42 protein-coding genes, 4 pseudogenes and 1 riboswitch (1 of these 47 only partly in view) are annotated in these 48,949 nt (G+C 65.5%); of the genes and pseudogenes, 25 read left to right on the forward strand and 21 right to left on the reverse strand.

Annotated features, from left to right (window positions below):
• The 4 genes and pseudogenes from E3O45_RS01400 to E3O45_RS01410 all read left to right on the forward strand — a co-directional run.
• A protein-coding gene (locus E3O45_RS01400; RefSeq protein ID WP_104133120.1) for an Lsr2 family protein crosses the window boundary here: on the forward strand, window positions 1-291 show its 3' portion. The gene continues 54 nt to the left of window position 1, outside the view; 291 of the gene's 345 nt are visible here — the last part of the coding sequence; its start codon lies beyond the left edge, outside the window; it ends in the stop codon at window positions 289-291.
• Between the two features lie 15 nt (window positions 292-306).
• A pseudogene (locus tag E3O45_RS18300) lies at window positions 307-369 on the forward strand (SEC-C metal-binding domain-containing protein); the annotation flags it as partial.
• Window positions 370-411: 42 nt separating this feature from the next.
• Complete coding sequence (locus tag E3O45_RS01405) at window positions 412-696, forward strand: YchJ family protein (protein WP_370450283.1); 285 nt, start codon at window positions 412-414, stop codon at window positions 694-696.
• Window positions 697-743: 47 nt separating this feature from the next.
• Window positions 744-1,085 (forward strand): TIGR02611 family protein, encoded by a 342-nt coding sequence (locus E3O45_RS01410; RefSeq protein WP_134441227.1) that lies wholly within the window; start codon window positions 744-746, stop codon window positions 1,083-1,085.
• Window positions 1,086-1,105: 20 nt separating this feature from the next.
• Here E3O45_RS01410 and E3O45_RS01415 read toward each other — a convergent pair whose 3' ends face one another.
• Complete coding sequence (locus tag E3O45_RS01415; protein WP_134441228.1) at window positions 1,106-1,504, reverse strand: hypothetical protein; 399 nt, start codon at window positions 1,502-1,504, stop codon at window positions 1,106-1,108.
• Window positions 1,505-1,898: 394 nt separating this feature from the next.
• Here E3O45_RS01415 and glgX point away from each other — a divergent pair, with 394 nt between their 5' ends.
• From glgX to E3O45_RS01440, 5 genes are all read left to right on the forward strand, one after another.
• Entirely contained in the window at window positions 1,899-4,085 is a 2,187-nt protein-coding gene (gene glgX, locus E3O45_RS01420) for a glycogen debranching protein GlgX (RefSeq protein ID WP_134441229.1), read from the forward strand.
• Window positions 4,085-6,430, forward strand: coding sequence for a malto-oligosyltrehalose synthase (gene treY / locus E3O45_RS01425; protein WP_134441230.1), 2,346 nt, complete (start codon window positions 4,085-4,087; stop codon window positions 6,428-6,430). Before glgX ends, treY begins: the two co-directional genes overlap by 1 nt.
• The gene (gene treZ, locus E3O45_RS01430; RefSeq protein ID WP_134441231.1) at window positions 6,427-8,181 is read left to right on the forward strand and encodes a malto-oligosyltrehalose trehalohydrolase; all 1,755 of its coding nucleotides are present in this window, start codon (window positions 6,427-6,429) and stop codon (window positions 8,179-8,181) included. The genes treY and treZ overlap by 4 nt, the downstream gene beginning before the upstream one ends.
• A gap of 78 nt (window positions 8,182-8,259) precedes the next feature.
• Complete coding sequence (locus tag E3O45_RS01435) at window positions 8,260-8,775, forward strand: hypothetical protein (RefSeq protein ID WP_134441232.1); 516 nt, start codon at window positions 8,260-8,262, stop codon at window positions 8,773-8,775.
• Window positions 8,772-9,518, forward strand: coding sequence for an enoyl-CoA hydratase/isomerase family protein (locus tag E3O45_RS01440; protein WP_134441233.1), 747 nt, complete (start codon window positions 8,772-8,774; stop codon window positions 9,516-9,518). Before E3O45_RS01435 ends, E3O45_RS01440 begins: the two co-directional genes overlap by 4 nt.
• Before the next feature lie 217 nt (window positions 9,519-9,735).
• On the opposite strand, the gene E3O45_RS01445 is transcribed toward E3O45_RS01440, so the two are convergent.
• On the reverse strand, window positions 9,736-11,334 hold the full coding sequence (locus E3O45_RS01445; protein WP_166789357.1) for an HNH endonuclease signature motif containing protein: 1,599 nt from the start codon (window positions 11,332-11,334) through the stop codon (window positions 9,736-9,738).
• A gap of 347 nt (window positions 11,335-11,681) precedes the next feature.
• On the opposite strand from E3O45_RS01445, the gene E3O45_RS01450 reads away from it, so the two are divergent.
• Window positions 11,682-12,167, forward strand: coding sequence for a hypothetical protein (locus tag E3O45_RS01450; RefSeq protein WP_134441235.1), 486 nt, complete (start codon window positions 11,682-11,684; stop codon window positions 12,165-12,167).
• Window positions 12,168-12,429: 262 nt separating this feature from the next.
• On the opposite strand, the gene E3O45_RS01455 is transcribed toward E3O45_RS01450, so the two are convergent.
• Window positions 12,430-13,815, reverse strand: coding sequence for a DUF2079 domain-containing protein (locus tag E3O45_RS01455; protein ID WP_134441236.1), 1,386 nt, complete (start codon window positions 13,813-13,815; stop codon window positions 12,430-12,432).
• A gap of 284 nt (window positions 13,816-14,099) precedes the next feature.
• Between E3O45_RS01455 and E3O45_RS17375 the strand changes: the two genes are divergently transcribed.
• On the forward strand, window positions 14,100-14,279 hold the full coding sequence (locus E3O45_RS17375) for a hypothetical protein (protein WP_166789358.1): 180 nt from the start codon (window positions 14,100-14,102) through the stop codon (window positions 14,277-14,279).
• Between the two features lie 161 nt (window positions 14,280-14,440).
• On the opposite strand, the gene moeB is transcribed toward E3O45_RS17375, so the two are convergent.
• The 4 genes from moeB to thiO are packed head-to-tail and all read right to left on the reverse strand — an operon-like array spanning window position 14,441 to window position 17,923.
• Window positions 14,441-15,613: a molybdopterin-synthase adenylyltransferase MoeB gene (moeB, locus tag E3O45_RS01465; protein WP_134441237.1), complete on the reverse strand. Its 1,173-nt coding sequence runs from the start codon at window positions 15,611-15,613 to the stop codon at window positions 14,441-14,443.
• Window positions 15,610-16,401 carry a thiazole synthase gene (locus tag E3O45_RS01470; RefSeq protein WP_304988983.1) on the reverse strand — a complete coding sequence of 264 codons (792 nt, stop codon included), beginning with the start codon at window positions 16,399-16,401 and terminating at the stop codon, window positions 15,610-15,612. Before E3O45_RS01470 ends, moeB begins: the two co-directional genes overlap by 4 nt.
• Before the next feature lie 2 nt (window positions 16,402-16,403).
• Entirely contained in the window at window positions 16,404-16,673 is a 270-nt protein-coding gene (thiS, locus tag E3O45_RS01475; protein WP_241980625.1) for a sulfur carrier protein ThiS, read from the reverse strand.
• Window positions 16,670-17,923 (reverse strand): glycine oxidase ThiO, encoded by a 1,254-nt coding sequence (gene thiO / locus E3O45_RS01480; protein ID WP_134441239.1) that lies wholly within the window; start codon window positions 17,921-17,923, stop codon window positions 16,670-16,672. The genes thiS and thiO overlap by 4 nt, the downstream gene beginning before the upstream one ends.
• Window positions 17,924-17,984: 61 nt before the next feature.
• Here thiO and thiE point away from each other — a divergent pair, with 61 nt between their 5' ends.
• On the forward strand, window positions 17,985-18,629 hold the full coding sequence (gene thiE / locus E3O45_RS01485; protein WP_134441240.1) for a thiamine phosphate synthase: 645 nt from the start codon (window positions 17,985-17,987) through the stop codon (window positions 18,627-18,629).
• A 34-nt stretch (window positions 18,630-18,663) separates the two neighbouring features.
• On the opposite strand, the gene E3O45_RS01490 is transcribed toward thiE, so the two are convergent.
• The 6 genes from E3O45_RS01490 to E3O45_RS01515 form a co-directional block, all read right to left on the reverse strand.
• Window positions 18,664-20,205, reverse strand: coding sequence for a bifunctional hydroxymethylpyrimidine kinase/phosphomethylpyrimidine kinase (locus tag E3O45_RS01490; RefSeq protein ID WP_166789359.1), 1,542 nt, complete (start codon window positions 20,203-20,205; stop codon window positions 18,664-18,666).
• Window positions 20,188-20,287, reverse strand: a riboswitch (TPP riboswitch). It overlaps the preceding gene by 18 nt.
• Before the next feature lie 72 nt (window positions 20,288-20,359).
• A complete protein-coding gene (locus E3O45_RS01495; RefSeq protein ID WP_134441242.1) occupies window positions 20,360-21,793 on the reverse strand; it encodes a dihydrolipoamide acetyltransferase family protein in 1,434 nt (477 codons plus the stop codon).
• Window positions 21,793-22,812, reverse strand: coding sequence for an alpha-ketoacid dehydrogenase subunit beta (locus tag E3O45_RS01500; protein WP_134441243.1), 1,020 nt, complete (start codon window positions 22,810-22,812; stop codon window positions 21,793-21,795). Before E3O45_RS01500 ends, E3O45_RS01495 begins: the two co-directional genes overlap by 1 nt.
• Window positions 22,809-23,945, reverse strand: a complete 1,137-nt coding sequence (gene pdhA / locus E3O45_RS01505; RefSeq protein ID WP_134441244.1) for a pyruvate dehydrogenase (acetyl-transferring) E1 component subunit alpha — start codon at window positions 23,943-23,945, stop codon at window positions 22,809-22,811. Before pdhA ends, E3O45_RS01500 begins: the two co-directional genes overlap by 4 nt.
• Window positions 23,946-24,054: 109 nt before the next feature.
• A complete protein-coding gene (locus tag E3O45_RS01510; RefSeq protein WP_134441245.1) occupies window positions 24,055-24,543 on the reverse strand; it encodes an Lrp/AsnC family transcriptional regulator in 489 nt (162 codons plus the stop codon).
• Between the two features lie 7 nt (window positions 24,544-24,550).
• Window positions 24,551-25,369 (reverse strand): oxygenase MpaB family protein, encoded by an 819-nt coding sequence (locus E3O45_RS01515; RefSeq protein WP_241985171.1) that lies wholly within the window; start codon window positions 25,367-25,369, stop codon window positions 24,551-24,553.
• Between the two features lie 194 nt (window positions 25,370-25,563).
• Here E3O45_RS01515 and E3O45_RS01520 point away from each other — a divergent pair, with 194 nt between their 5' ends.
• Window positions 25,564-26,124, forward strand: a complete 561-nt coding sequence (locus E3O45_RS01520) for a YceI family protein (protein ID WP_134441246.1) — start codon at window positions 25,564-25,566, stop codon at window positions 26,122-26,124.
• A gap of 50 nt (window positions 26,125-26,174) precedes the next feature.
• On the opposite strand, the gene E3O45_RS01525 is transcribed toward E3O45_RS01520, so the two are convergent.
• Together E3O45_RS01525 and E3O45_RS01530 are read right to left on the reverse strand one after the other, a co-directional pair.
• The gene (locus E3O45_RS01525; protein ID WP_134441247.1) at window positions 26,175-27,011 is read right to left on the reverse strand and encodes a phosphotransferase family protein; all 837 of its coding nucleotides are present in this window, start codon (window positions 27,009-27,011) and stop codon (window positions 26,175-26,177) included.
• Window positions 27,012-27,038: 27 nt separating this feature from the next.
• Window positions 27,039-27,329 carry a DUF4287 domain-containing protein gene (locus tag E3O45_RS01530; protein ID WP_134441248.1) on the reverse strand — a complete coding sequence of 97 codons (291 nt, stop codon included), beginning with the start codon at window positions 27,327-27,329 and terminating at the stop codon, window positions 27,039-27,041.
• A 127-nt stretch (window positions 27,330-27,456) separates the two neighbouring features.
• Here E3O45_RS01530 and E3O45_RS01535 point away from each other — a divergent pair, with 127 nt between their 5' ends.
• The 4 genes from E3O45_RS01535 to E3O45_RS01550 all read left to right on the forward strand — a co-directional run bounded on the left by E3O45_RS01535 (window position 27,457) and on the right by E3O45_RS01550 (window position 31,627).
• Entirely contained in the window at window positions 27,457-28,044 is a 588-nt protein-coding gene (locus E3O45_RS01535; RefSeq protein WP_134441249.1) for a DinB family protein, read from the forward strand.
• Between the two features lie 116 nt (window positions 28,045-28,160).
• Window positions 28,161-29,195: a nitronate monooxygenase family protein gene (locus E3O45_RS01540; RefSeq protein ID WP_134441250.1), complete on the forward strand. Its 1,035-nt coding sequence runs from the start codon at window positions 28,161-28,163 to the stop codon at window positions 29,193-29,195.
• A 228-nt stretch (window positions 29,196-29,423) separates the two neighbouring features.
• Window positions 29,424-30,872 (forward strand): amino acid ABC transporter substrate-binding protein/permease, encoded by a 1,449-nt coding sequence (locus tag E3O45_RS01545; RefSeq protein ID WP_134441266.1) that lies wholly within the window; start codon window positions 29,424-29,426, stop codon window positions 30,870-30,872.
• A complete protein-coding gene (locus E3O45_RS01550; RefSeq protein ID WP_092449153.1) occupies window positions 30,869-31,627 on the forward strand; it encodes an amino acid ABC transporter ATP-binding protein in 759 nt (252 codons plus the stop codon). The genes E3O45_RS01545 and E3O45_RS01550 overlap by 4 nt, the downstream gene beginning before the upstream one ends.
• Window positions 31,628-31,789: 162 nt before the next feature.
• Here the strand turns inward: E3O45_RS01550 and E3O45_RS01555 are convergent, their stop codons facing one another.
• From E3O45_RS01555 to sepH, 3 genes are all read right to left on the reverse strand, one after another.
• Window positions 31,790-32,833: an aromatic acid exporter family protein gene (locus tag E3O45_RS01555; RefSeq protein WP_134441251.1), complete on the reverse strand. Its 1,044-nt coding sequence runs from the start codon at window positions 32,831-32,833 to the stop codon at window positions 31,790-31,792.
• On the reverse strand, window positions 32,830-33,054 hold the full coding sequence (locus tag E3O45_RS01560) for a DNA glycosylase AlkZ-like family protein (RefSeq protein ID WP_134441252.1): 225 nt from the start codon (window positions 33,052-33,054) through the stop codon (window positions 32,830-32,832). The genes E3O45_RS01555 and E3O45_RS01560 overlap by 4 nt, the downstream gene beginning before the upstream one ends.
• A gap of 117 nt (window positions 33,055-33,171) precedes the next feature.
• The gene (gene sepH, locus E3O45_RS01565) at window positions 33,172-34,302 is read right to left on the reverse strand and encodes a septation protein SepH (RefSeq protein ID WP_134441253.1); all 1,131 of its coding nucleotides are present in this window, start codon (window positions 34,300-34,302) and stop codon (window positions 33,172-33,174) included.
• Window positions 34,303-34,501: 199 nt separating this feature from the next.
• Between sepH and E3O45_RS01570 the strand changes: the two genes are divergently transcribed.
• Complete coding sequence (locus E3O45_RS01570) at window positions 34,502-34,795, forward strand: DUF4193 domain-containing protein (RefSeq protein ID WP_092449195.1); 294 nt, start codon at window positions 34,502-34,504, stop codon at window positions 34,793-34,795.
• 5 nt (window positions 34,796-34,800) lie between these two features.
• Here the strand turns inward: E3O45_RS01570 and E3O45_RS01575 are convergent, their stop codons facing one another.
• Complete coding sequence (locus E3O45_RS01575) at window positions 34,801-35,253, reverse strand: DUF3093 domain-containing protein (RefSeq protein ID WP_134441254.1); 453 nt, start codon at window positions 35,251-35,253, stop codon at window positions 34,801-34,803.
• A gap of 38 nt (window positions 35,254-35,291) precedes the next feature.
• Between E3O45_RS01575 and dut the strand changes: the two genes are divergently transcribed.
• The 6 genes and pseudogenes from dut to E3O45_RS01605 form a co-directional block, all read left to right on the forward strand.
• Window positions 35,292-35,789: a dUTP diphosphatase gene (dut, locus tag E3O45_RS01580; RefSeq protein WP_134441255.1), complete on the forward strand. Its 498-nt coding sequence runs from the start codon at window positions 35,292-35,294 to the stop codon at window positions 35,787-35,789.
• A complete protein-coding gene (locus E3O45_RS01585; RefSeq protein ID WP_134441256.1) occupies window positions 35,786-36,415 on the forward strand; it encodes a DUF3710 domain-containing protein in 630 nt (209 codons plus the stop codon). The genes dut and E3O45_RS01585 overlap by 4 nt, the downstream gene beginning before the upstream one ends.
• Before the next feature lie 6 nt (window positions 36,416-36,421).
• On the forward strand, window positions 36,422-37,276 hold the full coding sequence (locus E3O45_RS01590; RefSeq protein WP_134441257.1) for a DUF3159 domain-containing protein: 855 nt from the start codon (window positions 36,422-36,424) through the stop codon (window positions 37,274-37,276).
• 211 nt (window positions 37,277-37,487) lie between these two features.
• Window positions 37,488-40,334, forward strand: a complete 2,847-nt coding sequence (locus E3O45_RS01595; protein ID WP_134441258.1) for an aconitate hydratase — start codon at window positions 37,488-37,490, stop codon at window positions 40,332-40,334.
• Between the two features lie 136 nt (window positions 40,335-40,470).
• On the forward strand, window positions 40,471-42,420 hold the full coding sequence (gene dxs / locus E3O45_RS01600; RefSeq protein WP_134441259.1) for a 1-deoxy-D-xylulose-5-phosphate synthase: 1,950 nt from the start codon (window positions 40,471-40,473) through the stop codon (window positions 42,418-42,420).
• Window positions 42,421-42,487: 67 nt separating this feature from the next.
• Window positions 42,488-42,642: pseudogene (locus E3O45_RS01605) on the forward strand (ISAzo13 family transposase); the annotation flags it as partial.
• A gap of 66 nt (window positions 42,643-42,708) precedes the next feature.
• Here E3O45_RS01605 and E3O45_RS18305 read toward each other — a convergent pair.
• Both E3O45_RS18305 and E3O45_RS01615 read right to left on the reverse strand, forming a co-directional pair.
• Window positions 42,709-43,096, reverse strand: a pseudogene (locus E3O45_RS18305) (hypothetical protein); the annotation flags it as partial.
• Window positions 43,097-43,347: 251 nt separating this feature from the next.
• Window positions 43,348-48,318: a multicopper oxidase domain-containing protein gene (locus E3O45_RS01615; RefSeq protein WP_166789360.1), complete on the reverse strand. Its 4,971-nt coding sequence runs from the start codon at window positions 48,316-48,318 to the stop codon at window positions 43,348-43,350.
• A gap of 215 nt (window positions 48,319-48,533) precedes the next feature.
• On the opposite strand from E3O45_RS01615, the pseudogene E3O45_RS01620 reads away from it, so the two are divergent.
• Window positions 48,534-48,841 (forward strand): annotated as a pseudogene (locus tag E3O45_RS01620) (ISAzo13 family transposase); the annotation flags it as partial.
• Window positions 48,842-48,949: the final 108 nt, after the last annotated feature.

A 48,949-nucleotide genomic window follows, 5' to 3' on the forward strand; every position in this document is an offset into this window, starting at 1 on the left:
AATGGCTCGGGGGCATCCGTTTCTTTCGCGTTTGAGGGCGACTCCTATGAGGTCGATCTGTCAGAAAAGAATCTCGCTGAGTTTCGTGCAGCCTTGAAGCCCTACGCCGACGTTGCCCGCAGAGTTGGCTATGTTCCCGCGAAAGCGCGAGCCGCCAGCGGATCAAAGTCGGATCGTGCCGAGCTTCAGGCCGTGCGGGCATGGGCTGCCGCCAATGGCATTCAGGTTTCCGACCGCGGGCGCATTGCGGCGACCGTTCGCGAGGCCTATTCACGAGCACAGGCCAACTAAGACAGGTTCTACTTTATGCACGAGGATGTGCGGTGTCCCTGCCTGAGCGGAGACACCTATTCCGCCTGCTGCGGTCGGTTTCACGCCGGCGCGGCCGTTCCTTCCACCGTCCAGTGGTTGATGCGGTCGCGTTACAGCGCCTTTGCACTCGGTCACGCGCAGTATCTGCTGGACACCTGGCATCCGCTCACTAAGCCCAGCTCGCTCGAATTAGACCCGTCCCTCACCTGGCGTCGCCTTGACATTCTGCGGACCGAGAGCGGGGGAATGCTCGATAGCGACGGCGTCGTCGAATTCACTGCTCACTATCGCCAGGATGGTATTTCCGGGCAGCAACATGAAGTTAGCCGCTTTCAGAAGGTGACGGGGCGTTGGTATTACCTCGACGGCGAATCGGCGGGCTGACCACTCCCGGCGGCGTCTTCCCAGCCATTCGTCATACATTGAATGCCATGTCTAACGCCCTCTCCCGCGATATCGCCACCGGCACCGATCCCCGGCATCCGGTGCGTCGCGCGTTGGGTCGGGCACGGGCCTGGGTTGAGGGGCATGCTTATCTGCTCTTCGCCTATCGCCTGGCGGTTGCCCTGCTGGGCACCCTCGTCATTCTGGTGGGAGTCATTCTGATCCCCCTGCCTGGGCCGGGCTGGCTCATCGTTTTTCTGGGCCTCGCCGTGCTTGGAACGGAGTTCGCCTCGGCTCGACGGGTGGGTGCGTTCCTCAAACGGATCGTTACCCGGGCCTGGGCCTGGTGGCGCGCACGCCGTGATCGCCGCGTTGCGAGCTCGACGTAACCCTCGCCAGGGCGGCTGCTTCAGCGGCCGAAGGGCAGGGCGGGAGCGCTGAAGAACAGTGACGCCAGAATGGCGACGTAAACGATGACGAAAATTGCCGGGGTGACGTAGCGCACAACATTCACCCACGGCGCCATGGCAATGATGCACCGGGTGAGCGCGCTGGGCGCTTCCAGGGCCCGCAGGTCGGCGATGACGGCGAGACCCTCGTTGGCGGCACTTATCTGTGCAAGGGCACCAAAAATACCCGAGGCGAGCAGGATGCCTGCCGCAGCGATGCGCACGGCCGGGTCAGCGGTTGCCAGCCCGAGTGCGAGAAAGCCGACGACAGCGGTCAGCAGAAACGTCGGGGCGGCCTGGGACACGATAATGTGTGCGCGTGCCTTGCCCCAGAAAGTTATGAGCTGGGATTCCGTCATGGTGGCTCCATTCGTTGTGGCACCGCCGACGGCGCCTGACTCCATTCTTGCGTGTTCAGCGAGATCATCCGATGGATCGGACGATGAATTGGCCGAGCCGTTGGCCGTGCCGTTGGTTCGGCGCACCACATCCACGATGGGATTCGGGCTGTCGCCGACGATCCCATAAATTCGGCGGACGCCCGCCTGCACAAGTTGGCCGATGGGTTGATCTGCGACTGACCCTCCAGCGCCGCGAGGAACTTCTCAGGGTCCCAACCAACTCCCGCTCGAGCGGAAGGCAGATATGTCGGCGGATGCCTGTAGCGTATTCTCCAAGCGCGGCCACCGTCGGGTGCTGCCGTGTCCCTCAACTCGCACCTGACCGTGTCCCACCTTCCCTTCGAGGAGTCTCATGGAAACCTGGCCCGGCACCGCCTACCCCCTCGGCGCAACCTTTGACGGGAGCGGCACCAACTTCGCCCTGTTCAGTGAGGCGGCCCAACGAGTCGAACTGTGCCTCTTTGATGAAGACGGCGGTGAGACGCGCATCGAGATACGCGAGTCATCCGCTTATATCTGGCACTGCTATCTTCCGCTCGTGCAGCCGGGCCAGCGCTACGGCTACCGGGTGCATGGCGATTACAATACCGCAGCGGGCAACCGGCTCAACCCGAGCAAGCTGCTGCTTGACCCCTACGCCAAGGCTACGACCGGGGCCATCGACTGGGATCCGTCGCTGTTCTCCTATGACTTCGACGACCCGGATTCCCCGAACGACGAAGACTCCGCCGCACACATGATGCTCGGCGTGGTCGTCAACCCATTCTTTGACTGGACCGGCGACCGGTCGTTGCGCACGCCATACAGTGAGTCCCTCATCTATGAGGCACACGTCAAAGGACTCACCAAGCTTCAGGAGTCCGTACCGGAGACCCAGCGGGGCACCTACGCGGGATTGGCGCATCCTTCGGTCATCGACCATCTGCAGAAATTGGGGGTGACGGCTATCGAACTCATGCCGGTGCACCAGTTTGTGAACGACGGCACCCTCATGGAGCAGGGCCTGAACAATTACTGGGGCTACAACTCGATCGGATTCTTCGCGCCGCACAACGCGTATTCCTCCACCGGTGATCTCGGTCAGCAGGTGCAGGAGTTCAAGGGCATGGTGCGCAGCCTGCACGCCGCCGGAATCGAAGTCATCCTCGACGTGGTCTACAACCACACCGCCGAGGGCAACCACATGGGACCGACCCTGTCGTTCAAGGGCATCGACAATGAGGCCTACTACCGCCTCATGGATGACGACAAGCGCTACTACATGGACTACACGGGCACCGGCAACACCCTCAATGTTCGGCACCCGCACGTGCTGCAGCTCATCATGGATTCGCTGCGCTACTGGGTGCTCGAGATGCACGTTGACGGCTTTCGGTTCGATCTGGCCTCCGCTCTGGCCCGAGACCTGTACGAAGTCGACAAACTGTCCACCTTCTTCGAGCTCGTGCAGCAGGACCCGATCGTGTCGCAGGTCAAGCTCATCGCCGAGCCGTGGGACGTCGGGCCGGGCGGCTACCAGGTCGGTAATTTTCCCTCCCAGTGGTCGGAATGGAACGGCAAGTACCGCGACACCGTTCGAGACTTCTGGCGGGGAGAGCCGTCCACGCTCGGCGAGTTCGCCTCGCGCGTGGCCGGGTCGGCCGACCTGTACGAGCACTCAGGGCGGCGCCCGATGGCCTCGATCAACTTCGTCACGGCGCACGACGGCTTCACCATCGCTGACCTCGTGTCCTACAACGAGAAACACAACGATGCCAACGGCGAAGACAACAACGACGGCGAATCGCACAACCGGTCCTGGAACTCCGGCGTCGAGGGCCCTACTGACGACCCCGAGATTCGCGGGCTGCGCGCCCGCCAGACGCGCAATTTCCTGGCCACCCTGTTGCTGTCGCAGGGGGTTCCGATGCTCTTGCACGGCGACGAACTGGGCCGCACCCAGCTTGGCAATAACAACACCTATGCGCAGGACTCCGAGCTGACCTGGGTGCACTGGGACGAAGCCGACCTGCCACTGATCGAGTTCACGGCGGCAGTCTCCCGCCTGCGCCGCGAGCACCCGACGTTCCGGCGCAGCCGGTTCTTCGACGGACGCCCGGGCAAACGGGTGGCAGGGGAGTCCCTGCCCGACATCGTCTGGCTCAACACCGACGGCGAGCCGATGGCGTCAGAAGACTGGGACGAGAATCTCGCCCGCACGGTGGCCAAGTTTCTCAACGGCAACGGAATCCGCGAACGCGACGTGCGCGGGCAAGAGGTCGTCGACGTCAATTTTCTGCTCCTGTTCAACGCGGATGCCGAGAACGTCGAATTCAAGCTGCCGCCCGATGAGTACGCCCCGGCCTGGGAGATCGTCGTCGACACCGCCGGCGAGGGGGCCGATTCCATTGCCCGTCCGGCCGGAGCCATTCAAACGGTCGTTGGTCGGTCGCTCGTGGTTCTGCGCGCGTATCACGAACCCGAAGCTGCCCCGGATCATTCGGTGGCCGCGTCGCTCGCGGGCAACACCGGGTTGATCTCCCTCCCGGGCCTGACCTGATGCCGCTGAGCACTTATCGGTTGCAGATCACGGCCGGATTCGACCTCGATGCAGCGGCCGAAATCATGGACTACGTGCGCTCCCTCGGTGCTGACTGGGTCTACCTGTCGCCGCTGCTGAAAGCCGAACCCGGATCGGATCACGGCTACGACGTGGTCGACCACTCGCTGGTCGACCCGGCCCGTGGCGGTGCGGCGGGGCTCGTCCGGCTTGCAACGGCGGCGCACCAGGCCGGGCGCGGCGTGCTCGTAGACATTGTGCCCAACCATATGGGGGTCGCCAGCCCGGCGCAGAACGCCTGGTGGTGGGACCTGCTGCAGAACGGTCAGCAGTCGCGTTATGCCGAGGCCTTCGACGTCGACTGGGCCTTCGGCAATGGCAAGATTCGCATTCCGGTTCTCGGCGACGATGGTTCGGATGAAAGCACGGAACTGGACCAGCTCGAGATCGTGGGCGGCGAGCTGCATTATTTTGACAACCGATTTCCCCTGGCGGCCGAAAGCAACAATGACGGTGCCAGCCCGGCCGAGGTGCACTCCAGACAACACTACGAGTTGGTGAACTGGCGTCGCGCCGACGCCGAGTTGAACTACCGCCGATTTTTCGCGGTGAACAGCCTCGCTGGTATCCGGGTCGAGGTGCCGTGGGTGTTTGAGGAATCGCACCGCGAGATCGTGCGTTGGGTGCGCGACGGCCTCGTCCAGGGATTGCGGGTCGACCACCCCGACGGGCTTGCCGATCCGGCCGGCTACCTGGAAGCCCTGCGGCGGGCCACCGACGGCTGCTACGTTCTGGTCGAGAAGATCCTGGAAGGGCGCGAAGTGCTGCCGACCAGCTGGGCGACTGCCGGCACCACCGGTTATGACGCCCTCGCCGACGTCGACCGGGTGCTCGTCGATCCGGCGGGCCAGGAGCCCCTCGATGCGCTCGAGGCCAGCCTGCAGGGCGTCGCTACCGACTGGGCCGACCTGGTCTATCGCAACAAGCGCGACGTGACCGACGGCATTCTGCGCTCCGAGGTGCTGCGTATCGCTCGACTCGTGCCGAGCGATACGGGGAATCTGGCACAGACCGCCGAGGCCCTGGCCGACCTGCTGGCCTGGTTTCCGGTCTATCGCTCGTACCTGCCCATTGGCTCGGAGAATCTGCGCGAGGCGGCCCGCCGCTCGGCTACCCGCCGCCCGGAACTTCAATCCGAGATCGACCGGATGCTGCCCCTGCTCGGCGACCCGGGGCATCCGGCCGCCGTGCGGTTTCAACAGACCTCGGGCATGGTCATGGCCAAGGGCGTGGAAGATCGGGCTTACTACCGGTTCAGTCGGTTGACCTCGCTCAACGAGGTCGGGGCCGATCCCGACGAGTTCGCCGTGACGGTGGCTGAGTTTCACAAGCGGCAGCGCACGCGTCAGGCGGGTTTTCCGCACTCGATGACGACGCTGTCGACCCACGACACCAAACGCGGCGAAGACGTGCGGGCGCGCATTGCGGTGCTTGCCGAGATCCCCGCCGAGTGGGCGGAGGCGCTACACCAGCTGCGGGCAGCGCATCCGCTCGACGATGCGCCCTTCGAGAACCTGCTTTGGCAGGCGATCGTGGGCGCCTGGCCGGCCAGCCGGGAGCGGCTCGCCGCTTACGCCCTCAAGGCCGCGCGCGAAGCCGGCACGTCGACCACCTGGACCCAGCCGAACACCGGTTTCGAAGCGGCTCTCGACGACCTCGTCACAGCCGCCGTCGAGTCGGGGCCGACCCGCGATCTCCTCACCGCACTGGTTGACCGGCTGCAGCAGCCCGGGTGGAGCAATTCGCTTTCCCAGAAGCTGCTGCAGCTGACCATGCCGGGCGTCCCAGACGTCTACCAGGGCAGCGAGCTGTGGGAGACCTCGCTCGTCGACCCTGACAATCGTCGCCCGGTCGACTATGCGCTGCGCCGCGAGCTGCTGACCCGTCTGGAAAGCGGATGGCTCCCCCCGGTCGACGAGACCGGCGCCGCCAAGCTGCTGGTCACCTCCAGTGCCCTGCACCTGCGCGGCGACCGGCCAGACCTGTTCACCCGCTACCTGCCCGTGCCCGCCTTCGGCCCGGCTGCTGGCCATGTCGTCGCGTTCGACCGCGGCGGAGCGATCACCGTGGCCACGCGGCTGCCGATCGGGTTGCACGAGGCCGGCGGCTGGCGCGACACGACCATTGCCGTGGCCGGTCGCACCGTCGTCGATGTGTTCACGCGCCAGCGATTTGACGGCCCAAGCTTGCGAGTCGCCGATGTGCTGGCCCGGTATCCGGTGGCGTTACTGGTGGCTGCCGACGACCGAGACCGCCCTTCCCACCGCATCGGACGTCACACATGAACGAGCAGAGATTCGAGGTCTGGGCACCCGACGCGCAGACCCTGCAGCTGGTGTTGGGCACGCGAAGGCTGGAACTTACCGCCCGCGATGACGGTTGGTGGGAACTGCCGGCATCCGCTCGACCGGCGGTGCGCGCCGAGATCGACTACGGCTTCATCGTGGACGGGCGCGGGCCGTACGCCGACCCGCGATCACGGCGGCAGCCTGCCGGGGTGCACGCCCCGTCGCGTAGTTTCGATGCGTCCGCGCATGTCTGGCAGGATGCCGACTGGACCGGGAGGCAGCTGGCCGGCGCCGTCATCTACGAGTTACACGTGGGAACCTTCACACCGGAGGGTACGTTCGGGGCGGCCGCGAGCCGGCTTGATCACCTGCAATCGATCGGCGTCGACTTCGTCGAGCTGTTGCCGGTGAATGCCTTCAACGGCACCCACAATTGGGGCTACGACGGTGTGCTCTGGTACGCCGTGCACGAGGGTTATGGCGGTCCGGCCGCGTACCAGGCCTTCGTTGATGCTTGCCACCAGCGTGGCATTGGCGTCATTCAGGATGTCGTTTACAACCACCTCGGCCCGAGTGGCAACTATCTGCCACAGTTCGGTCCCTACCTGAGCGAGGCCGCCGGTAACACCTGGGGGTCCTCGCTCAACCTCGACGGGCCGCACTCCGACCCGGTGCGCCGATACATTCTCGACAACGCACTCATGTGGCTCGGCGAGTACCACGTCGACGGCCTGCGCCTCGACGCCGTGCACGCGCTGCGCGACAGCAGCGCCACCCACCTGCTCGAGCAACTCTCCGTCGAGGTCGCCGCGCTCAGCGCCGAGACCGGGCGGCCCCTCACCTTGATCGCCGAATCCGACCTCAACGATCCGCGCCTCATCACCCCCCGAGAGGCGAACGGCTACGGCCTCGACGCCCAGTGGAGCGACGACTTTCATCACGCCGTGCACGTCGCCCTCACCGGGGAAACCTCGGGGTACTGCGCCGACTTCGAGCCGCTCGACGCCCTGGCCAAGGTGCTCACCCACGGGTTTTTTCACGACGGCAGTTATTCCAGTTTTCGGGAGCGCACCCACGGCCGCCGGATCGACCGAGAACGGATGCCCACCTGGCGGCTGGTCGTCGCATCCCAGAATCACGACCAGATCGGCAACCGGGCCGTCGGTGACCGGCTCAGCGCCCAACTGGATGTCGGCCAGCTCGCAATTGCCGCGGCGCTGACCCTGCTCGGGCCGTATACGCCAATGCTGTTCATGGGGGAAGAATGGGGGGCGACGACGCCCTGGCAGTTCTTCACCTCGCATCCCGAACCCGAACTCGGCACGGCAACGGCCACCGGACGCATCAGTGAGTTTGCCCGCATGGGCTGGAATCCGGCGCTCGTCCCCGACCCGCAGGACCCGGCGACGTTCGAGCGCTCCAAGCTCAATTGGAACGAACTGGCTGAGCCCGAGCACGCTCGACTGCTCGAGTTCTACCGTGCTTTGGCTGCGCTGCGCCGCACCCACGCAGATATCACCGATCCCCGGTTCGACCAGATCGCCGTCGAGGCGGATGCGGCCGAGGGGTGGCTGCGGCTGCACCGTGGCCGCACCAAGATTTTGATCAACCTCGGCGAGCGTTCGGCGCACATCCCGGCCGGCGGGGGAGAGGTCGTGCTGTCCTTCGCCGCCGCTGGCGATGCTGTGCAGGACCGACTGCCTAACGCCCTGCAGCTGGCTCCGCACTCGGTCGTCGTGCTGGCGTGATCTGTTCAAACGACGCGTTGGATCTGGCAAGATGGGGCTGCTGCCTCCAGTCGCAGCACACTCGATGGGGGACCACGCATGGGATCGTTTCTGGCGCCGACCACGGCGGCCGCGCTCGAGCGGGTGCTGACGCTGCAAACGGATACCGCTGGTTCGCCCCTGGATCGGCTGCGCGCCATCCGCTCGCTGCAGACCGCCCTCGAACAGGACCCGGCGACCCTGGCCGCTGTTCGCGGCGCCCTCGCTGCTGACGTGTCGTGGGACCAGATCGCTGATGCGACCGGACTCAAGCCTCCGGCGGCCAAATGGCGTTGGGGCGGCACCGACGACGAGATCAGCGCCCGCTTCGAAGCCGGCCGTAAACGATCCGTGCGGCCAAGCAGTGTGCCGACCGACCTCCCCGGTCTATCCGTCGCCGAGGCGGCGGCCGAACGCGGTGTGAGCGCTCAGGCGATTTACCTGCAGGTGCGGCGCGGCACCCTGGTTAGCCGCACGGTGACCCTGCCCGACGGCCGCAAGTACAAGCGGGTGTTCCCGGCCGGTACGACAGACCCCGATTCCAGCCCCGACCTCAACGGAGACGTCCCACAATGAACAGCATTCCCACTACTCTCACGATTGAGCATCGCGCCGACCGGGTGCACGTGCAGCTCGACCGGCCCGACGTGCGCAACGCCATCGACCAGACCATGATCGATGAGCTGCACGCAATTTGCGCTGAACTGGAGCAGCAGCCGCGTATCCTGATTATCAGCGGAGCGAACGGTGTCTTCGCCTCGGGTGCCGACATCGCCCAGCTGCGCGAACGGCGCCGCGACGACGCGTTGCTCGGCATCAACTCCGGGCTGTTCTCCCGCATTGCGAAGCTGCCGATGCCGGTGATCGCCGCGATCGACGGCTGGGCGCTCGGCGGCGGCGCCGAACTGGCCTATGCGGCTGACTTTCGCATTGCCTCCACGAGCGCCCGGATCGGCAATCCGGAGACAGCCCTCGGCATTCTGCCCGCTGCCGGTGCGCTTTGGCGACTGGCCGAGCTCGTCGGCGAGCCGGTGGCCAAGGAGATCATCCTGGCCGGACGCATTCTGAGCGCCCCCGAATGCCTTGCCGTGCATCTGGTCACCGAGGTGCACGACCCCGACGACCTGCTCGCTGCCGCCCACGCGCTGGCCGACCGCATCGCCGCGCAGGACCCGCTGGCGACCCGTCTGGCCAAGGAAGTTTTCCACGCTCCGCGGGCGGCGCATCCGCTCGTCGACAACGTTGCTCAGTCGATTCTGTTCGAATCCGAGGCCAAGTTCGCCCGAATGGATGCCTTCCTCGCCCGTCGCAAGCGCTAGCTGACGACCACGGCTAAAGCGGTGACAGTGCCGATAGCGATCGCAGCCCATTCCCTGAATACTCCCTCGTTGCGGCCACTATCGAATCGGGAGGCCACTCGCGTGCGGTTGCGACCCACTTGGATGTAGCCACGGCGAATTCAGGAAAGGGCCGGACTCGTTCAGCGCTGGACGCTGCGCCAACAGCACTGCTCCGCCACCTGGAACACACTTCAGCTCACGTGCTGGGACTGTCTTGGGACTGTCTCTTAAACGGTGGTTCCGGGCTGGGAGTGTTGGCCCGGTGGGTCTGGGCGGGTCGCCAGGTTTGGGACGGGTCCCACAGCAGTGGGCCGAGCACCTGGGGTCGGCCTTTGACCATGCGGATTTTCCACTCGTTTGTGTTGATGGTGTGGTGGTGGAACCAGCACAAGAGTGTTCCGTTTTCGATGTTGGTGGGGCCGCCCTGTTCCCAGGGGAGGACGTGGTGGACTTCGGTCCAGCGGGCGGGGATGGTGCAGCCGGGGATGATGCAGCCGCCGTCGCGGGCGGCAATTACCGCGCGCTGCTTGGCGGTGAAGCAGCGGATTTTGCTGCCGAGGTAGAGCACGTCGCGGTTCTCGCCGAAGAGGACCTGCTGGTAGCCGCCGGCGCAGATGAGTTCCTTCACCCGGCGAAACGACACGGGTGCTTCGATGCCGTCGATCCAGCCGACGCCGCGGCCCTGGTCGAGGTCGACGGCGTTGATGTGCACCATGACGGTGGGGGCGGCTCCGCCCATGGTTGGGGTTTTCGGGTCTCGTGCGGCCGCCTCGAGCACGGCGCGGAGGATATCGGCACGTTTCTCGCCCGCGGTGCGGCGGTCGCCGTCGAATCGGGGGTCGCCGGTGAATTGGTCGGCGCTGAATGGTCCCGTGCCGAAAGCGGCCGAGCCGGGGATGCTCTCCACCCCGTCGATACTGTCGATGCCGTCCAGCTCGGGCTTATTGCGGCTCTCGAGCAGTTCGGTGGGCACGAAGATGGGGCTGCGGGATCGGGCCGACAGGTAGGTGTCGAAGAGGGTGTCCATAACACCGCGGAGTTCGGGGGTGACGTCGGCGCGCAGCGGGTAGAGCCCGTTGCGGAGCAGACCGAACGTCAACGTGCTCTTCGCCTCCACGACATCGTCATTGGGGGCGGTGCCGTCGGGGTCGAGCCGGCCCTGCCATTCCATCGCTTGCGCCCGCAGGTAGTCGGGTGCGAAGCGGATGCCCGCGCCCGGCAGCCCCGCGGTTTCCGGAGTGATCGCTCCAGTCGCCGACGCGACCAGGGCGCGTTCGACCCGGTCAAGGTCGTCCGGACCGACCCGGCCCTGCAATGCGGTCAGGGTGGTGGCGATGATCTCCGCCGATTCCATCCCGAGGTCGCCGCTGACGAGCCCGTCGGCGATGACCGGGTACCGGGCGGGGACGGGCAGGCCAAGCGGAGTGCGCTCCACCGTGGTCTCGCCGAGCTTCAGGCGACGTTTGGCTTCACGGCCGGAGATGCCGGCGAGCTGGGTGATGAACTCGACCCGGTTGCGGCATCCGTTCCTGTAGGCCAACGAGCCGTTGCCGAGGTCAGTTTCGGCACGCGCACCAATGTCGGTGGTCGCCCGCAGCCTGGCCCCATCAACCTTGCGACCCAGCCTCTCCAGGGCTGCCAATACCGCGACCGCCTCGGAGTCGTCGAGCTGACCAAACCGCACCCCGTCCAACGCTCCCGCCAGAATCGCTCCGGCCTGGGCAATCACCGCCACCCGAGAACCTTCAGGCTCCGGGATCGAACCGGCTGCTGCTGGCGGGGCGGTGAGGGTCATGGCGTCGGCGCCTCCTTCATCCATAATTATATCCCGAAAAGCGCATTAACGCGAGGGAATCTCACTTTATTCTGACAAGGAATCAGAAATATTTTTGACTGGTCCAGTGCACCTGCCGATCATGTTGCGCCACTTGCGCTGGGCGATTCCCCGAGGCTGGAACTGGCCGCATAAGCGGGTGAATTGCTACGTCACTCGGCGGAGCAACCATTTACGCGCTTTCGCGACCTGGAGCTGGCAATCAGGCAGGTCGGAGCAACCGGCCCGTCCGTGATTGGACCGGATGAGTGCGACGGCGGACGTCTCGGCCCGCACGTGATCGGGGGAGCTCGAACGTTCCCGGGACCATGATGGTGACGAGTCCGGTCGTGGCCGTTATCGGCGGATTGGTCGTGCGGGGCGGGGTCGTCGCCGTGATCGCTCTGCTCGGTGATGACGCGCAAGACTCGTCAACAGCCGTCCTGATTGCGGTGATCCTCGGTGTGATTCTGATGTTCACACTGGGCTTTGTGCAGGTTCGAGTGAGCGTCGACAAACGCGGGCTGCGCGTGGTGTCGCGGCTCCTGGGCATCCGTTTGAAGCAGCTGCCGCTCGATCAGGTGGAATCAGCGTTCGCCGAGACCCTAAGCCCGCTGCGGTCGGGCGGCTGGGGCTACCGCCTGACGAGCGGGCGCACGGCCGTGGTGATGAGGGGCTGCCCGGGCCTCGTGGCCAACCAACGTCGCGGCACCCAGTTCGCCGTGACGGTCGACGACCCGGAAGCCGCAGCCGCGCTACTGACGGCACTCAGTGACGGGAATCCGCCCACAATCTGCAGGCGGGGCCCACCTTAGGGAAGTGGGCCCATGATCCATCATGGGCCCACTTTCCGGGCCCGGGCCCGGAAAGAAGTATGGGCCCCGAGATGGGTTACGGGTCCACCGTGCGAACTCGGGCCCAGTTTCAGAGCCGAGCCCGCGCTCCGGGCCCGGGCCCGGGACTGACGGGCCCCAAACAGACCAGGCCCCGAACTGACGGGCCCCAAACAGACCAGGCCCCGAACAGACGGGCCCCGAACAGACCAGGCCCCGAACAGGGTCGGCCACGCCAGCAGGCTCAGTGGGCGCGGGCGACCTCGTAGCCGCCGGCGGAGTAGATCGTGGTGAACACCACACCGCGGTGCAGGGCCTCGGCGACGACCTGCGCAGACGTCCATTCTCCGGGCAGGCCGCCCGCCGCAAGGTCGATCACCAGATAGTCGGGGAGCGGATTCTGGTTGCCGAGCCAGTAGACATCCGTTCGTTCCACCAGGTAATTCATCAGCCCGATATCAGATTCGACCCGGGCGCCGTCGGGCACAACGGAGAGGGCGGCCTGCGCGGAAGCGGCGCGATCCGTCGAAAAATTGGCCGACACATTCGTCAGCTTGAACAGCGGCAGCGTCGTCGCGAGCACCAGACCGGCGACGATCGAAACGGATGCCGCCCGCCGCCCGAAACCGCGCAGCCAGCCCCGCCGACTGATGCGCACGAGCACAATGCCATCGAGCGCGGCGGCAAACACGATGGGCATGAGCACGGCGCTGTACTGCCAGGTTGGACCCCAGTAGCCCGAGTTATCGGACAGAAACCGCCAGGCCAGCGTCGGCAGCAGCACGAGGGCGAGCGGCGAGCGCACCGCAATCACGCCGCCGACCACGAGAAGCAGCAGCAGCGTCACCCCCTTCTGCGGCTGCAGCAACGCGGCCGGATCGCTGAGAATAGCGGGCAGGTCGATGCTGCTCGAGTAGGCCCAGGCGCCGTTCGGATTGAGCAGCGGCAGAATCACGAGGCTCGCGAGCGCAAACCAGCCGATACCCCAGACGGCGAGCCACACTCCAAACGGATGCCGGCTGCGCACGGCCAGCACGATGCCGAGGGCGGCAACGGTGAGGCCGAGGTCCTCCTTGACGAACACGAGCGGCATCGCCCAGAGCAAGCAGGCCACCCACTTACGCAGCAGAAACGCGGTCAGTGACAGCGCGAGGAGCGGCACGGCGAACGCGATCTCGTGAAATTGCGCCTCTACCGCGCCCTGCAGGCCCCAGCTGAAGGCGAAAGCCAGCCCGAACAGCGTGCCGGTCACCGGCCCGAGCAATCGCATTGCGCCGTAGGTCAGGGCCGCAGCGGCGAGACCGAACAGCGCATTCTGCACGACCAGCAGCGTGAAGGCGTGCGGAAAGATCGCGAAAATCGGGGCGAGCAGCACCAGGAGCGGATGAAAGTGGTCACCCAGCAGATTGAATCCGTCGCCCTTGATCGTCACGATTGGAGCCTCGAGCGCGGCATACTGCCGGGCCAGCTGGGTGAAGATGCCGAGGTCCCAGGACGGAGCGGCGAAACTGCGCCACTGCAGCGCCGACAACACGGTGTACGCAGCGGTCGCCACGAGTCCGACGGCCGCGGGCAGCAGAATGGGCCGCCGCGTGCTTGGCCGAACCGGTCCCACGCGCGATCCCCTCATCCGTCAACGCTAACGCACCGGCACCCAGCACCGCCTTCTGCACCGCCTTCAGTACCGCACCAGGTCGGCGCCCACGTAGCGCCGTCAGCGCCGTCAGTACCGTCGCCCCCACCGGTGCCCGCGCGCCGATGGCAGCGACGCGGCGTCCAGACCGGGCCGGTGCGCACCGCAGCATCCGGGTAACTGAGGTTTTATCGCAGCACAGGACCTTTGGCACTGTTTCGGGGCCGGGGCGCGGAGCAGACTAAGGGCGTGCAGCCGACAACAACACCTCTGGAGATCGCATGACCATGACTTGCCCCTTCTGCCGGTCCCCAGCCCGGCTCAGCCCGAATCCGGCCCACGCCGAGCGCACCTCGCTCCCGATCTACCTGCTCAAATGCTCGGGATGCGACCACACCAGTGTGCGCGTCTCTCCGGATCTTGGCGCGTTCGCGTCCCGCGCCGCCTCGGTCAGCGCCTGAGGTTCTGACTCTCGCTGGGAACCCGATCCTCAGCGAGCGCGGCCGCACGCTGCCCCAAATCGTGCCTTCCCGGCCCCTACACCGGCGAGTGGCAAAGAAAACACCTCCGCATCCCCCTGCGAAGGTGTTTTCTTTGCGTTCGACCGCCCCGGTTGCTTCGTTCAGGTCGGCAGTACCGTCGCGATCTCCCGCACCCACGCGTCGATACCACCCTCGACCTGCCACACCCGGTCGTAGCCATGGCTATGCAGCTTGGCCAGAACGGCAGCCGAGCGGGCACCCGCCTTGCAGTGCACCACGATATCGCGGTCCCGCGAGAGAGACGAAAGTGCTTCCCCCGAGAGGATTCCGCCCTGCGGAATGAGCAGCGCCCCGGCAATATGCACGATGTCGAATTCCCCGGGTTCCCGCACGTCAATGAGGTCGAAGTCACGCGCGCCGCGCTTCCGGCTGTCGAGCATAGCCGCGAGTTCGTGCACGGAGATCGCGTCGTCAACGTGGTTCGATGCGGGCAATGTTTCGCAGAATACGTCGTAATCGATCAACTCGGTGACTGGTTTATTGGCGGGGTCGCGTGCAATGGCGAGTTCGCGCCACGACGCGTCAAACGCGTTGAAGAGCACGACCCGGCCCAGAAGCGTGCGGCCGACTCCGGAGATCAATTTCACGGCTTCGGCGACCATCGTTGAGCCGATCGTTCCGCAGAGCATCCCGAACACTCCGCCTTCTGCGCAGTTGGGCACGGAGCCCGCCGGTGGAGCTTCTGGATACAGGTCGCGGTAGGTGGGGCCATGCTCATTCCAGAACACGCTGACCTGCCCGTCGAAACGCAGGATGGATCCCCAGACACAGGGCTTGCCGAGCATCGCGGCGGCATCACTGACCAGATAGCGAGTGGCAAAATTATCGGCACCGTCAACGATCAGGTCGTACTGGGCGAATAAGTCCAGAGCGTTCGCCGAGTCAAGCCAAACATCGTGACGGTGAATCGACACGAGTGGGTTGAGCTGGGCTACCGCTGCGGCAGCGGACTCAAGTTTCGAGTGACCGAGGTCTGCAACGCCGTGGATAATTTGACGCTGCAGGTTGCTCAGGTCCACGGTGTCATTGTCGATAACACCCAGGGTGCCCACCCCCGCAGCCGCCAGGTAGAGCAGTACCGGCGAACCGAGACCGCCGGCGCCAATCACCAGCACCCGCGCATTCTTCAGCCGTCGTTGGCCGACAATACCCATTTCGGGAATGAGAATGTGGCGCGAGTACCGCTGGAGTTCCGCGGCAGTTAGCTCGTCGCCCGGTTCGACGAGCGGTGCTAAGAGTGGCACGTCACTCATAGGTCGGGCCTCCCGTTCATCGTCGATGAAGCCAAGGCGAGTTCACGCTTCGGAATCCGGCCAGCCTGGGACGCCAGCCGACCCGCAATCACCGCATGTTTGAAGGCTTCGCCCATGAGTGCCGGGTTCTGCGCGCGCGTCACCGCCGTGGCCAGGAGCACGGCATCGCAGCCCAGCTCCATCGCGAGCGCAGCGTCGGATGCGGTGCCGATTCCAGCATCCAGCACCACGGGTACGGCGGCACGAGCAACGATCAGCTCGATATTGTGCGGATTGAGGATGCCGAGCCCGGTACCGATCGGAGCCCCCAGTGGCATCACGGCGATGGCACCGAGATGCTCAAGGCGAAGGGCCAGCACGGGATCGTCATTTGTGTAGGCGAAAACCTTGAAGCCGCGCGCGACAAGCTGTTCGGTCGCGTCCAGCAGTTCGACCGCATCGGGAAGGAGGGTGTGCTCATCGGCGATGACCTCGAGTTTGATCCAGTCCGTCTCGAGGGCTTCCCGCGCCAGCTGCGCGGTCAAGACGGCTTCGCGCGCGGTAAAGCAGCCAGCGGTATTGGGCAGTACCCGAATGGAGCGATCGACCAGAAGATCGAACAGCGATCCGGCCGTCGTCACGCTGTGACGCCGCATTGCGACGGTGGTGAGCTCGGTTCCGGAGGCGTGAAGGGCCGCGCCGAGGCCCTCGAGGCTCGGTGCGCCGCCGGTACCCATGATTAGACGTGAATTCAACTGCACGCCGTCGATCACCAGGCTGTCAGTGATTGTGAGTTGTTCGGTTTCCACGGTCAACCTCCCTGAACTGCGGTGACAATTTCAATGTCATCGCCGGCCGTGAGCACGGTGCCCGACCATTGGCTGCGTGGAACGACTTCACGGTTGCGTGCAACTGCCACGCCGAGACGTTGTTTGTCGGTCGCACGGCCATCCGCTGCGATGTGGCGACCGGTGATCTCGGCGACCAGGTCGGTCACGGTGCTGCCGCGCCGAACATTTCGTTCTGTGCCGTTGACGGTGATCGCGCTGGCGGGTATGTCGATGGGCCTGGATTCGGTCACGAGCTGACAACTCCTTGTAGGGAAACGGATGCTGACGGTCGGGTTGCAGAGAAACGGTGGGGCCGAAAGCGCTCCCACCGCTGGTCGGCACTTCCCTCGATGAGCTGAAGACAGTATTGGGCAGCTACCGGGGTGAGCAGTACGCCGTGGCGGAAAAATCCGGTGGCGATGATGAGCCCGGGGATGTCGTTGCCTGATGTTTCCCCACCGGTTCGCGAGACCCGGCCAAGCAATGGCGCGTTATCGGGCGTTCCTGGACGAGCGCGAGCGGTTACTTCGATCAGCTCGAGCTCACTGACCGCCGGCAGCAACACCTGGGCGTCACGCAATAGTTGATAGACGCCACCAGCCGACACCGCAGTGGAGCCGTCTTCGCGTTGGGTGGCTCCGATCACGACCGTTCCGTCCGATCGTGGAACCAGATAGACCGGCACGCCGTGCACCAGCCCGCGGAGCGTGCAGGTGAGCAACGGCCGAAGGTGCGCCGGCACCCGAAGCCGCAGAATATCGCCGTAAACCGGTCGAAGTGGCAGGGTCAGTCGCTCTGGTAGCCCGTTCAACCCAGCCGCCGCGAGGCCATTGGCCACAACTACTTCGGCGGCACTGACCGTTCCGCCATCAGCCAGGGCGACACCGGTGACGCGAGATGAGGCATCCGCGGAATCGTCGTGCAGTAGCCCCATGGCATTCACCCGGATCAGGGCGTCGTGGCCCCACCGGCGGCTTTTCGCCAGCGTGGCAAGTTCGAGTTGGATGCGCTCGGCGAGCCGGCGCGGGTCGACCTGATGATCCTGCTCCACCATGAAGGCACCGGAAACGTGAGGGCTCAGCAGCGGTTCAAGCACGCGCGCCGCACGAATGGTCAGCGGGTCGACGGCTAGCCCGTTGGCGAGCTGCACCCCGCGCAGGTCGGCCAGCGCTTGCCGGTCGGCCGAATCAGCGCCAACAGTCATGGTGTGAGTTCTCTGATACCCGGTGAGGTGATGATCGGGCCCCAGTGATTCGATGAACGCCGGATACAGCGCCGAGGAGGCGAGCATGAGCTCGAGCAACACCTCTTCTTGGTAGTGCAATTCGCTCACAGCCGCGAGCATTCCGGCCGCAGCGTACGTTGCGCCGCCGGCGGGGTCCGGATCGATGACGACCACCGTGCGGCCGGAGTGCGCAACAGCCCAGGCAATGCCGAGCCCGATAATGCCACCGCCGATCACGGCGACGTCGACCGTGCGGTTCACGACTCGTTCATTCATGGTGCGCACCGTTCCTCTGCGCTGGCACGGACGCTCGAACTTGGCCCATAGGGTTGGTCGCATGGACCAGACAAAAGCCCGGCTGTATCTCTGCACCGATGCCCGGAAGGATCGTGGCGATTTCGCTGACTTCGTGGCGGCGGCGTTCGCTGGTGGGGTCGACATCATTCAGCTTCGCGACAAAAATATCGACGCTGCCGAGGAGCTCGAATATCTCGAAATTCTGCGCTCGGTTGCCGACCAGCACGCACGACTCTGGGCCGTCAACGATCGGGCGGATATTGCCAGCCTGGCGGGCGCTCCGGTATTTCATGTAGGCCAGACAGACCTGCCGGTGGCCTCCGCTCGCACCCTGCTCGGCCCGGCCGCCGTGATCGGCCTGTCCACACACAGCACCGAACACGTGGATGCAGCCCTGGCCGCGAACGATCTCAACTATTTTTGCGTCGGCCCAGTCTGGGCCACACCGACAAAACCCGGTCGAGCGGCGGTCGGAACGCAGCTTCTGCGTTACGCGGCCGCCCGCAGCGCAGCCACCGACAGCGAGCTGCCATGGTTTGCCATCGGCGGCATCGACCTCGGCAACATCAACCAGGTCGTCGACGCTGGCGCGACTCGAGTGGTTGTGGTGCGCGCGATCACCGACGCCAACGACCCGACGGATGCCGCGCAGCGACTTCTGGCCAGCCTGCCCGCGCTGGGCTGATACCGCACACAGTACCGAGTTTGGCGTGGTCATCTCAGGCCAACACAGAGTGCCGAGGGGCGTCGAAGAAGTCGAGCTCGAACCGTGACGAGGTGGCAAACGCCTGGCGCATCGCCGATTGTTGCGCGTCAGAGGCCGTGGCCGCAGCGTCGTCGGTGAGCGCGATGACTTCTCTCGTGGCCGCGGCGAATTCTTCATCGGCATACGTCTGGAGCCACGCCGCATATGGATGTACTGCTGTCTCGGTGCGCGCCAGAAAGTCGGTGTGCAGCCGCTCACCGACATCCGCATAGAGCCAAAAACAGGGCAACAGCGCCGCCAGAAGCACCGCATAGTTTCCGCCCTCAGCGAGCCCGAGCAAGTGATCCAGGTAGCCAGCCGTTACCGGGCCGGCCTCGGACGACACGTCCCGTTGCCCCAGCCAGTTTCTGTGCAATTCCAACTCAACGTCGCGGCACCGTCGTGCCGAATCGGCCAGAAACCGCTGTGCGTGCATGCTCGGCGCGATCTCACTGGCGCGCGCAAGAACGCGCGAGTAAGTGGCGAGGTAGAGCGCGTCCTGAGCGAGGTAATACGCAAAATCTCGCTCGGCCAGAACCCCAGTACCGAGATCCGTAATGAACGGCAGATCGAAGATCTGCGTGCGAATCAGCTCGACATCGCGCCACAGTGTCGCACTGAACTTCACCGAATCAGCTGGTGTGGCCGACTCGGCCGACGCGCCTGCGAACAGCCGATGAAAGTGATGGATCGGGCCATGGCCCTGACCGACCTCGAGGTCGTCGGCATGGATCAGAGCATCCTGAAGCCAGTCTTTGACCTCGGCCAGAGACGCAGCCCAGTCCCCGGTTCGCGCCTGTACCGTGGCCATTGCCGAGGAGAGCGAGCATCCGGTGCCGTGGGTATTCTTGGTGGCGATGCGCGGCGAGGCAAACTCGACAACGCTCTGTGCCAGCAGCCCGTGGGTGTTGACCAGGGCGTCAGGGCAGAGGGCTTCGTCGAAATGACCCCCCTTCACCAACACGGTGACTCCGGTGCGGGCTGATAGTCGTTTGCCCTGCTCGATGGCCGCAGCCCAGTTTGCCGCTGTGGGTTCTGCGAGCAGAACGGCCAGCTCGGGAACGTTGGGTGTGACGAGATCGGCGAGGGGGATCAGATCACGCAGAGCCTGCTCCGCTTGGGGTTCGAGCAGCCGGTGACCACTTGTTGCCACCATCACCGGGTCGAGCACGACGAGCGGAGGACGGTGGGCATTTAGCCAGGAACGCACCTCGTGAATCACGTCGATTTCGGCGAGCATGCCGATCTTCACGGCATCGATGGTCACGTCATCGCTCACGGCGTTCAATTGCTGGCGCAGAAACGCGACCGGCGGGGTGTGCACCGAGCGCACCCCGCGTGTGTTCTGCGCGACCAGAGCTGTTACTACTGCCATGCCGTACCCGCCGTTGGCCGCGATGCTTTTCAAATCGGCGTGGATGCCGGCACCGCCGGTCGGGTCGGTGCCGGCGATACTGAGAATCCGAGGCGTGGTGCGCGGCGTGATACTCGAGGTCTGATCAGTCATCCGTGACATTCCTTCGCTAGTGCTAACTAGACAGGTTCAACGGGTATTCATCTCAGCTCGCGCATTGTGCGGAGCACCCCGTGTCACTCAGCAGCCTATACGCCAACAAACGTCACTCAGTTACCGATGCCAGAATCGTGGGCGTTCAGGACACGCCCCGAGCTCACAGGTCGGCGAGCAGGCTCACCGGGTTTTCAATGCAGCCGGCCACATAGGTGAGAAACCCGGCGGCGGTTCCGCCGTCGCAGACCCGATGGTCGAACACCATGGAGAGTTCTACGACGGTGCGAACCGCGAGTGCGTGTTCGACCACCCACGGCCGCTCGATCATGCGCCCAATGCCGAGAATGGCCGCTTCGGGATGGTTGATGATCGCGGCCGAACCGTCGACGCCGAGCGATCCGAAGTTGTTGAGGGTGAAGGTTCCCCCGGTCAGCGCGCTCGGCGAGAAGGTGCCGTCGGGCGATTGCGCCACCAGCGCGGCGAGGGCATCGCGCAGCTGTCGCGTACTCATCGCGTGGGCACGGTGGATGACGGGAACCATCAGCCCGCGTGAGGTCTGCGCCGCAATGCCGAGGTTGATGGCTCCGTGCTGGAGAATCTCCTGGCTCGCGGTGTCGACCGAAGAATTGAGCACCGGATACCGGCGCAGCCCGGCCACCACGAAGCGCGCGATGAGCGCCGTCACGCTGAACCGCTCACCCGTCGCCGCGAGCAGCTGGTCCCGCGCGGCGAACAGGGCGGTCGCGTCGACGTCGAGCCAGATCGTCGCCTCGGGAATCTCCCGACGCGACGTGGTCAGCCGCTGTGACACGACTTTGCGCAGGCCGGTGATGGGAATGCGAATATCCGCACTCGCCGCGTCGACAGCGCTGGGCGGCGTCGCAACGTCGACATCGGCTGCCACATCGGCTGCCACATCGACAGCCACGGCCGGAGCGGTGAGCGTGCGAATGTGTTCCTCGACGTCGCTGCGCAGCACCAGACCGTCGTGCCCGCTCCCGGCCAGCGTGCTCGCGTCGAACCCGTTCTCGCGCGCCAGCCGGCGCACGATCGGAGACACGACGGGGGAGCGGCGGATCGGGTCGACCGTGCTGGACGAATCGATGGCCGCAGAAACGGATGCCGCCACCTCGGCGGGGCGCTCGGCCAGCGCAACAGCGCTGGGCGGCGTCGATGCAGCCGGTGCCGGGGCATCCGCTGCCCGTGGGCTGCCGAACCGACCGGCGGCCACCTTGCGCGCCGGCCGGGTGCTTTCGGTCGCGCCGTAGCCGACCAGAACGGCTCCGGAGCCTTCGACCGCCACGACGGTCGCCGCGGCGACCGGAACGCCGACAACACCGGCTGAAGCGTCAGCAGTCGCGTCGGTCACGGTCAGCAGCACCTGCCCGGCATGAATGACCTGGCCGGGCTCGCCGAACAGGCTTGCCACGACGCCGCCGTAGGGCGACGGCAGCTCCACGATCGACTTGGCCGATTCAACCTCGACCACGGCCTGGTCGATGGCGATCGTATCGCCGGGAGCGACCAGCCAGGCCACGATCTCGGCCTCGGTCAGTCCTTCACCGAGGTCGGGCAGCAGAAACTCGCGGCTCATCAGGACCACTCCCAGGTCGACAGCGCGGCGAGGATTCGGTCGGGGGTCGGCAAGAAATACTCCTCGAGCTTGGGTGACGGGTACGGAATGTCGAAGCCGGTGATGCGCAGAATGGGCGCGGCCAGGTAGAAGAAGTTGCGCTCGGTCAGGCGAGCGGCCACCTCAGCGCCGTAACCGCCGAACTGGGCGGCCTCGTGCACGATCGCGGCCCGGCCGGTCTTTCGAACGGATGCCCCCACCGTCTCGTCATCAAACGGCGACAGCGTGCGCAGGTCGATGACCTCGATCGAGAGCCCCTCAGCCGCGCCCTGCTCGGCCGTCGCGAGGGCGGTCTTCACGGTCGGACCGTAGGCGATGAGCGTGACATCGCTGCCCTCCCGTAGCACGACGGCCCGGTTCAGCGGCTCGGTCTGCACCGGCAGGGAAAGCTCCGCCTTGCTCCAGTAGCGACTCTTCGGCTCCATGAAAATCACCGGGTCGTCGCTCGCGATGGCGCCCCGCAGCATGGAATAGGCGTCGGCCGGGTTCGACGGGCTCACCACGGTCAGCCCGGGCGTCGCCGTCCAATACGCCTCGGAGGAGTCGGAGTGATGCTCGACGCCGCCGATATCGCCGGCGTAGGGAATGCGAATGACGATCGGCAGTGAAATCTTGCCGCGCGTACGGTTGCGCATCTTCGCCACGTGCGACACTATCTGCTGGAACGCTGGGTAGCTGAACGCGTCGAACTGCATCTCGACCACCGGGCGCAGGCCGTACATCGCCATGCCGATCGCCGTTCCGACGATGCCGGCCTCGGCCAGCGGCGAGTCACTCACCCGGGTCTCGCCGAATTCGGCGTATAAGCCGTCGGTGACCCGGAACACGCCGCCGAGCGGCCCGACGTCTTCGCCGAACAGCACGACCGTCGGATCGTCGACCATGGCGTCGCGAATGGCCGCGTTGAGGGCGGCGGCCATGGTCAGGTTTTCCGGAGCGCGCACAGCTGTTCCGGTCTCGAGGGGCTGCTGCGGGCTCATCGGGTGCTCTCTTCGTATTCACCAGCGGATGCGTCGGCGTCGAGTTCGGCCGCCAGAAAGGCGCGTTGCTCGGCCAGGGCGGAGCGGGGGGTGGCGTAGACGTGCTCGAACAGCTCGAGCGGATCGACTACCGCCTGCTCGGTCATGCACTCGCGGGTCGTCGCTGCGAGTGCCTCCGCGGCCGCAGCGACGGAAGCGCGCTCTTCCTCGGACAACGCACCCTGGGCAATGAGGTACTTCTCCAGGCGTTCGATCGGGTCGCGGCTGCGCCACAGGTCGACGTCGGCGGTTTTGCGGTAGCGGGTGGGGTCATCCGAGTTAGTGTGCGCCTCGATGCGGTAGGTGAGGCCCTCGATCAGGGTCGGGCCGCCGCCGCTGCGGGCTCGGTCGACCGCCGCTGAGATGACCGCGAACATGGCCGCGACGTCGTTGCCGTCAACGTAGAAGCCGGGCATGCCGTAGCCGATCGCCTTGTCGGCGATGGTGCGGCAGGCCATCTGCTTGTCGAGGGGCACGCTGATCGCGAACTGATTGTTCTGCACTACGAAGACGACGGGGGCCTGCCAGACTGCGGCAAAGTTGAACGCCTCGTGAGCGTCACCCTCGCTCGTGGCCCCGTCGCCGAGCAGGGTGAGCGCCACGGTGTCGTCACGCTTGAGCTTGGCCGCGGTCGCGAGGCCCACGGCGTGCAGTGCCTGGGTGGCGAGCGGGGTGGCCTGCGGGGCGATGCGATGCTGTTGATAGTCGTAACCGCTGTGCCAGTCGCCGCGGAACGAGGCGAGAATATCCTTCGGCTCGACGCCGCGGGTAAGCAGCGCGATGCTGTCCCGGTAGGTCGGAAACAGCCAGTCCTGCGGCGAGAGCGCGGCGACGGCGGCGATCTCGCAGGCTTCCTGGCCGAGCGCGGATGGGTAGGTGGCGAGGCGACCCTGCCGGGTGAGGGCGGTGACCTGCACGTCGAACCGGCGGGCCACGACCATCTGCCGGTAGAGGTCGACCAGTGTCTCCACCGGGGGAAGGACGAATCCGCCGCTCTCGGTGCCCGGAACGGCGTTCCCCGAATCATCGATCAACCGCAGGGGTGGGGGTGCCAGCACGGCCGTCAGCGGCGTGCTCTCGACATTGAGGCTCATGAGCCAATGGTGCGCCCTTTTCGCAGGCCTGGCCGCGCTTTTTCGCAGTTGTGAACGATTGGCCGATCATCCGCCAGACGGCGACCAATCGGCATGGTTGAGTCCTGAATCAGTGCCAGGCGTCCGGAGTCGTGCCGGGTGCATGCCCGATGATCTCGTCGAGAATGAGGTGGGACCGGGTCGAGATCACCCCCGGCATGGTGTGGATATCGCGCAGAATGGCCTGGCTGAGCTGCTCATGGTCGGGAGCGCTCACCGTGAGAATGATGTCGATGTCGCCGCTCACGGCCTGCGCCTTCTCCACGAACGGCAGTTCGGCGAGCTGCGCGGCAATTGCGCCCCAGGCGACATCGCCGATTTTCACGACTACGAGCGCGGACACGTTGAGCCCGAGTGCCTTACGGTCGGTTTGGGCACCGAAGCCGGTGATCACGCCGTGGCTGATCAGCTTCTGCACCCGGGTGTGGGCGGCGGTGCGGGAGATGTGCACCTGCAGGGCCAGCTGGCGCATCGAGAGTCGACCGTCCCGGCTGAGCTCGGCGATAATCTGGCGATCGGTGCTGTCGAGTCCGGGGTGGGGAGTCTGGGGCTGCGTCATTGGACTCTCACACTACCGGCGCGGGCGCGGCCGCCGTGGATTCGCGCTGACCGGATTTGCGCAGCACGCGCAGATAGTGATTCTTGGGCCAGTGGCGCAGCGCCAGCGGCAGGCGGGGATAAATCAAGCGGATGCCGCCCAGCACGCGATCAAAGCGCCGCTCGTGCCGCTCGGTCCAGGGAAGTTCGAACAGCACGCGAACGTGGGGCGGCAGCAGTCCAGCGGTCATCAGCCGGGCCAGCGGCAGGGCGGCCCGATACCAGAACGGAGCCGAGCGCGAGTGCAACAGCTCGTGCGCGACCGCGCGGGTGGCGGCATCCGTTGTCAGCAGCTGCAGCTGCTCGTTCCAGTATTGGCGAAAGGCGGCGCGATCTTTCGGCCACAGTTCTGGCGGCACTTGCAGCGCTGTGCCGAGCCGGGCGTATTCGCTATAGACGGTATCGGCCGTGTTGTCGCCCAGCGGGCCGTAGATCAAAGCGTGCAGGTGGGTGGCCGATTCATAGAGCGTCGCGGCAACCCAGAGCTGCAATTCGGGGGTGAACGCGTTGTACTCGGGGGTCGTGCCGACCGAATGCACGGGAACGTGCGCGTGATTGACCCGCGCGGCCATCGCAGCGGCCAGGTCGGCCTCGCCGAAGACGGTGGCGTAGACGTAGCTGAGCGTGCCGTTCAGCCGGGCGAGCGGCTTGGCGGCGAAATGGCTGTGGTCGGCCACGCCGTGCCCGATGGCCGGATTCGCCAGCTGCAGCAGGATGGCCCGGCCTCCGGCGGCGATCAGCAGGCTCTCACCCGCTACCCCCCGCATGCTTGGTGCGCGTGCGCTCACAGCAACCTCCCAATAAACACGCAGAACCTCGTGACAGGGTGAGCCTATTCGGTCGTCCTGAGTTTAGGTCCCGTCTGAACGCCCGAACAGGGGGAGATGAATACTTGTCTTCTGGGGAATATGTGCGTCTTCTATGCGCTTGCATGTATCCGAGGGCGACAATTCCTGGGCCCACACACTTGAGGAGAACTTCTATGAGCGAGACCACGATCACCAATATCCCGGGCTACAAGGCTGGAACCTGGACCATCGACAAGACCCACAGCTCCGTGAGCTTCAGCATTCGCCACATCGTCATCAGCAAGGTCAAGGGCACCTTTGACGACTTCGACGCCACCTTCGTGACCGGCGAGAACCCGCTCCAGACGAGCGTCACCGCCTCCGCGAAGGTCGTCTCGATCAACACCAACGAGCCGGGCCGCGACGGTCACCTGCGCACCGGCGACTTCTTCGACGCCGAGACGTACCCGACGATCGACTTCGTGTCGACCGGTGTGCGCGTCGTAAAGGACGACTACCTCGTCGACGGCAACATCACCATCAAGGGAATCACCAAGCCGGCCACGTTCGAGCTCGAGTTCGGCGGCTTCGGCGGAGACCCCTACGGCAACTACAAGTTCGGTGCCACGGCCAAGACCGAGGTCAACCGTGAAGACTTCGGCCTCACCTACAACGCTGCCCTCGAAACCGGCGGAATGCTGCTCGGCGACAAGGTCACCATCACGCTCGAACTGCAGGCCGCGCTCAACGCGTAACCCGTAGTATTTTTTCGGCAGGGCCCCACTTCGGTGGGGCCCTGCTGCGTTTAAGCGGGAATGGTGAGCATCCACTCGGTCAGACGGCGGCGCAGCTCGGCGCCATCGAGGTCGGTCCGGCCGAGATCCTGATAGTTGGGCGCCCAGGTCTCCACCCGGGGGAAGGCCTTCATCGCCGCGAAGTGGTCCCAGAGGGCCACATCGGGGGTGGGGGAGCCGAACGCCTCGTCGTAGGCCCGGGTGAACACGTCGGCGACGGTCACGTCGTAGAGAAACACCAAGTCCTGGCGGCACCAGGCCAGGTCGTAGCCGCGCGGCGCTCGCCCGGCGCCCGACCAGTCCACGATGCCGGTGAGGCGCTCGTGCAGCCAGACGGTGTTGCCTGACCAGAAGTCGTTGTGCGTCAGCACTCGGGGTTCGTTATTGAGCTGCCGCCAGAGGGAATGCATCGGTGAATCGGCCGCTGGCTCGGTGAACAGCTCGGGGAGCGCACTATCAACCGCAAGGGAGTGGATGCGCGCGAGCGCCTGCCCGAGTTGCCGCGCGAAGTCCCGCGGATCCTGGGGGGTGATCGAGGCCCGACCCGCCAGCAGCGTCGTGACGATGAGCGGGCATCCGTTCACTGTGCCGTCAGGGTCGGTGGCCAGCAGTCTCGGAGCAAGGTCGCCCAGGTCGCCCAGGGCGGCGAATACCTGGATCTCCCGGCGCACGGCGTCGTCACCGGGCGGGAACTCGCGCAGCACGACGTCGCTGCCGTCGGGCGTGCCCACGACGCTCGTCGTGGCGTGCGTGCCGCCGGGCAGCGTGCGCACCCAGTACAGCTCGCTGACGGCGAGCTGCCGGGCGGCCCACTGCAGCACGACGGGGGAGGGAACCGCTGGGATCATTCCTCTACGCTACGCGCTCAATCCGAGTCAGACCGGGCGGGAGTCCTTGCCGTCGAGCCACAGCTCGACGGACTCGTCGCGATGCACTCCGTCGGAGCCGACGTGCTTCTCGCTGATCGTCGTGCCGTTCTTGATGACGTAGACAAGGGCCATGGCGTGGCCGCGGCCCAGGTCGTAGTCGGTCTTGAGCCAGGCGATGATGACGCTGGCTTTGGTGGCGGGGTCGTCGAAACCCTGTTCGTGGGCGAGTGCGACGATGGCACGCGGCGTCAGCCCGGTCTTCTCCTCGATCGCATCGAGGTAGGCCTGAAACGACATGGGAGCCTCCTGAGTGAACAGCCTGTTATCAGATAGTACGCAGATTTCGCGCTGGGCAGGGTGATGGCGACGGCAGGCATTCGTTTGAGGCCTATGCCCGAGGACGGCATGCTGCAAAGCTGAACGCATGAATGATTCCGCGGAGAAGACGACGCTGCTGCACTATCTGGCCTCTGGCCGTGAGGCCCTGATCTGGAAGCTCGACGGGCTGAGCGACTACGACGTGCGGCGCCCGCTCGTGCCGACCGGCACCAACCTGCTCGGCCTGATCAAACACGTGGCGAGCGTCGAGGCCGGCTACCTGGGGGCAACCTTCGGCCGACCGTTCGGCGAGGTGCTGCCGTGGCTTGACGACGATGCCGAGGCCAACGCCGACATGTGGGCGACACCCGACCAGTCTCGCGCGTGGGCGATTGACCTGTATCGCCGGGTCGGCGAGCACTCGGCGGCGACCGTCGAGGCGCTGCCGCTCAACGCGTCTGGGAACGTCGTCTGGTGGCCGCCGGAGCACAGCAGCGTGACGCTGCACCAAATTCTCCTGCACATCATCGCCGAGACGCACCGTCACGCTGGCCACGCCGACATCGTGCGCGAACTCATTGACGACGCCGTGGGTCTGCGCGCGGATAACAGCAACCTGCCGCCCGGTGATGCGGCCTGGTGGCAGTCCTATCGGGAGCGGCTGGAGGCGGCTGCCCGGGAGGCCGGTTCGTAGACCGCCTCGCTCGAACTGTGCCAAGGTGCAAGAGGGCGCTCCCTATTCAGGGTCTGCCAGCATAGATCACCCTTCCATTCGATGGAGCGGCACTCTAATTGAAAGAGGAGATCCCCGTGTTCACCCTGCATGACCTTGCGATTCCGATCGTCGCGGCCCCCATGGCCGGCGGCGCTTCCACGCCCAACCTCGTGGTCGCCGTGAGCGATGCCGGCGGCCTCGGCTTTCTCGCCGGCGGGTACAAGACGCCGCAGACCCTGGCCGAGCAGATCATCGACGTACAGCAGCGCACGAAGAATTCTTTCGGTGTCAACCTGTTCCTGCCGCAGGCGCCGCTGACAGACCGGGCCGCAGTCGAGAGCCACCGAAACCTACTCGCCCTCGAAAACCCCGCTGCCTCCTTCGGGGAGATCAGCGACACCGACACGGACTGGTTCGCCGACAAGGTGGACGTCGTTATCGCGCACCAGGTCCCGGTGGTCTCTTTCACTTTCGGCCTGCCTCCGATAGACGCCGTCGAGCGGATGCACACGGCCGGGTCGTTCCTGATCGCCACGGTCACCTCGGTGCCCGAAGCCCGTCAGGCGGTTGACCGCGGCGTCGATGCACTCTGCGTGCAGGGGCCGGAGGCCGGCGGGCACCGGGGGACCTTCACCACGCGGGACGAACCGGGCACCCTGGCTCTGGGGGAGCTGTTGATCGCGATTCGCGAGGTGGTGACGCTGCCGCTGATCGTGGCGGGCGGCATCCACTCTGGCGGACAGATCGCCTCGTTGCTGGCTGCCGGAGCCGAAGCTGTGCAGCTCGGAACCGCCCTGCTGCGCACCGACGAGTCCGGTGCGAACCCGGCCCACCAGGACGCCCTCGTCGACCCGCGGTTCACCGAGACCGTCATAACCTGGGCCTTCTCCGGCCGCCCGGCCCGCGGCTTGCGCAACGCCTTCATCACCGCCCACGATGCGACCGTGCCGCATGAGTATCCGCAGGTGCATCACCTCACCAAGACTGTGCGAGCGGATGCCGCCCGCCGCGGCGACCCGCACGGCCTCGCCCTCTGGGCTGGTACCGGCTTTCGGGAAGCTCGCACCGGCTTGGCCGCGACCGTGCTCGCTGCGTTGTGGGCCGACACGCACGCTGCCGTCGTCTCGTAGCAGGTCGTCGCTTAGCTTTTACGTGTCCTGACGGTGCCGAGGAGCTGGAGCCGGTCGGCTCCGGCACGGTCGAGAACCGTGCGGCGGCCCCCAAGGTAGGCTTTATCGACAGGGTGAGCGGCAGCCGCTCCCCGATGGATCAGCGTCGATCGGCGCCTCTGACCCTGGGGCCGCCAGGCCAATGTAGATCGCACAACAAGAAATGGTTCTCCTTTGCGCAAAATAACTATGTCCCGGGCGGGCAAGCTCACGGTCGCCGTCACGGCGCTGCTGGCCCTCGCCGGCGGATTCCTCGGCGTCAGCGCCGCGGCCGCGAGTCAGCCACAGGCCGCTACCGCCGGCGAAAACTACGTCATCGGCACCGACACCACCTTCGCGCCGTTCGAGTACCGCGAGAACGGTGAACTCACCGGCATCGACATGGACCTGATTCGCGACATCGCGAAGAACCAGGGGTTCACGGTCGAGATTAAGTCGCTCGGCTTCGACGCTGCGCTGCAGGCGCTGCAGTCCAATCAGGTCGACGGCGTCATCGCCGGCATGTCGATCACCGACGAGCGCAAGCTCATCTTCGACTTCTCCGACCCGTACTTCGACTCCGGCGTGCAGATGGCCGTCGCGGAGGACAACACCGAGATCACCGGATACGCCGACCTGGCCGGCGAAACGGTCGTCGCCAAGCGCGGCAGCGAGGGCGAAACCTTCGCCAACTCGATCAAGGACGAATACGACTTCACGGTCAAGGCACTCGCCGACTCGGCCACCATGTATGACGACGTCAAGGCCGGCAACTCCGTCGCGGTGTTCGACGACTATCCCGTGCTGGCCTACGGCATCAACCAGAACAACGGGCTCAAGTCCGTCACCGAGAAGGAACAGGGCAGCTCCTACGGTTTAGCCGTCAATAAGGGGCAGAACCCCGAGCTGCTCGCCGCGTTCAACACCGGCCTCGCCGAGTTGCAGGATAACGGCGACTACCAGGCCATTCTTGACACCTACCTGGAGCAGCCGGCACCCGCCGCGGCATCCGGTTTCTTCGCTCTGCTCAGCGACAGCATGCCGGCGCTGATGAAGGGCCTCGGGCTGACCCTGCTCGCAACCGGCCTGTCCATTCTGATCGCCCTCGTGCTGGGCGTGGTGTTCGGCTTCTTCAAGGTCTCCGAGAGTCGCATTCTGCGCGGCATTGCGAGCGTCTACGTCAGCATCTTCCGCGGCACCCCGCTGCTCGTGCAGGCCTTCTTCTTCTACTTCGGTCTGCCTCAGCTCACCGGGCAGTCGATCGACGTGCTCACCGCCGGTGTGCTTACCCTGAGCCTGAACGCCGGCGCCTACATGACCGAGATCGTGCGCGGCGGCATCCAATCGGTCGACCCGGGCCAGACCGAAGCCGGTCGCAGCCTCGGCCTCGGCTACGTCACGACCATGCGCCGCGTCGTACTGCCGCAGGCCGTGAAGATCATGACGCCGTCGTTCATCAACCAGTTCGTGATGACCCTGAAAGACACCTCGTTGCTCGCCGTGATCGGCTTCGCCGAGCTCACCTATCAAGGCCAGCAGATCTACGCCGCCAACTTTCGCACCGGTGAGACCCTGCTGATCGTCGCCGCGCTGTACTTCATCGTCATCAACCTGCTCACCATGCTCTCCAACAAGCTCGACAAGAGGTTCAACAAATGAGCACCAGCGCAAACAACACCGCAAGTGCCAGCAAAATTTCGGTACGTGGCCTGCGCAAGTCGTTCGGCTCCAACGAGGTGCTCAAGGGCCTCGACGTCGAGATCACCGAGGGCGAGGTCGTCTGCGTCATCGGCCCTTCGGGTTCGGGCAAGTCCACCTTTCTGCGTTGCCTGAACAAGCTCGACGAGCTCAGCGCCGGCACGGTCATCGTCGACGGATTCAACCTCAGCGACAAAACCGTCGACCTGAACGAGGTTCGAGCGCACATCGGTATGGTCTTCCAGCACTTCAACCTGTTTCCGCACATGACGGTGCTGCAGAACATCATGCTCGCGCCGACCGAGTTGAAGAAGGAATCCAAAGCGGATGCCCGCGCCACGGCCCTGAAACTGCTCGAGCGGGTGGGCCTGTCCGACAAAGCGGATGCCCGCCCCGCGCAGCTCTCTGGCGGCCAGAAGCAGCGCGTCGCGATCGCCCGGTCCCTCGCGGTGAACCCCGACATTATGTTGTTCGACGAGGCCACGAGCGCCCTCGACCCCGAAATGGTGGGGGAGGTGCTGCAGGTCATCCGCGACCTCGCCGCCGAGGGCATGACCATGGTCGTCGTCACCCACGAGATGGGTTTCGCCCGCGAGGTCGCGGACCGGGTTATCTTCATGGCCGATGGCCTCATCGTCGAAGAGGGCACCCCGGCCGAGCTGTTCGGCAACCCGCAGCAGGAGCGCACCCAGGACTTCCTCTCCAAGGTGCTCTAAACCGCCTGACCCAAAACGGATGCTCCGCGCGAGACCTGGGCGCGGCATCCGTTTTTCTGTTCCGGTCAGGCATGACCGCGCCCGGTTTGGGTAGCCGCTACGGTAATCGGCGTAGCGGCTACCGAAATAGGGCACGGCTATCGAACGGATGCTTCGGGCGGCTCAGGCCCGGTCGCCGACGATCTCCTCGCGCACCCGGCGCAGGTCCTCCATGAGCGAGCCGATCAGGATCCAGTGGTCTGGGTGCGGCGTCACGATGCGCAGCGGCGCGGTCAGGGCCAGCACCTCGGGGGCCGGCATCTCGGGCGCCACCGTGAGGTCGCCCTCCGCGCGAGCGAGCAGCCGCAGATCGTGCGCAGCCCGGGCCAGCTCCTCGGAAAAGGCCTGAACGCTCGGCTCCAACTGCAGGGAGGCATCGTAGTGATCGTGCAGGGCCCGGGTCATGCCGATAGCGCGGGTCACGAGGGTCGGCAGCCGCCCGATCATCTCATGGTCGGTGTCGAGCGCCAGGCGTAGTTTGGCCTTGCGCGGGTTGAGCATGAGGCTCTCCTCCGCCTGCGCGATGGCCTTCTCCGCCTTGACCAGCATGGGGCGCAGCAGCCGGGCCTTGATCATCAGCTCCATCAGGTCGACCGGTGTCTGCGGGGTGCGCAGCGCCTGGGCAATGCGCTCGAAGGTATCAGCCACCTCGCGAGCGAGCAGGGCCACAGCATCGCGTGCCGGCGCAATCAGCACCGGCGGAACGATCAGGGCGTTGATGATCAGCGCGATCCCCGCACCGATGAACGTTTCAAAGATGCGATCGAGGGCATACCCCGGCGTCGTCGCGCCGAGCGCGAGCACGAGCATGGCGCTGATCGGAATCTGGCTCGCCGACACCGGCGACAGCCGCAGCGCCCAGGCGACGAGGATGCTGACCACGATCGTGCCGAGTACAACCCAGCTGGACTGGCCGAGGAAGAAGCCGATCGTGGAGGCGATAATGACTCCGCCGATGACGCCAGCGGTACGTTCGATCGCGCGGCCGAGGGTCTGATTGACACTCGGCTGCACCACGAGCAGGGCCGCAATCGCGGCAAAGATCGGCAGGTCGTTGGGCAGCAGCAGCTGCGAGACGATCCAGGCCAGGGCGACGGCGACAGCCATCTTCACGACCTGCAGCACCGGGAGTCGGGTGGGGATGCGTAGGGCCGATGTTAGTTTCACTGCTCAAGGCTAACCCGACCTCTCCTCAAGCGGATGCCGACAAACCCGTCTGCCCGCTGCGCGCCGGCCGGAACCAGGTGCAGCGTGCCGCGCATCGGCCACGAACGCACGATGTCACCCGCATTGACGCTGGCCTGTACCTCGTCCAGCGTTGTGCCGGGGGAGCGAACGACGATGGCCCACTGGGCCGCCGGGTAGTCCTGGAACTGTACCGCGGGCATCCGCTCAACGACCGCAACGGCCCCAGCAGCGGTGGCCCGGCCAGGCCCTGGGCGTGCAGGCGCAGGCGCAGAACGTCGGCGCGGGAGGCGGCAGTGCCCGTAATGATCAGCCCGCGCCTAGCCCAGGTCGTCGTCGGTGCGAGCTCCGAACACGATTTCGTCCCAGCTCGGCATCGATGCCCGACCGCGCTTGGGTGTGGTGCGGCCATGGTTGGTGCGCTCCTGGGCGCGGGCGGCCTGGTTGGCCCAGGCGTTGCCGGTCGGTTCCGGCGTGGTCGCCGGCGCCGCACTGGACTCGTCGGTAACCGGGCTGTCCATGGCCGTGGATCGACGGGGCCGCATCATTGCAGGCTGCACCGAAGAGGATGCCGTCGGCTGGGCCGCTGCAGCATCCCGGCTGCCAGCCGCCTCGCGTTCGCCGCGGCGTCGACGCAACGATTCCAGAAGATCGGCGGTTTCGCTCATGTTCGATGCCGGCTCGGCAGCGCGTTTGATCGCGGCTTTGGACACAGCATCGTCCCGGCTGAGCGAACGGGAAAACGGCACAGCCTCAAGGTTCGGGCTGGTGTCGTTCAAAATCTCGTCGGGCAGGGATTCCTTGAAGTTGAAGGCGTTGCTGTCGAAGCGGGAGACATCGGCGGCGCTCGTCTCCGAGCCGACCGCGCGCAGTCGGGGAATGAGCGAGCCCTTGAGCTCGCCCTGCTGCGAGAGCGCGATGGCTTCGCTGCCGACCGGCGATAGTGAGTTCTTCTTGGGTTCGAAGCCCCAGCGGGCGTCGTGGTCGATCTCGTCTGCGGTGAAGGACAGCTTGACGATCCAACCGCCGCCGGGCTCTTTCCAGCTGGCCCAGCGTTCGCCGGTGGCACCGAGCGAGGCGAGACGCTCCCGAATGACGCTGCCGAAGTTCACGTTCTCGTCGACCGGATCCGGATCGATCGCGGTGTGTACCGGCACGCTGAGCGCCGACGAGACGATGTACTCCCGTTCGGCTACGACCGGGCCCTCGAAGCGGCGCACGTAGTCGAGGGACGCGCCGGTGACGGCCGCGACATCCTCGGCGGACATGCCGGAGCGAATGTGCGCCTGAACCTCCCGGGGGGAGAGTTTTGGCGCGAGACTCCGCTCCGTCTGGGTTTGGCGAAGCCGGGACTGAAGAACCTCGTCGATGGCGATGCGATATCGGTCACCATCTTCGGACGCTGCGAGCAGCGCACCGTTCTCAACCCCAATAACCTTCAATTCCTGCATGAAGACAAGCCCTCTCGCGATTACCGTTGGCTGCAAGACTGCCACGACTTGGGGCAATTTCGCGGGAATACGCTGGGCGTGCCGCAAGTTGTTTTCCGTGTCCGAATAAAAAGGTTGGCGGACGGTTTGCTATTCCGTCCGGATTGTTGGAAACTGTGCCCGCCGATTTCGATTATCGGCGTAACTGAAATGGATGGGCATGGCAACCGATTACGACGCACCCCGAAAGACTGAAGACGACTCCGAGTCGATCGAGGCCCTCAAGGAACGTGTGCCAGATAAAATGTCCGGCAGCGTTGATGTTGACGACTCCGACAACCCGGGTGGGTTCGATCTACCCGGCGCCGACCTGTCCGACCTGGACCTCGATGTCGTCGTTCTGCCCGCGCAGGCCGACGAATTCACCTGCGTGAATTGCTTCCTCGTGAAGCACCGTTCGCAGATGGGACACGAGACCAAGCTCGGAATGGTCTGCCTGGAGTGCGACTCCTAGACCTGCTAACCGACGTTGGTCGTTCGTGATCCATTGATCGCGGCGGCCAACTCCGTCGGGTGCCGGCTGGAGATGATCCAGTACGGCGCCGGATCGGTTGGGTCGACGATCGGAACGCGCACGACCGGGTCGATCCAGCCGCGAATGAGCAGCCAGGCCCGGGCATCCAGCCGGGGACCGCGCTCCTGGGTGGCTTCGGCCTTGGTAAAGGAGACGGCTTCCCCCACAAGGTGGGTAGAAATCGTGGCCGGGCCGGCTTTCAGCTCGCCGTTCTGCACCCGCACCACCGGTGAGGCCAGCACGAGCAGCGCTACGCAGCCGCCGTAGAGAACGGCGGCCGTGATGATGCCGGCCGGCAGGGAAATCGGGACGAGCACCAGGATGCTCGCCGGTATCACCAGTGCGGTGACGATGAAGGCCCACGGAGTAGGCCAGAGTTTTTCGCGGTAATCAGGCATGGCTCTATTCGATCAGATATCTGCACTACCCTCGACACGTGGCAGAAAGCGTCGAAGTACTGATCCAAGCATCCATCCTCCCGAACTATGCACATCCCGGTGATGCTGGGGCTGACCTGCATTCGGCCGAGGCTCTCATGCTCGCTCCCGGTTGTCGTGCACTTGTCGGCACCGGCGTGTCGATCGCCTTGCCCGACGGGTTTGCCGCCTTTGTGGTTCCGCGCAGCGGCCTGGCGTCCAAGCGCGGCATCACCATCGTGAATTCCCCGGGGACAGTGGATGCCGGCTACCGCGGCGAAATCAAGGTGGCTCTGCTCAATACCGACCAGAACGAGTCGTTCACAATCAATATCGGCGACCGCATCGCCCAACTCATTGTGATGCCCGTTGCTCGGGCCACCTTCATTGCCGTGGACCGGCTGCCCGGCAGCCACCGCGGCGAGGGCGGCTTCGGTTCAACGGGCGTGGAAGCTGCTCCACGAGAAAGTGCACCATTGTCGGGCGATACCGCCCAGCGCGAAGGAGAAAATCGGTGACTGACACCACGACCCCCGGGGACTTCGTCGAGCCCTATGCCAAATCGGCACCAGACAACCGCGAGAGCGATGGCCCGTTCGACGAGTCCGAAGCCAACCCGGTGCGGCCATACGTCGACCTCGGCGGCATCAAGATTCTGCCGCGGGAAGGCCTGCACCTGCGCCTCGAAATTGAAGAGGGCAGCAAGCGCGTCGTCGCCATCGGCCTCGACTTCGCTGGGTCGACCCTGCAGGTGCAGCCGTTCGCCGCTCCGCGGTCGAGCGGCCTGTGGCATGAGATTCGCGACCAGATCGCCGACCAGATCGGCAAGCAGGGCGGTACCACGACACCGCGCGAGGGTCCGTTCGGCCCGGAACTGGTCGCCGAGATTCCGGTTGCGGCCGGTCAGGAAGCCGGCGGCGTCACCCGCCTGGCCCGTTTCATCGGCGTCGACGGGCCGCGCTGGTTTCTGCGCGGTGTGATCGCGGGCGAGGGCGCCATCGATCCGAATGCCGCAGCGCAGATCGAAGACCTGTTCCGCAGCATCGTCGTCGTGCGCGGGGGAACCCCGATGCCGCCGCGTGATCTGATTCCGCTGCGCATGCCCGCCTCGCCCACCGGCGCGACCGAGACCGCCGCGGTCTAGCGAGCCATGAGCGACACCCCCGGTCAGAACGGACAGCAGGGCCAGCGCGATGAAGCGCACGAACCGGTGCCGACGCCAGCCGCGACGCCAGCCGCGGCGCCGGAACCCGCTCCGACGCCGGAGCAGGCGCAGACCGCGTCAACCCTGTTCGCCGAGTCGATGGCCGGGGCGGCCCGCCGGGCCGGATTCGGAGCAGCGCCCGAGGGGGAGCCGATCAGCGGACAGGCCCTATTGAAGGCGATGGGCGGCATCCGCGGTCTGATTGAAGCTGTCCTGCCCGGCCTTGTCTTTCTCGTCACCTACACACTGACTATCGACCCGTCGACCGATGTGACGAGTGACCCGATCGGCACCCTGCTTCCCTCACTCGTCGCTCCGCTGGTCATCGGCGTGATCTTCGTCGCACTGCGCGCGATCACCAGGCAGACGACGACGCCGGCCCTCGGCGGCCTGGTCGGCACCGCTATCAGCGTCGCGCTGGCTCTCTTCTCCGGCAAGCCCTCCGATTTCTTCCTGGTCGGCCTGTGGACCAACGCCGGCTACGGTGCCGCCCTGCTCATTTCCGTGCTCGTGCGCTGGCCGCTGATCGGCGTCGCCGTCGGGTTCCTCATGGGCGACGGCATCGCCTGGCGCCTCGACGCCAGCAAGCGGCGCGTGCTGACCATTCTCACCCTGTGCTGGACCGGCCTGTTCCTCGGACGCCTCGCCGTGCAGCTGCCGCTCTACCTCGCCAATAACGTCGAACTGCTCGCCTCCATGAAGCTCCTCATGGGCATCCCGCTCTACGCGCCGTTGCTCGTCGTGTCCTGGCTCATGGTGCGCTCGGTCTATCGCAAAGCGGATGCCGCCGACGCGCTCTGAGAATCGACCTCTGCGCGCTCCGGCGCACTGCTAGAGTTATCTTGACGTCAAGATAGTTGACCGGCGATCACTCGTCGGCGCAACTCGATGGAAAAAGGCAGCTCCCGGCATCCGCCGGTAAGGCTTGCCTTGCTGGCACGCGGTTGTGCCTGCCACAAGAATTGAGGATTGCCGCCGGTTTCCCGTCGGCTCCTACAACGGAGAGGGCACTGTGTCGGATTCAAAAAGTACCGCGGTAAATAGCTTCGGAGCCAAAGACACCCTGCGCGTTGGTTCGACAGACTATGAAGTCTTTCGTCTCGACGCGGTCGACGGTTACGACAAACTGCCATACAGCCTGAAGGTGCTGCTGGAGAACCTCCTCCGCACCGAAGATGGAGCCAACATCACCGCCGAGCACATTCGTGCCCTCGGCTCCTGGGTTCCCACCGCGGAACCCGACACCGAGATCCAGTACACGCCGGCTCGCGTCGTCATGCAGGACTTCACCGGCGTTCCCTGCATCGTCGACCTCGCCACCATGCGCGAAGCTCTCGTCGACCTCGGCGGCGACGCCAAGAAGATCAACCCGCTCGCCCCGACCGAAATGGTCATCGACCACTCCGTTGTCGCCGACCTGTTCGGCACGACCGACTCGTTCGAGCGCAACGTCGAGATCGAGTACGAGCGCAACGGTGAGCGCTACCAGTTCCTCCGGTGGGGCCAGACCGCGTTCGACGACTTCAAGGTCGTTCCCCCGGGAACCGGCATCGTGCACCAGGTCAACATCGAGTATCTCGCCCGCGTCACCATGACCCGTGAGGTCAACGGCGTTCTCCAGGCTTACCCAGACACCTGCGTCGGCACCGACTCGCACACGACCATGGTCAACGGCCTGGGCGTGCTCGGCTGGGGCGTCGGCGGAATCGAAGCCGAAGCGGCGATGCTCGGCCAGTCGGTTTCCATGCTCATCCCCAAGGTTGTCGGCTTCAAGCTCTCCGGCGTCATCCCGGCCGGCGTCACCGCAACGGATGTCGTGCTTACCATTACGCAGATGCTCCGCAAGCACGGCGTGGTCGGCAAGTTCGTCGAATTCTACGGATCGGGTGTCGCCTCAGTGCCGCTCGCCAACCGTGCCACCATTGGTAACATGAGCCCCGAGTTCGGCTCGACGGCCGCGATGTTCCCGATCGACGATGTCACCCTCGGCTACCTGCGCCTCACCGGGCGCAGCGAAGAGCAGGTCGCGCTGGTCGAGGCCTACTCGAAGCTGCAGGGCCTCTGGCACAACCCCGATGTGGAGCCGGTGTTCAGCGAATACCTCGAGCTCGACCTCTCCACGGTCGTTCCCTCGATCGCCGGACCGAAGCGCCCGCAGGACCGCATCATCCTCTCCGAGTCGAAGTCGCAGTTCGAGCGCGACCTGGACAACTACGCCAACGGCCCCGTCTCCCTGGTGGATGCGGCAATAGAGGGTACGTTCCCCGCCTCTGACCCGCTCGGCCTCACCTCGCAAGACGAAGTGACCGCGCACGAGCACGCCTACCAGGCTGGCCTGGTACGTCACACCAGCCACCCGACGAAGTCGCACCCTCAGCCCACCGACGTGAAGCTCGCCGACGGTCGCGAGTTCACGATCGACAACGGCGCCGTAGCGATCGCGGCCATCACCTCGTGCACCAACACGTCAAACCCTTCCGTTATGCTCGCGGCCGGCCTGCTGGCCCGCAATGCGAGCCTCAAGGGACTCAAGAGCAAGCCGTGGGTCAAGACCACCCTCGCGCCCGGCTCCAAGGTCGTCACCGAGTACTACGCGAAGGCCGGCCTCAACGGCTACCTCGAAGACCTGGGCTTCTACCTCGTCGGCTACGGCTGCACCACCTGCATCGGTAACTCCGGTCCGCTCGAGGACGAAATCTCCTCGGCCGTGCAGGAGAACGACCTCGCCGTCACCGCCGTGCTCTCCGGTAACCGCAACTTCGAGGGACGCATCAACCCCGACGTGAAGATGAACTACCTCGCGAGCCCGCCGCTGGTTATCGCTTACGCCCTCGCTGGAACGATGAACTTCGACTTCGACACCGATTCGCTCGGTCAGGACACCGAGGGTAACGACGTGTTCCTCAAGGACATCTGGCCCGACGCCGACGAGGTGCAGAAGACCATTGACGAGTCGATCGACTCCAACATGTTCGAGACCCAGTACGCCGGTGTCTTCGAGGGTGACGACCGCTGGAAGTCCCTGCACACCCCCATCGGCGACACCTTCGCTTGGGACGCCGAGAGCACCTACGTGCGGAAGCCCCCGTACTTCGACGGCATGACGCTGGAGACCAGCCCGGTCGTGGACATCAGTGGTGCCCGCGTGCTCGCCAAGCTCGGCGACTCGGTCACCACCGACCACATCAGCCCCGCCGGTTCGATCAAAGCGGATGGCCCCGCCGGCCGTTACCTGGCCGAGCACGGCATCGCCCGTGGGGACTACAACTCCTACGGCTCGCGTCGTGGCAACCACGAGGTCATGATTCGCGGAACCTTCGCGAACATCCGTCTGCGCAACCAGCTCCTCGACAACATCGAGGGTGGCTTCACCCGCGACTTCACCGTCGCGAGCGGCCCGCAGGCCGACATCTACGATGCCAGCCAGAACTACCAGGCCGCCGGTACCCCGCTCGTCATCTTCGGTGGCAAGGAATACGGTTCGGGTTCCAGCCGGGACTGGGCAGCCAAGGGCACGAGTCTTCTCGGTGTCAAGGCCGTCATCGTTGAGAGCTTCGAGCGCATCCACCGCTCGAACCTCATCGGCATGGGCGTTGTGCCCCTGCAGTTCCCGGTCGGCGAAACCGCCGACTCGCTCGGTCTCGATGGCACCGAGATCGTCTCGGTCTCCGGCATCACCGAACTGAACAACGGCAAGACGCCGAAGACCGTGCGCGTGACCTGCGTTCCGAGCGAATTCTCGGCCGCCGGCAAGGCACCGGTCGAGTTCGACGCCATCGTGCGCATCGACACCCCGGGTGAAGCCGAGTACTACCGCAACGGCGGCATCCTGCAGTACGTGCTGCGTTCGCTCGTCTGAGTGAACCGGGGCGCTGCCAGCGCCTCGCTCTACCAGCACGACACCGGCGCGTAGACTCGATTCACTCGGGTCTGCGCGCCGGTTTAGCTTGATCTGTTTAGCACTGTTTTGTAGAGCAGCATGAAAGGTATGACGGATGATCCTTCTGGAGACGATTCATGGTCCGCGGGACCTCGATGGTCTTTCGAAAGAGCAGCTGCCACAGCTGGCCGCCGATATTCGGCGGTTTCTGGTGCGCGAGGTTTCGAAGACCGGCGGACACCTCGGGCCAAACCTCGGTGTCGTCGAACTGACCATCGCCATCCACCGGGTTTTTCATTCACCGACCGACGCCATCGTCTTTGATACCGGCCACCAGTCTTACGTACACAAGCTCCTCACCGGCCGTCAGGACTTCAGCAAGCTGCGCTCGTTCGACGGTCTCGCGGGCTATCCACAACGTTCGGAGTCCGAGCACGACATCGTCGAAAGCTCGCACGCCTCCAGTTCGCTGTCCTGGGCCGACGGTATCTCCCGAGCCTTCGAGATGACCGGCCAGACCGACCGGCACGTGGTCGCCGTCGTCGGCGACGGCGCACTGACCGGCGGCATGACCTGGGAAGCCCTCAATAACATCAGCGACGACAACACGCGTCGACTCATCATCGTGGTCAACGACAACGGCCGATCCTACGCGCCGACGATTGGCGGTATGGCGCGCTTTTTGAATACCGTGCGTACCCGCGCGGCCTACCGCGACGCGTACCTGACCAGTCAGAAAGTGTTTGACAGACTCGGCGCGCCCGGCCGGGCTGTGTACCGCGGGGTGCGCGGCGGTCTGCACGGGTTCCTCAGCCGGGTCACCAACAACGAAGCGCTCTATTCCAACCTCGACATCAAGTACATCGGTCCCATTGACGGGCACGACGTGCACGCCATGGAGGAGGCCCTCGCCCAGGCCAAGGGCTACGGCGCGCCGGTCATCGTGCACGCTATCACCCAGAAGGGCAAGGGCTACGACCCGGCCGTGCAAGATGCGGCCGACCAGTTCCACGCGGTCGGGCAGATCGACCCGGAGACCGGCGAATCCGTGGAAGGGGCGGGCGCGGCATCCTGGACGTCGGTTTTTGCCGACGAATTGTTGCGACTGGCCACCGAGAACGATCGTATAGTCGGCATTACCGCCGCCATGCTGCGCCCGACCGGGCTGCACAAGATGGCCGAACGTTTTCCGGCCCGCGTGCACGACGTGGGCATCGCCGAACAGCACGCCGTGACGAGCGCCGCCGGGCTGGCCTTCGGCGGCCTGCACCCGGTTGTCGCCCTCTACGCCACGTTCATCAACCGCGCTTTCGACCAGGTGCTGATGGATGTGGCCCTGCACAAAGCCGGCGTCACCTTCGTACTCGACCGGGCCGGCGTCACCGGTCCCGATGGTCCCAGCCACCACGGCATGTGGGACCTCGCCATTCTGCAGGTCGTCCCCAACATTCGGCTGGCCGCGCCGCGGGACTCCGTGCGCCTGCGCGAAGAACTGGCCGAGGCCGTCGCCGTCGAAGACGGACCCACGGTCTTGCGCTACCCCAAGGGCACCGTCGGCCTGGAGTTCGAGGCCATCCGCCGCCTCGACGATGGTGTCGATGTGCTGCAGGAGGCGACCCAACAGGATGTGCTGATCGTCACGGTCGGTCCGATGGCCGCGTTGGGGCTCGACGTGGCCGACCGGCTCGCTGCCCAGGGCATCGGAGCGACGGTCGTCGACCCGCGCTGGGTCGTGCCGGTGCCGCGCAGTATTATCACCCTCGCCGCCGCGCACCGCATCGTGGTCACCATCGAAGACGGCATCCGGGTCGGCGGAATCGGCACGCGCATCCGGCAGGATCTGCGGGAGGCCGGCGTTGACACCGCGGTGACCGAACTCGGCCTGCCGGACCAGTTCCTCGACCACGGCACCCGCGCCCAGATCCTGGAGCGCGTCGGCCTCACCCCGCAGGCGATCGCCCGCGACGTGGTCGCCATGGTGCTCGGCAGCAAAATCCCCAACGCCCGACCCTTGCCCGCCGACCACACCGACACCGGTGCTATCCAGGTAACCCGCCGCGACTAAAGGCTCGTAAGTAAATAACCTAGACGCATGCCGTTTGGGGTGCCATGGCTGTGCGGTGTCGGTTCCCGTGGAGGTCGAAGAGCCGCTGGCAGTCAAGTTCGCCGCGTTGTTCCCGCATCTTGATGAGCGTCAGCGACGGTTGCTGATGGGGGCTGAGGCTCGCGTGCTGGGTCATGGCTGGGTCATGGCGGGGTCGCGGCGGTGGCCCGGGCGGCTGGGGTGAGACCGTCACCGCCGAGCTCGACGAGAGCATCTACCCCAAAGGCATCAAGATCACCGACCGCGAAATGGCAGATCTGGAAACCCAGCACCTGCGATGTCACCCAGGTCCAGGGAGGTCATCTGTAGCATGACCGACGCCAGGTTGGTGCGCAGGATCTCATGGTCGGTGAACTCCGATCGACCCTTGAAGTCCTCCTGGGAGTACAGCCGGATGCCATCGGTCATTACCTTGACCAGGGTGTTGCCACTGGAGTGGTCGGTGAAGCGCACCTGGATCACCCACCGCAGTCCCCAGCTCGGTGTCCAGCTCCTGCGCGGTGCGCTCGGCCACCGACCTGGCGGCGATGACGACCTGGTGGTCTCGGATGGCCGCGGCGATATCGTCCCTGCGGGCAGCGACCGGCAGGTCGTCGGGATAGCTGATTCTGGGCACCGCGGTGAGACGGCGCGCGATACGGGCTGACCGCGCCGGCGGTACCTCGTCGGCCTGCGCCGGGACGGACGCCGACGGGACTCTCGTGGGCTCACAGGTTCTGGGCGCGCGGGATGCGGCGCGCGCGCTGAGGACACGAGGTTCAGGATATCCGGCCCGCGAGCCCCACTCGGTGGCACCCCTGGGTCCAGCGCGCCCAGCAACGCGCGTGAGCCGGCGGCACCCGAGGTGCCGCCGGCTCACGTTCTCAAGCTGTTCTCACAATGGATGGACTACTGGAGAGGCTTAAGGTCCGCCTTGGGCGAGCCCTCCACCCTGAAGATGCCCCACAGGCCCTGGTTGACCTGGTTCTCCAGACCGCCGTCCCGGTAGAGGTAGTCCCCGGGAAGCTTCTGGAGTCCACCGGCCCCACCGAGCAGGTTGTAGTTGAAGGCGTTGCCTGTAAGCAAACCGCCCTCAGCGGTCTTGATCATCGCGTTCGGGTCGCTTGGCTGGTAGCGCCACCCGTGCCCGTTCAGGCTGAAGGTGTGTGCCCGGTCGCGGTCACCACCCGATACGAGCCGCAGGTGCGTCTCGTCTCCGACATAGGCCCGCACGAGCGGTGTGGCCGGGTCGCCGTGCACCACCGACGACATGACGTTGGCCACCTCTGGGTCCTTCGCCAGGCGAGGGGCGAAACGCTCGGTCGTGTAGTTAATGCCCCGGTGCCCCTGGTCGCTGGGTTCGCCCTCCGCTGGGTAGGGGAGGATGGCCCCGGCCTTGTCTCGCAGGATCAGACCGTCGACCCAGTTGAGCACAGCCTCGCGGAAGCTGCGTTTGACGCCGGCGGCGTCGGTGTAGGTGACGTTGGCCTGTGCGCCCGAGGTGATCGCAAGCCCGGAGTTGGGGTTGACGTAGGTCGAGCCCTTTGGCTCGATCAACAGCGACCCGTAGGACCCGTGGTGGCGACTCCCACGCCGGTCAGCGAAGTCGAGCAGGTTCGCTGCGCCGTCCTCGACCGCGGCATGGACATACCACGTGTACTTTGTCGTAACTCCTGGCGCCACGGTCTGGTCGTAGTTGTACCCGACCGTCGCCCCGTCGGAGTCAATGACGTTGTAGGTCAACAGGTTTGGGTGCATGGACACCCGGTTGGAACGTGGGAAGTTCGTCACGTCCGCAGGCAACGGTAGGTCACCGGTGTGCGCTGCGGGCGTCTTCGGCAGCTCGTTCTTGAGCGTCACCGTGACGCAGTCACCCACATTTGCTCGGATCACCAGGGGCTCGGTCTTCATGGCACCCGTGCGAACCTTGGTCACATCCTCGCTCCGCACGAACATCGTGCCGTACGGGTCGTGGTCACCTGACTTCGCGTTGTACACGATGTCCTTGGCGATGGCCGACACGTTGACAGCGACCGCCCTGGACCCTGTCGGGCACGGGGTGACCGAACCCAGGGTTCCGGTTGGGGCAACCTTGAGCGCGTCACCCGGCTTAAGGGCTGGCCACGCGGTGCCACTTCCAGGAGCAGCCCGGTCGGGCAGCGGCTGGAGGTCGGAGACCGCGTTCTTGGGGACCCGGAACAGACCCCACATCCCCATCCACTGGTCCTCAAGCAACGGGGAGCCATACAGGTAGTCACCGGGGGAACCGGCGCCGTCCTGCAGGATCGACGGGGTGCCATTGGCGACGTTGTTCGAGGCTTTGGCGACTGTTGCTGCAGCACCGGGGTTGGTCTTGACCACCTGCGAGCCCTGCAGCTCGTAGTTGAAGTACTCCGCGAGCATGAGGGTCTGGGTGTCGACCGTCCGGGACAGGGGGTTGTTCGGCTCATTCAGCCAACGGTGACCGTGCAGGTTGAACTCGTGTATCTCCTCGTGGGAGCCAGCCACGTTGCGGATGACCACAGGGTCCTTCGAGTACGCCCTCAGGAGCGGCGTATCGGGATCGCCGTTGACCGCGGATGAGTAGGTGTACGCGGGGTCGCCCTTAGCGCCCGTAACCCCAGGTTTCGTCCGGATCTGGAACGGGGCATTCTTGTAGTTGATCGAGTAGCCGCCCTGGTCCTGGCCGTAGTTGTCCGGTGCCGAAGGTGGGTTGATCGGTGGACCAGTGCCGTTGTCCTTCCACATGGGCGTTCGGTCGGAGTAGAAAATGGTCATCTCCCGGAAGTCCGGGCCGCTGGCTGAGCGGATATCGGCCATGGGGCCGACCCCGTTCGTCGCAGCACCAGTCTTCGGATCGTGCCACGTGGCGTCAGCGGGCTCGACGTTCATCGCGGCATAGAGGCCCTTCTGCTGGTGCAGGTTGGCGTACTGGTGGTCGTGGAAGAAGGTCGTCCGCAAGGCCGTGTCCACGAACCACCGATAGCCGTAGGTCTGGCCAGGCATCGCCGAGGAGCTGTAGTTCCAACCCACGCTGGTGCCGTCGGAGGCAAGCTCGTCGAACTTGACCAGGTGCACGTGTGTCGAGACCTCGGACGTCTCCTCGGTGGCCATGTAATCACCGTCGAGGCGGTTCACGTGGTCGAGGGGGACGTTGGGATTCTCGTCGAGGTGCAGGTCGTTGATGGTGAACAGCTGAACGCACTCACCAACCCTGGACCGGATGGTGTACGGCTCGGGTGCCTTCTGTCCTGTCCGCACAGCGACCGCATCGGATTCCTCCACGTAGACCCTTCCCTGCCTGTCCTTCCAGCCCGCGGAGTTGTAGGTGATCGGGGTGTCGATGACGTGTGGCCGGTAGACCCGTGTTGGTGCAGTTGTCGGGCACGGGTCGATGTAGCCGTTGCCGGGCTTGGTCGGGTCAAGAGCAGGCATCCCTGCGGCCTCAAGCGCGGTCGGGCCACGGGGGGCGTCGCCGGGGCGACGGATAGCAGCGAAGGTGTCCTTGACCACCGCGTTCGGCGGACGGTAGGCACGCTGGCCGACGTCACCCTTGACGAACAGTGGGAAACCGGGCTGGGTTGCGGTCGGGGCCGCCGTGGCGCCTGCCCGGTTCGGCAGCTCTTGCAGTGCCTCCAGGGGCGTGCCGTCGGCATACTGTGCCGTGCCGTCGCGCAACTTGTCGAAGATCCGCAGGTGGCCCCAGAAACCCTGGGCGAAGTGCGGGTAGAGGTGGCAGTGGAAGATCGTGTCACCGACCGTGCGCTGGGTGCCGCCGGCACCTCCCTCGATCTTCAGCTCCCGAGCCTCATGTGGGCCAAACGACTGGACGTCGTTAAGCGGTGACTTCGGGTTATTCGGGTCGGCGTTCCAGCGCTGAGTGTGCTGGTGCCATGGGTGGGTCTCCTTGGCGCCCGGGTGGACGACGTGGAACTTCAGCGGGTCCCCGACGTACCCCTTCGGGATCAGGTTGTCCGAATCGGTCACCTTCACGCCGTCGACGGTTCTGGTTAGCTTGCCCTCGTCGCCGAAGACCCACGACTGCAGGTGGGACTCCTCTCCCATGCACTTGGCGCCGGGGTCGTCGACGACCTTGCCGAGCTCGGGCACGTAACCGTTGCAGAAGTTGTCAGTTGGGGCATAGGTCTGGCCGTTGGGGAGCGTGATGGTTTTGGCCACGCCACCCGGGTTCTCCGGAGTGACGGTCCCACGGTGCTCGAGGATGGCCCGCAGCCGGTTGCGCAGCGGCTCCGAGCGGTAGTTGATGCCGAAGGTCGAGTCCTTCAGCCCGGTCGTCGGGAAGGTCGGTTGCTTCCCGTCCCGGTCCAGGACGCCCTCGTTCTCGTCGAGGAAGATCATGACGGCCGAACGGGTCGAGGCCTCGCCTGCCCGGATGTCGGCGAACAGCTGGGACTCGACGGCGCGCCCGCCCGTGAGCAGGTCGGCCCCGGTGATCTGATTGTGCCAGGTCGAGTCCTTCGGGTGCACGACGACCGCGCCGTACAGGCCGTTCTGGACGGTGGTGTGCTTCGGGTCGTTCGGGTCGAGGTTGGCGTTGTCGTACAGCGGCGCCTCGCCCTCCCGGTCGGCGTACCAGGTGTAGGTGCGCTCGGTGCCCGTGGCGATGGTCGTGTCCGGGTTTAGGCCCACCCGCGCGCCGTCGGAGGTCTTCACGTCCGCTTGAACGAGGCCCTGGGTGGACAGGCCGATTCGCCGGCCAGCGATGTCGTTGCGCACCTTGACGGACACGCAGTCACCGACGTTGGCGCGCACGACGAGCGGCTGGGTGAGGTTGGGGTTGGCAAGGATTTTTTCCTTGTTCACCCTTGCGTCGGCGTTCTTGAGGGCATACATCAGGCCGTTGGGCAGCTTGTCGCCCCAGCCGTTGAGAGGGATGGTCACCTGGAAGGCGGCCAGGTCGTACTCAATAGCGCGGGCACCGGCCGGGCAGACTCCGTTGGCCGGGGTGGTGGGATCGCCAATGACAGCTGTTGCCGCAGAGGAACCCATCAGAGAGGAAGCCGTCATCAGGGCGACACAGCCCGCCGCCACGGCGATGACCAGGCGAGAGCGGCGTGGCGTCGACGCCACGACAGACCGGGCACGCCGTGCCGGCGTCGGGGCATACCCACCGGTCACATCGTCGCTTCGGCGCATGCCCAGGACGAGGCCTGCAAGGGCGAGGAGCAGAAGCACCGGGAATACGCGAGCGGCCTCGATGGCTCCGTGCTCGAAGAGTGCAGCACCCGAGGTCGTCTCCATGTGGCCGCCCGTGGCCGGTTCGGCTACCGCTGCGCCAGTAGTGCCAGCGGAAGAGGCTGCACCGTTGTGCGCAGCGTGCGGGTCGGCAGCGGCTTCGGCGGAGCCATTTGCTTGGCCCGTCTTGGCCAACCACGCCGCCGAGGGCTGGTGTGGGTGGAACCCGGGCTTGGTCGCGGCAGCGACTGGGGCACCTGGCGCGCCAGGGGGCGGGACAGCACCAAGTGCGACACTGGCATCAGGAGCTGCCTGGGCAGCCGGTGCGACAGCTGAGGCAACCGCGTGGGCGGCGGAGGCATGCTCGGAGGGGAAGAGCAGCGTGTGGCCGATCGCACCGGACATGAACACAGCCGTGGTGACAGCGACGACCGCGACCGTGGCGCGAGCCAAGGAGATCATCCGAGATGCCGGCCGCAGGCGAGCGATCATCGCGAACACGATCAGGACGGCCGGGACCACTAGTAAAAGCGACAATGTCCCGTCCCGAAGGAAGTGCAACGCTGAGGTGCCCGAACTCCAGTCTTGCTGGGCAGACGCTGCGTGAAGCCCGTGGAGCCAAGCCGTGCCGCCATAGGCGAGCACCACCCCCATGCCGACGCGAGCTCTCATAGAAATGTTCATTGGGTCTCCCTGTAACGGCATTGATGTTGTGCTGAGGTCAAGCCGGAGCTATGAGCCGGAACGGATCAGGGCGGAGTGGCTTGGTCACGGGTGTGGAGGTCCACGGGACAACCTTGCTCGGCCGACGTTGGGAAAACCTTGGGCTAGAAATGATCATGAGGGAGTCAAGACCCTACTTCCGGGCGGTGTGGCAATAGCGTCAGCGACGGTTGCTGATGGGCGCTGAGGCTCGGGTGCTGGGGCATGGCGGGGGGTCGCGGTAGTGGCCCGGGCAGCTGGGGTGAGCCGGGTTACGGTGACCGGTGGCGTGCGGGAGTTGGACGCCGGTGATGAGCCGTTGGGGCGGACCCGGCGGGTCGGTGGTGGTCGCAAGAGTGTGACCAAGACCGATCCGGGGAGGGCGGCGCTGCTGGCGCTGGTGGAGCCCGAGTCGGGTGGCGATCCGGAGTCGGCGCTGCGGTGGACGACGAAGAGTCTGCGCCACCTGGCCGACGAGCTCACGCAGGCGGGCTGCCCGGTGTCGGAGGGTGTCAGATGGTCTGTGTAAGGGGTTGCGGATCTATTTGAAGGAGTGACACTAATGGTCATGACAGAACGAACTGAGAAGCTGAAAGCACCGAAGTCCCCGGCC

It is taken from the genome of Cryobacterium sp. TMS1-20-1, from assembly GCF_004402355.1.
In the GTDB taxonomy this organism is placed as follows: domain Bacteria; phylum Actinomycetota; class Actinomycetes; order Actinomycetales; family Microbacteriaceae; genus Cryobacterium; species Cryobacterium levicorallinum.

What these genes read in the sequence shown, in the direction of transcription:
- E3O45_RS01570 (WP_092449195.1), top strand. Translation starts at nt 34,502, where the DNA reads ATGGCAACCGATTACGACGCACCCCGAAAGACTGAAGACGACTCCGAG.
- E3O45_RS01490 (WP_166789359.1), bottom strand. Translation starts at nt 20,205, where the DNA reads ATGTCACGGATGACTGATCAGACCTCGAGTATCACGCCGCGCACCACG.
- E3O45_RS01455 (WP_134441236.1), bottom strand. Translation starts at nt 13,815, where the DNA reads ATGAGGGGATCGCGCGTGGGACCGGTTCGGCCAAGCACGCGGCGGCCC.
- sepH (WP_134441253.1), bottom strand. Translation starts at nt 34,302, where the DNA reads ATGCAGGAATTGAAGGTTATTGGGGTTGAGAACGGTGCGCTGCTCGCA.
- thiO (WP_134441239.1), bottom strand. Translation starts at nt 17,923, where the DNA reads ATGAATGAACGAGTCGTGAACCGCACGGTCGACGTCGCCGTGATCGGC.
- moeB (WP_134441237.1), bottom strand. Translation starts at nt 15,613, where the DNA reads ATGAGTGACGTGCCACTCTTAGCACCGCTCGTCGAACCGGGCGACGAG.
- E3O45_RS01575 (WP_134441254.1), bottom strand. Translation starts at nt 35,253, where the DNA reads ATGCCTGATTACCGCGAAAAACTCTGGCCTACTCCGTGGGCCTTCATC.
- E3O45_RS01550 (WP_092449153.1), top strand. Translation starts at nt 30,869, where the DNA reads ATGAGCACCAGCGCAAACAACACCGCAAGTGCCAGCAAAATTTCGGTA.
- E3O45_RS01405 (WP_370450283.1), top strand. Translation starts at nt 412, where the DNA reads ATGCGGTCGCGTTACAGCGCCTTTGCACTCGGTCACGCGCAGTATCTG.
- E3O45_RS01545 (WP_134441266.1), top strand. Translation starts at nt 29,424, where the DNA reads ATGTCCCGGGCGGGCAAGCTCACGGTCGCCGTCACGGCGCTGCTGGCC.
- glgX (WP_134441229.1), top strand. Translation starts at nt 1,899, where the DNA reads ATGGAAACCTGGCCCGGCACCGCCTACCCCCTCGGCGCAACCTTTGAC.
- E3O45_RS01560 (WP_134441252.1), bottom strand. Translation starts at nt 33,054, where the DNA reads ATGCCCGCGGTACAGTTCCAGGACTACCCGGCGGCCCAGTGGGCCATC.
- E3O45_RS01410 (WP_134441227.1), top strand. Translation starts at nt 744, where the DNA reads ATGTCTAACGCCCTCTCCCGCGATATCGCCACCGGCACCGATCCCCGG.
- treY (WP_134441230.1), top strand. Translation starts at nt 4,085, where the DNA reads ATGCCGCTGAGCACTTATCGGTTGCAGATCACGGCCGGATTCGACCTC.
- E3O45_RS01535 (WP_134441249.1), top strand. Translation starts at nt 27,457, where the DNA reads ATGAATGATTCCGCGGAGAAGACGACGCTGCTGCACTATCTGGCCTCT.
- E3O45_RS01435 (WP_134441232.1), top strand. Translation starts at nt 8,260, where the DNA reads ATGGGATCGTTTCTGGCGCCGACCACGGCGGCCGCGCTCGAGCGGGTG.
- E3O45_RS01450 (WP_134441235.1), top strand. Translation starts at nt 11,682, where the DNA reads ATGATGGTGACGAGTCCGGTCGTGGCCGTTATCGGCGGATTGGTCGTG.
- E3O45_RS01495 (WP_134441242.1), bottom strand. Translation starts at nt 21,793, where the DNA reads ATGAGCCGCGAGTTTCTGCTGCCCGACCTCGGTGAAGGACTGACCGAG.
- E3O45_RS17375 (WP_166789358.1), top strand. Translation starts at nt 14,100, where the DNA reads ATGACCATGACTTGCCCCTTCTGCCGGTCCCCAGCCCGGCTCAGCCCG.
- dxs (WP_134441259.1), top strand. Translation starts at nt 40,471, where the DNA reads ATGATCCTTCTGGAGACGATTCATGGTCCGCGGGACCTCGATGGTCTT.
- E3O45_RS01525 (WP_134441247.1), bottom strand. Translation starts at nt 27,011, where the DNA reads ATGATCCCAGCGGTTCCCTCCCCCGTCGTGCTGCAGTGGGCCGCCCGG.
- E3O45_RS01500 (WP_134441243.1), bottom strand. Translation starts at nt 22,812, where the DNA reads ATGAGCCCGCAGCAGCCCCTCGAGACCGGAACAGCTGTGCGCGCTCCG.
- E3O45_RS01590 (WP_134441257.1), top strand. Translation starts at nt 36,422, where the DNA reads ATGAGCGACACCCCCGGTCAGAACGGACAGCAGGGCCAGCGCGATGAA.
- thiE (WP_134441240.1), top strand. Translation starts at nt 17,985, where the DNA reads ATGGACCAGACAAAAGCCCGGCTGTATCTCTGCACCGATGCCCGGAAG.
- E3O45_RS01615 (WP_166789360.1), bottom strand. Translation starts at nt 48,318, where the DNA reads ATGAACATTTCTATGAGAGCTCGCGTCGGCATGGGGGTGGTGCTCGCC.
- E3O45_RS01530 (WP_134441248.1), bottom strand. Translation starts at nt 27,329, where the DNA reads ATGTCGTTTCAGGCCTACCTCGATGCGATCGAGGAGAAGACCGGGCTG.
- E3O45_RS01520 (WP_134441246.1), top strand. Translation starts at nt 25,564, where the DNA reads ATGAGCGAGACCACGATCACCAATATCCCGGGCTACAAGGCTGGAACC.
- pdhA (WP_134441244.1), bottom strand. Translation starts at nt 23,945, where the DNA reads ATGAGCCTCAATGTCGAGAGCACGCCGCTGACGGCCGTGCTGGCACCC.
- treZ (WP_134441231.1), top strand. Translation starts at nt 6,427, where the DNA reads ATGAACGAGCAGAGATTCGAGGTCTGGGCACCCGACGCGCAGACCCTG.
- E3O45_RS01415 (WP_134441228.1), bottom strand. Translation starts at nt 1,504, where the DNA reads ATGACGGAATCCCAGCTCATAACTTTCTGGGGCAAGGCACGCGCACAC.
- E3O45_RS01510 (WP_134441245.1), bottom strand. Translation starts at nt 24,543, where the DNA reads ATGACGCAGCCCCAGACTCCCCACCCCGGACTCGACAGCACCGATCGC.
- E3O45_RS01445 (WP_166789357.1), bottom strand. Translation starts at nt 11,334, where the DNA reads ATGACCCTCACCGCCCCGCCAGCAGCAGCCGGTTCGATCCCGGAGCCT.
- E3O45_RS01440 (WP_134441233.1), top strand. Translation starts at nt 8,772, where the DNA reads ATGAACAGCATTCCCACTACTCTCACGATTGAGCATCGCGCCGACCGG.